The organism is Dyella sp. 05T440 (assembly GCF_056395965.1).
The window spans coordinates 1-56,506 of sequence record NZ_JBFTKN010000001.1 but is presented as its reverse complement, the minus strand read 5'-3'; the positions used below and the strand labels follow the sequence as shown (position 1 = coordinate 56,506).

Here is a 56,506-nt window from a genome sequence, read left to right as displayed (position 1 = left end):
CGCCGAAGACGCCATGCGCACCGAACCGGAGTACCTGGTCGAGGTGTTCAGCGCGGCCATCGCCGCCGGCGCCACCACGGTGAACGTGCCCGATACCGTCGGCTACACCACGCCCATCGAAATGGCCGAGCGCATCACCTACCTGCGCCAGCACGTGCGCGGGGCGGACCAGGTGATCTTCTCCACTCACTGCCACGACGACCTGGGCATGGCGGTCGCCAACAGTCTCGCCGGTGTTGCCGCCGGTGCGCGCCAGGTCGAATGCACCATCAACGGCATCGGCGAGCGCGCCGGTAACGCCTCGATGGAAGAAGTGGTGATGGCGTTGCGTGTGCGCGCTGCCTACTTCGGCGTGGATACCGGCATCGACGCGCGCAAGCTCTATCCCACCTCGCGCCTGCTGACCCAGCTGACCGGCCAAGCCGTCGCGCGCAACAAGGCCGTGGTCGGCGACAACGCGTTCGCGCACGAGTCCGGCATCCATCAGCACGGCATGCTCAAGCATCGCGGCACGTACGAAATCATGCGTCCGCAAGACGTGGGCATGGGCGAGACGCGACTGGTGCTGGGCAAGCACTCGGGCCGCCATGCGCTGCGCCAGCGTCTGCAGAGCCTGGGCCACGAGGTGGAAGAGGCCGCAATGGACAGCATCTTCGCGCGCTTCAAGGCGCTGGCCGACAAGAAGCGCGAAGTGCACGACCAGGACCTGGAAGCGATCGCGCTGGGCATGGATCCGGAAGCCACCGGCCCCTGGCGCATCGTGCAGCTCAACACCAACTCTCATCTGGGCGGCAGCGCGTCGGCCTCGGTGAAGCTCACCCATGACAGCGGCCATGAAGTGGGTGAAGCGGCGATCGGCGACGGCCCGGTCGATGCCGTGCTGCGTGCCATCGAGCGCGCTACCGGCACCTCGCTCGACGTCACCCAGTTCCAGGTGCGCGCCGTGAGCGAGGGCGGCGACGCGCAAGGCCAGGCCCAACTCACTGCGCGCCACGCCGAGCGCGACTGGCGTGGCTCCGGCGTAAGCACCGACATCATCGAAGCGACCGCACATGCCGCGCTCGCCATCGTCAACCGCATCGAACGACAACAACCCGTGTCGCCACGGGCTGCGGTCGCGAGCCTGTGAAACCGAGGAGCACCAAATGACGACGCCCTTCCTCTGGCACAACGGCCAGATCAAACCCTGGACCGAGGCTACGGTCCACGTCAGCACCCACGCGCTGCACTACGGCTCCTCGGTATTCGAAGGCGAGCGCGTATATGCGACGCCGCAGGGCCCGGCCTATTTCCGCCTCGCCGATCACACGCGCCGCCTGTTCGAATCGGCGCGCATCTACGAGATCGAGATCGGCTACAGCGAAGACGAGATCAACGCGGCCTGCCATGAAGTGATCCGCGCCAATCGCATGAAGTCGGCCTATGTGCGCCCCATCGTGTTCCGCGGCGCAGGCGGCCTGGGCGTGCTGCCGAAGACCGATTCGCCGGTGGACGTGGCGATCATGGCGCTGGAATGGGGCGCGTATCTCGGCGAAGCACTGGAGCACGGTGCCGACGTGTGCGTGTCCTCCTGGCAGCGCCCCGCACCGAACACCTTTCCCAGCTGGGCCAAGGCCGGCGGCAATTACCTCAGCAGCCAGCTGATCGCGCTCGAGGCGCGTCGCGGCGGCTACGCCGAAGGCATCGCGCTGGGTCATAACGGCCTGCTGAGCGAAGGCGCGGGCGAAAACCTGTTCCTGGTGAAGAACAACAAACTGCTCACGCCACCGACCAGCGCGGGCATCCTCGCCGGCATCACCCGCGAGTCGGTGATCACGCTGGCCGGCGAACTGGGCATCGTGGTGGAAGAACGCGACCTGCCGCGCGAAGCGCTATACACCGCCGACGAGATCTTCATGACCGGCACCGCGGCGGAAATCACGCCAGTGCGTTCGGTCGATCGCAAGCCGGTGGGTGCAGGACGTCCGGGCGACGTCACACGCGCACTGCAGAAGGCGTTCTTTGGCTTGTTTGATGGCACCACAGCTGACCAGTGGGGCTGGCTCACGCCCGTCCAGATCGAAGCAGCGCAGGAGGCTGCGTAATGGCAAAGACATTGTTTGAAAAAGTGTGGGACGCCCATGTCGTCGCCGCTGAAAGCGCCGACACCCCCGCAATCCTCTACGTCGATCTGCACCTGGTGCATGAAGTCACCTCGCCGCAGGCCTTCAGCGAACTGCGCGAGCGCGGTCTGAAGCTGCGTCGCCCCGATCGCATGCTGGCAACGCTCGATCACTCCACGCCCACCCTGCCCGCCGGCGCCGACGGCGAGCGTCCCTACGCGAACGCCGAAGCCAAGGCGCAGGTGTCGCAGCTGGAAACCAATTGCCGCGAATTCGGCGTTGAACTACACGGCTGGAACAGCAGCGATCGCGGCATCGTGCATGTGTTCGGCCCGGAACTGGGTGCGACCCAACCCGGCATGACCATCGTCTGCGGCGACAGCCACACCTCCACCCACGGTGCGTTCGGTGCGCTGGCATTCGGCATCGGCACCACGGAAGTCGGTCACGTGATGGCCACGCAGTGCCTGCTTCAGCGCAAGGCGAAAACGCTGGCCATCCATGTGGACGGTCATCTGTCCGCGGGCGTAGGTGCGAAGGACCTGATCCTGCACATCATCGGCGAGATCGGCGTGGACGGTGGCACTGGCTACGTCATCGAATATCGCGGCGACGCCATCGAGCAGCTGTCGATGGAAGAGCGCATGACGGTGTGCAATATGTCGATCGAAGCGGGCGCACGTGCAGGCATGATCGCGCCCGACGAAACGACATTCGCCTGGCTGAAGGGCCGTCCCCGTTCGCCGCAGGGCGCCGCCTGGGACGAAGCCGTCGCACGCTGGAAGTCGCTGCGCACGGACGATGGCGCCGAGTACGACCGCGAAGTGCGCATCGACGCGAGCAAGGTGCGTCCCACCGTCACCTATGGCACGCATCCGGGCATGGCCATCGCGATGGACAAGCCGGTTCCCGCGGCACGCAATGCTCAGGAAAAGCGCGCGCTGGATTACATGAAGGCCGAGGCCGGCAAGCCGATGCAGGGCACGCCGGTCGACGTGGTCTTCGTCGGTAGCTGTACGAACTCGCGCCTTTCGGATCTGCGCGAGGCCGCTCACGTACTGCGCGGTCGTCGCGTCGCCGATGGTGTGCGCATGCTGGTGGTGCCGGGTTCCGAAGCGGTGCGCCGCGACGCGGAGAACGAAGGCTTGCATCACGTATTCACCGCTGCAGGTGCCGAGTGGCGTGAGCCCGGTTGCTCGATGTGCATCGCCATGAATGGCGACTTCGCGCAGCCGGGACAGTTGGTGGTGAGCACCTCAAACCGCAACTTTGAAGGTCGCCAGGGCAAGGGCGCGCGCACGGTTCTGGCGAGTCCGGCCACGGCGGCAGCATCGGCCGTCGCGGGGCGCATTGCCGATCCGCGTGAGTATGCGACGGAGGTGGCCGCATGAAGGGGCGAGCTTTTCTTCCTCTCCCCTCCGGGGAGAGGACTGAGGTGAGGGGTCACTCTTGCCTCGGTCAAACATCAGAGCGCGCTTCGATGTGCGTTCCCGCGAGCACCCGCCCCTCATCCGCCCCTTCGGGGCACCTTCTCCCCGGAGGGGAGAAGGGACTTTGTCCTTCGGAGGTTTTTTAATGCGCCCGATCACCCGCCTCCACTCCCGCACCGCCGTGCTGCCGGACGAGAACATCGACACCGACCGCATCATCCCCGCGCGCTTCCTCACCACCACCGAGCGCGCCGGCCTGGGCAAGCTGTGCTTCAACGACTGGCGCTATCAGGCCGACGGCAGCGACAACCCGGCCTTCCCGCTCAATCAGCCACAGGCGAAAGGCTGCTCGATCCTCATCGCCGGCCGCAATTTCGGTTGCGGCTCCTCGCGCGAACACGCGCCGTGGGCGCTGCTCGACTACGGCATCCAGGCGGTGCTGTGCAGCGAGATCGCCGACATCTTCCGCAACAACGCGCTGAAGAACGGCCTGCTTGCCATCGTGCTGGACGAAGCCGAACACCGCTGGCTGCTGGAACACCCGGGCATCGAGCTGTCCATCGACGTGAAGGAACAAGTGATCGCCCTGCCCGACGGCGGCCATATCCATTTTCAGCTCGAAGCATTTGCCCGCCACTGCCTGCTCAACGGCGTGGACCAGCTTGGGTACCTGCAGCAACACAGCGACGCCATCACCGCCTACGAACAACGCACGGAGAAAGCTGCATGAGAGCGCACATCGTCACCCTGCCCGGCGACGGCGTCGGCCCCGAGGTCACTGCAGCGGCCGTGGCCGTGCTCGATGCCGTGGCAGCGCACTACGACCATCACTTCCATTTTGAAGAACACCAGATTGGCGGTTGCGCCATCGATGCCACCGGCGAGCCATTGCCCAAGGCCTCCCTGGAAGCCTGCAAGGCCGCCGACGCGGTGTTGCTCGGTGCGGTCGGTGGCCCGAAGTGGTCCGACCCGAGTGCACCGGTGCGTCCCGAGCAGGGTCTGCTGGCGCTGCGTGCCGCGCTGGGCGTCTACGCCAACCTGCGACCGCTGCAGGTGCATCCCGCGCTGGCCGAGCTGTCGCCGCTGAAGAACGAAAAGCTGAAAAACGTCGACGTGCTGTTCGTACGCGAACTCACCGGCGGCGCGTACTTCGGTGCCAAGACACGCACCATCGACACCGCCATCGACGAATGCAAGTACACCGTGGCTGAAGTCGAGCGCGTGACGCGTCGCGCATTCCAGCTGGCACGGGAACGCCGCAAGCACGTCACCTCGGTGGACAAGGCCAACGTGCTGGAAACCTCGCGCTTGTGGCGCAGCACCGTGCAGCGCATCGCCGGTGAATTTCCCGATGTGAAGCTGGAACACCAGCTGGTCGATTCGATGGCCATGCTGTTGCTGACCCAGCCTGGCAAGTACGACGTGGTGGTCACCGAGAACCTGTTCGGCGACATCCTCACCGATGAAGCCGCCGCGCTGGCCGGCTCGCTGGGCCTGCTGCCTTCGGCGTCGCTGGGCGAAGGCAAGGGTGGACTGTATGAGCCCATCCACGGCTCCGCGCCGGATATCGCCGGCCAGGGCGTGGCCAATCCGATTGGCGCCATTCTTTCCACCGCGATGCTGCTGCGCCATTCGCTGGGGCTGGAAGAAGAAGCGACTACGGTGGAAGCGGCCGTGGCCGAAGTGCTGGAGCACGGTCCGCATACCCGCGACATCGGCGGCGACGCCGGCACGCAGCAGGTATTGGAAGCGGTGTTGGCCGCCATCGACGAACACGCCTGCAACGCGGCAGCTTTTCTTCGCTGGGGCCGCGCCTGTGGCTGAGTCATTCGAGCATCTCTCAAGGAACACGCATGCGCAGTGATCTGATCAAGACCGGCCCCGACCGTGCCCCCGCGCGCGCCATGCTCCGCGCCACCGGCCTGGACGACGAAGCGATTGCCAGGCCGCTGGTGGCCGTCGTGCACACCTGGTCCAACGTGAGCCCGTGCAACCTCAATCTGCGCGAACTGGCCGAACATGTCGCCGACGGCATTCGCGCTGCGGGCGGCACGCCGGTGGAATTCAACACCATCGCCGTGACCGACGGCATCGCCATGGGCACGCCCGGCATGCGCGCCTCGCTGATCAGCCGAGAGGTGATCACCGACTCCATCGAGCTGGCCGTCGATGGCCACTGCCTTGACGCGATGGTGGTGCTGTGCGGTTGCGACAAGACCATTCCTGCCGCTGCGATGGCGATGGCGCGACTCAATATCCCGGCCGTCGCGATGTACGGCGGCACGATTGCGCACGGCACCCACGACAACCATCCGATCACCATCCAGCAGGTGTTCGAAGCAGTCGGTGCGCACGGCGCGGGCAAGATCAGCGATGCCGAACTGACTTCAGTGGAGCGCGATGCCTGCCCCGGCGCCGGTGCATGCGGCGGGCAGTTCACTGCCAACACGATGGCGATGGTGCTCTCCACGCTGGGCTTGTCGCCGCTGGGCTTCAATGACATCCCCGCCACACATCCAGCGAAGGCAGTGGCCGCACGCCGCTGCGGCGAGCTGGTGATGGAGTGCCTAAAAGAAAACCGCACGCCACGCGAACTGCTCACCGAAACCGCGTTCCGCAATGCCGCGCGCATGGTCGCAGCCACGGCCGGTTCCACCAACGCTGTGCTGCACCTGCTCGCCATCGCACGTGAAGCGGGTACGCCGTGGACGCTGGAGGATTTCGAGCCTGCATCGAAACACACCCCGGTGATCGCAGATCTGTTGCCTGGCGGCCGCTACACCGCGGTCGAGATGTTCGGGGCCGGCGGCAGCGCACGCGTGGCGGAAGAACTGATTGCCGCGGGCATGCTGATCGACGCACCCACCGTCACCGGTCGCAGCCTGTTCGATGAAGTCGCTGCGGCACCGCGAGCTGAAACGCAGGACGTGGTGCATCCGGTGTCAAAGCCGCTGAAGCCGCGCGGCGGCTATTCCATCCTCTACGGCAATCTCGCGCCGGACGGTTGCATCCTCAAACTCGCCGGCAAGGGCGCCAACCACTTCGAGGGACGCGCCCGCGTGTTCGAAAGCGAAGAGCAGGCGTTTGCCGCCGTTCAGGGCGGCAGCATCGAGAAGGGCGACGTCATCGTGATCCGCAATGAAGGCCCGGCGGGTGGCCCAGGCATGCGCGAGATGCTGGGCGTGACGGCGGCGCTGATCGGCCGCGGCCTGGGCGACGACGTGGCCTTGATCACCGATGGTCGCTTCTCCGGCGCCACCCACGGCTACATGGTCGGCCATATCGCACCGGAAGCGGCGCGCGGCGGCCCGATTGCGCTGCTGCACGAAGGCGATCGCATCCGCATCGACGCCGAAACGCGCCAGATCAGCACCACCGCCGATCTCGCCTCCCGTCGCGCCAGCTGGCAACCGCCTGCGCCCAAGGTCACGCGCGGCGCCATGGCCAAGTACGTCGCCCTGGTGGGCTCCGCGTCTGAAGGAGCCACCACGCAACCCATCGCATCACGCAGTCCATCCGCCTCTGTTTCCCGACACGTCAACGAAGACACGAACGCAGGAGTCACCGCATGAGCAACAACAACGACACGCTGGCCAAGGCCCGCATCGCCGTCCTGGGCTTTGGCAGCCAGGGCCGCGCCCACGCACTCAACCTGCGCGACTCCGGTCTCGACGTGGTGGTTGGCCTGCGCAAGGGTGGCCCCTCGTGGGAGAAAGCCCGCGCCGAAGGTTTCACCGTGGCTGAGCCGGGCGATGCCGTGAAGGACGCCGACCTGGTCGCCGTGCTCACGCCGGACATGGTGCAGCCGCAGCTATATCGCGAGCACATCGAGCCGAACATCAAGCCGGGCGCAGCGTTACTGTTTGCGCACGGTTTCAACGTGCACTTCAAGCAGATCGATCCGCGCGCCGACATCGACGTGATCCTGGTGGCGCCCAAGGGCCCGGGCGCGCTGGTGCGTCGCGAGTATGAAATCGGTCGCGGCGTGCCCAGCATCTGGGCCGTGCACCAGGACGTCAGCGGCCAGGCGGAAGCCCGCGCCAAGGCGTATGCCGATGGCATCGGCGGTGGTCGCGCGCTGCTGATCAAGACGGACTTCAAGGAAGAGACCGAGACCGATCTGTTCGGCGAACAGGCGGTGCTTTGCGGCGGTGCCAGCTCCCTGGTACAGGCTGGTTTTGAAACGCTGGTCGAAGCCGGTTACCAGCCGGAAATCGCCTATTACGAAGTGCTGCACGAACTGAAGCTGATCGTGGATCTGTTCTACGAGGGCGGCATTTCACGCATGCTGGAGTTCGTCTCCGAAACCGCGCAGTACGGCGACTACGTGAGCGGCCCGCGCGTGATCGATGCCGGCACCAAGGCGCGCATGAAGGACGTGCTCACCGATATCCAGGACGGCACCTTCGCGCGCAACTGGATCGCCGAATACCAGGCCGGCCTGCCGAACTACAAGAAGTTCAAGCAGGCGGACCTGGAGCATCCGGTGGAACAGGTCGGCGCCAAGCTGCGTGCTCGCATGCCGTGGCTGCAGGCGAATGCGCCCAAGCCCTCGGCTGAGCCGCTCAAGAAAGTAGGTTGATATTTGGCCGCTGCGGCTGATGCCGCAGCGGCATGCTGGTTGTTGTTCGACTTGAGAGGGGCGCTTATCCCGCAAGCATGCAAGACCCTTCCTGGCCCTCCCCCGATGATTTGGGGGAGGGCACTTTTCCAACCAACTCGATCCGCCGAAGCATCGGCGAATCTGGGGAACCCGACCATCGTGAACGTGCCACTGCAACGTGCTCTTGAAAGTCGCGACATGCCCGCTTCGACGCATGCGCTCGCCGGCCAGACCATGAGCGGTGCAGAAGTCGTCGTGCAGGTATTGGCGGACGAAGGCGTCGACGTGCTGTTCGGTTATTCGGGTGGCGCGATCCTGCCGGTGTACGACGCGGTCTTCCGATTCAATGCCACGCATCTGTCGCCGATGGGCGGCGAGCCGATGCCCTTGATCGTGCCTGCCAACGAGCAAGGCGCCGGCTTCATGGCGGCCGGCTATGCGCGCGCCTCGGGCAAGGTGGGCGTGGCCATCGTCACCTCCGGCCCGGGCGCCACCAATATGGTCACGCCGGTGCGCGATGCGATGTCCGATTCCGTGCCGATGGTGGTGATCTGCGGCCAGGTGCCCACCGGCGCGCTCGGCAGCGATGCCTTCCAGGAGGCACCGGTCAGCAACATCATGAGTCCGTGCGCCAAGCACGTGTTCCTGCTCACCGATCCCTCGCGGCTTGAAGTCACCTTGCGTACGGCCTTTGAGATCGCGCGCAGTGGACGTCCGGGCCCTGTCGTTGTCGATATCCCCAAGGATGTGCAGAACAGTCCGCTCACCTTCGCCGGTGAAGGCACGCTGCCTATTCCCGGCTATCGCGCCCGCCAGCACGCCATCCAGAGCGCACGCGTGGATGACGCGCAGTGCGAGATTTTCTTCAACGCGCTGGCAAGGGCGAAGCGTCCGCTGATCTATGCGGGTGGCGGCATCATCTCGGCGGAGTCCTCCGCCACGCTGCGCGCTTTCGTGAAGCAGTTTGGCCTGCCGGTGACCACCACCTTGATGGGCATCGGTGCGATCGACACCACTGAACCGCTCGCCTTGCATATGTTGGGCATGCACGGTACGGCCTACGCCAATTACGCCGTCGAGGACTGCGATTTCCTGCTCGCGCTTGGCGCTCGTTTCGACGATCGCGTGGCCAGCGTGCCGGAGCGCTTTGCCCCGCACGCACGCTTCATCGCACAGATCGACATCGACCCCGCCGAGATCGGCAAGGTGAAGTCGGTGGACTGGCATCATCATGGCGACCTCGACGCGACGCTATCGCGCCTGCAGCAATACGGCATCCGTCACGGCCTGCATTTCGCAAACGATGGGCGCTATGCGGACTGGCACTCCCATATTGCTGCGCTCAAGCACACGCATGCGCTGAACTACGACCGCGAGAGCGCGTTGATCCAGCCGCAGGCGGTGATCCAGGCCATCAACGAACACACCCAAGGCCGCGCCGTGATCAGCACCGGCGTGGGCCAGCACCAGATGTGGGCCGCGCAGTACTTTGATTTTCGCGAGCCGCGCCATTGGCTCACGTCCGGTTCCATGGGCACCATGGGATTCGGCCTGCCCGCCGCCATTGGTGCGCAGTTCGCGCGGCGCGACGCGGTGGTGATCGATATCGACGGCGACGCCAGCATCCGCATGAATCTGGGCGAGCTGGAAACCGTCACCACCTATGGCCTGCCGGTCAAGGTCGTCGTGCTCAACAACATCGGCGACGGCATGGTGCGCCAGTGGCAGAAGCTGTTTTTCCGTGGCCGCTTTGCATCGTCGGACAAGAGCCTGCACAAGAAGGACTTCATCAAGGCGGCGCAGGCTGATGGGTTCGAGTGGGCGAAGCGCCTGGAGGACAAGGCGGAACTGGCGGAGACCATCGCCGACTTCCTTGCCTTCGATGGCCCTGCATTTCTGGAAGTGATGATTGACCCGGATGCCGGCGTGTATCCGATGGTGGGTCCGGGGGCGACGTACGCGCAGATGATCACCGGCGATTTCATTCCGTCGCGGGTGGCACCGGCGTCGGACGGCGATGCCACCTCGGACATGTTCTGAGCATCGGCAACACGGAGCCCGCATGAGACATACGCTATCCATCCTGTTGCAAAACGAATCCGGCGCCCTGATGCGCGTGGCCGGGCTGTTCGCCGCGCGTCATTGCAATATCGACACGCTTACCGTCGCCGCCACCGAAGATCCGGCCGTCTCACAACTCACCCTGGTGCTGCATGGCGCCGACGCCACCGTCGAACAGATCATCAAGCAGACGCGCAAGCTGGTGGACGTGATCGAGGTAAGCCACCCGCTCGCCACGCCATGAATGCACTTGCTGCCACGCTGGACGCGGATCCGCTGAGCGAGCACGAACTACTGCGCCAGACAGTGGGCGCGCGCGTCTACGATGTGGCGCGCGAGACATCGCTTGAGCCGGCGACGCTCCTATCCACGCGATTGGGGCAGCGTGTCTTGCTCAAGCGCGAAGACCAGCAGCCGGTTTTCTCGTTCAAGCTGCGCGGCGCCTATAACCGCATGTGTCAGCTGGACGCGGCGCAACGAGCCCGTGGCGTGATCGCCGCCTCGGCGGGCAACCATGCCCAAGGCGTGGCGTTGGCGGCGGCGCGGCTTGGCATACACGCAGTGATCGTGATGCCAGTGACGGCACCCCAGGTCAAGGTCGACGCCGTGCGTCGCTTTGGCGGCGACCAGGTCGATATCGTGCTGACCGGCGACTCCTATAGCGATGCGCAAGCCGCGGCGGCACGACTGCAGCACGAACACGGCTACACCTTCGTCCATCCGTTCGACGATCCCGCGGTGATCGCCGGGCAGGCCACCGTGGGCATGGAAATCCTGCGCCAGCATCCCGGGCCACTGCACGCCATCTTCGTGCCCGTCGGCGGTGGCGGTTTGCTCGCTGGTATCGCCGCTTATGTGAAGGCGCTGCGTCCGGATGTGAAAGTGATCGGCGTTCAGACCTGCGACTCCGATGCGATGGTCCAATCACTGGAGGCAGGCGCACCGGTATCGCTGTCGGAAGTCGGCCTGTTTGCGGATGGCACGGCCGTGAAGCGTGTGGGCGATCTCACCTTTGCGCTGTGCCAGCGCCATGTGGACGCCATGCTGCGGGTGGATACGGACGCGATCTGCGCGGCCATCCGCGATGTCTTCCAGGACACCCGCAGCGTGCCCGAGCCTGCCGGCGCACTCGCGCTGGCCGGGCTCAAGCAATACGTCGCCACGCATGGCGCTTCGGAACACCCGATGGTGGCCGTCGTCTCAGGCGCCAACCTCAATTTCGACCGGCTGCGCTTTGTGGCCGAGCGCGCGGAAGTGGGCGAGCAGCGGGAAGCGGTGTTCGCGGTGACCATACCCGAGGAACGCGGCAGCTTCCGCCGTTTCTGCGAGGCACTGGATCAGCGCAGCATCACGGAATTCAACTACCGCATCGGCAATGCCAGCCAGGCGCATATCTTCGTCGGCATACAGACTGCGCATCGCGATGAGCGCGAGACGTTGATCGAGGCTTTCCGTGCCCACGATTTCGGCGTGCTCGATCTCACCGACGATGAACTGGCCAAGCTGCACCTGCGCCACATGATAGGTGGCAGCTCACCGCTGGCGCGCGACGAGCAGCTGTTCCGTTTCGAGTTTCCCGAACGCCCGGGCGCGCTGACGCGCTTTCTGGGGCATATGCATCCGGACTGGAATATCAGCCTGTTCCATTACCGCAATCAGGGGGCGGATTACGGGCGCATCCTGGTCGGAATTCAGGTGCCGCCGGATGAACGGATCCTGTTTCAGGCGTTTCTGGACACACTCGGCTATCCGTATCGCGACGAGAGCGAGAATCCGGCGTATCGGTTGTTGTTGAGGGAATGAGGCACGTCAGTCGCGCACAGGGTGCGCTCCCACAGGGACCCCACAGGGGGCTGGATCCTCCTGTGGGAGCGCACCCTGTGCGCGACGCTCTCCGTCACGACTCGACCACCTCCAACTCAAACACATGGTTGTCGTAATCACTGAAATACAGCGCCGTGTCCTCGCGGGCCATCTGATAATCCAGCGCCAGCTCGTCCATGCGCCGCGCGCAATCGAGCTGCTCCTGCTTGGTCACGGCGAACGCGATGTGGTCGCCGTTGCGTGACGCGGGACCGCTGCCGCGGATCAGGGCAAATTCCAGCCCCGCCAGCGCCACGATGACTTCCGGATGGCTATCGGCCGGATCTTCCTCGCGCAAAATGCGCGCATCCTCGAACACGCCGGTCAACAGCTCGGCCGTGCGCGTGGGATGGGCAACGATCAGGGCGACGTGGCTCAGGGCTTTGGGCACGGGCTCATCTCCAGTCGGGAAAGTGGAAAGTTTAGGCCGCTTTATGACCGTGTTGCGACAAGGTGCGCCCCGCAAACCGGCGCTGCGTCACGCTACCCACGGCGGTGGGCCACGCTACACTTCATGGATGGCTCCTACTTCCCGCAAGCGCCAGCGGCGCAACCTGCCGACTACGAGTACACCGCGTCCGCGCCCTGGCGCGGGCTCTAGACCGGCGCGCTCGACGCAGCCCGCGGATAGCTCCTCCCGCGCCACGCGCGTGCTCGACTGGCTGCTGCAGCGTTTGCCGGCGCCCTATCGCAGCAAGGCGCGCGACTATCTGGTGCTGACCCGCATGGATCGCCCGATCGGCGCGCTGCTGTTGCTGTGGCCGACCTGGTGGGCGCTGTGGCTGGCGGCCTCGGATTTCCCGCCGCTGAAGCTGCTGGTGATCTTCACGCTGGGTGTGTTCTCGATGCGTGCGGCCGGCTGCGCCATCAACGATTTCGCCGACCGCAAGCTTGATCCCCAGGTGGAACGTACGGCAGGGCGACCTATCGCGGCCGGACGTGTGACGCCGCGCGAGGCCCTGATCATCTTCGCCAGCCTGTTGGTGTTCTCCTTCGTGCTGGTGCTGTTCACCAACAAGCTCACCATCTGGCTGTCCTTCGCGGGCGCCGGTCTGGCGGCGATCTACCCGTTCACCAAGCGCTACACACACCTGCCGCAAGTCGTGCTGGGTGCGGCGTTCGGCTGGGCGATCCCGATGGCGTTCGCGGCCGTGATGAATACCGTGCCGCCGGTGGGCTGGCTGCTGTTCATCGCCAACATCATCTGGTCGGTGGTGTACGACACCCAATACGCCATGGTGGACCGCGACGAGGACATCAAGGCCGGCGCCAAATCCACCGCCATCCTGTTTGGCGACGCGGATCTGCCGATCCTGGGCATTCTGATGGCCACCTTCCTGCTGGCGATGCTGCTGGTGGGCCAGCGCGCGATGCTGGGCTGGCCCTACTGGATGGGCCTGCTGGTGGCCGCTGGCCTGTTCGGCTGGCAGATGTGGCGCATCCGCAGCCACGACCGCGCCGCCTGCCTGTGGGCCTTCCGCAACAACAACTGGCTGGGCATGGCGGTCTGGATCGGCATCGTGCTGGCGCTGGCGTTCCGCTAAGCAACACCCCTCTCGTCATCACCTGTGGGAGGGCACCCTGTGCCCGACGCGGCATCGCCAATCGCCGCGCCGCCGGGTTGTCGCGCACAGGGTGCGCTCCCACAGGTTTCTTCGCCTACCCTGTCGATTCCACCGGGGCTCCTTCGTCGTGTGCATAAGAGCCACACTCACAGGAGCAAGCACATGCGATTCGTAGCCATGGTCAGGGCCACCCGGGCCTCCGAAGCCGGCGAGATGCCGAGCGAAAAACTGCTGACCGAGATGACCCGCTTCAACGAGGAGCTGGTCAAGGCCGGGGTGATGCTGGCCGGCGAAGGTCTGCACCCCAGCAGGAGCGGTGCACGCGTGCGCTACGAGGGCGACCAGCGTACTGTCATCGACGGCCCGTTTACGGAAACCAAGGAGCTGATCGCCGGTTTCTGGGTACTGCAGCTGAGCTCGCTGGAAGAGGCCATCGAGTGGATGAAGCGCGCACCCAACCCGTTCGATGACGGCGCCTCGGAAATCGAGATCCGCCGCGTCTTCGAAGCGGAGGATTTCGGCGATGCCTTCACGCCCGAAGCGCGCGAATTGGAAGCACAGCAGCGCGCCCGCATGGGCGATCCACGCTGAACCCGCCAGGAGATGTCACCATGCTGATCCAGCCCTATCTGTTCTTCGACGGCCGCTGCGAGGAAGCCCTCGCCTTCTACGGCAAGGCCGTCGGCGCGCAGGTGCAAACGCTGATGCGATTCAAGGACAGCCCCGAACAACCGGGCGACCAGGCCGCCGGTCCACGCCCTGCGCATGGCGAGAAAATCATGCATGCCTCGATGCGGATCGGCGAATCGCTGGTCAATGCATCCGATGGCGAATGTGGTGGCACGCCGGATTTTCGCGGCTTCTCGCTGGTGATCAATGCCAAGGACGATAGCGAGGCCAAGCGCTCGTTCGAGGCCTTGCTGGAGGGCGGCGGCGAGGCGTCCATGCCGCTGTCCAAGACCTTCTTTGCCTCCAGCTTCGGCATGTTGCGCGATCGCTTCGGCGTGCACTGGATGGTGATGTCGCCACCCTGATTCCGGCGGCGGCATGGTGCGCGCGAACTTGCGCCGCCACCGGCGTGGTGTTGTGATCGGCGGCCATGACGGCCACTGATATCCATCGCACCATCGAAGCGGTCTGGCGCATGGAATCGCCACGCCTGATCGCCGGCCTCGCCCGCATCGTCCGCGACGTGGGCGTGGCCGAGGAACTGGCGCAGGACGCGCTGGTCACGGCGCTGGAGCAGTGGCCGCAGACGGGGGTGCCGCGCAATCCGGGCGCCTGGCTGATGACTACCGCCAAGCATCGCGCGATCGACCAGATGCGGCGCCACGCGCTGCATCGTCGCAAGGAAGGGGAACTGACGCGCGAGATCGAAGACCAGCTCGAACAATCCGTGGGAGACCCGGATGCCATGCTCGACAATCCGGTCGGTGATGATCTGCTCAGCCTGATATTCACGGCATGCCATCCGGTGCTGTCCACCGAGGCGCGCGTGGCGTTGACCCTGCGCCTGCTCGGCGGCCTGACCACCAGCGAAATCGCGCGCGCCTTCCTGGTGCCCGAGCCCACGGTGGCACAGCGCATCGTGCGCGCCAAACGCTCGCTCAGCGAAGCCCAGGTGCCGTTCGAAGTGCCGCGCGGCGACGAGCTCGCGGCGCGCCTCGCCTCCGTGCTGGAAGTGGTCTACCTGATCTTCAACGAAGGCTACGCGGCCACCTCGGGCAGCGACTGGATGCGTCCGGCGCTCTGCGAGGAAGCCATGCGCCTGGGCCGCGTGCTCGCTGGCCTGGCCCCGGCCGAAGCCGAGGTGCATGGCCTGGTGGCGCTGATGGAAATCCAGGCGTCGCGCACCGCCGCGCGGCAAGGGCCGCACGGCGAGCCCATCCTGCTGGGCGAGCAGAACCGCGGGCGCTGGGATCAGCTGCTGATTCAACGCGGCCTGGCCGCGCTGCAACGCGCCGAAGCACTGGGCGGCAGCGAACGTCCGTACACACTCCAGGCGGCGATTGCTGCCTGTCATGCGCGGGCGCGCACCGTGGACGCCACCGACTGGTCGCGCATTGCCGCGCTCTACGACACGCTCGCGCGCCGCCTGCCCTCGCCGGTGGTGGCACTCAATCGCGCGGTGGCTCACGCGCAGGCATTCGGCCCCGAGGTGGGCCTGAACCTGGTGGACGCACTGCGCGACGAACCCCTGCTACGCCACTATCACCTGCTGCCCAGCGTGCGCGGCGACCTGCTCGGCAAGCTGGGTCGTCATGCCGAGGCGCGCGAAGAATTCGAGCGCGCCGCCTCGCTCACACGCAACCTGCGCGAGCGGGAGTTGCTGTTGCAGCGTGCGGCCGCCAGCAGCGCGGCCTGAAGGCGATCACTGGATGGCGTGTGGCGGAAAGCACAAGATCAAGCCAAGTATCGCCGCGTAACCAAGGGCCGCCATCAACAGGCTGAGCAGCACGACAAACACCAACCGCAACACGCCCTTGGCGGCCCAGCCAAGTTTGTCCATGCCTACACCTTGCACAGCCGGTCAGCCCGATAGGCGTCCAGGCTGGGCACCGCGCCATACATCCAGTCGACGAACGCATTGCGCTCGTGCCACATCACTTCCATGTCCCACAGGCAGAACGAATAGCGCGACATGTCCTCGACCCAGCCGGTGGCATCTTCCGCCGCCACCGCGATGAACATCTCGTTGTCGTTGCCCCACCACCCCAGCACCAGATAACGCGCTTGCGCCGCTTCGTGGCAGATCGCAAAGGCCGGCGTGGTCGACCATGCGATGGGTCGCGCCCGCTTCATCGCCGCCATGCGCGGCAAGTAGCGCGAGATATCCACGGCGCCGCTGCCGGCGGCAATGGTGTAGACCTTGATGCCGTCGGCGTCCGTGTCGGCAGGCAGGTTCACGATGGGGCGGGGGCGATACATGGCCTTGGCTTCCTCTGAAGCGGGATCAAAAGAACGGGGCTCGCCGGCGCATCATCGCACTCCATTGCGCCACGCCGTATCTGCCGATTTAATGGCGCGGCGGGCAGCCCCTGGGAGCCCGTGGCCGCCCCAGGGCCGCCCTCGCATCGAAGCGCTGTCCTCCCTCTGTCCGTTCATGGTGAAGGAGCAAGGCATGGAACGTTCGTATCGGGCATCAACCTCGGTGCTGACTGGCAGCGGCGCGTGGGGCAACAGCGCTGCGCAGACACACCTGTCCCAGCAGTGGCTGGCCCTCTGCATGATGTCGCTGGGCGCGCTGGGCTTCATCTACGGCGACGTCGCCCTGGTGTGGCAGCACCTGCCGATCGAGCACATGCCGGGGGCGCGGCCGATCGCCTATCTGTTTGCGCTGATCGAACTGGTGGCCGGCATCGGACTGCTGCTGCGCAGCTGGGCAAAGCCCGCATCGGTCTTGCTGGTGGTCTTCATGCTGGTGTGGACGGTATTGCTCAAATTGCCCGCCGTGATCGTGGTGCCCTCGATGGAGGCCACCTGGCTGGGCCTGGGCGAGATTGCGGTGATCTTCGCGGCTGCGTGGGTGTTGTTTGCCGGCCATCTGGGCGAACGCAGCGACGGGTTGCGCCATCTCACCGGGCGACGCGGCGTGCGCGCGGCGCGCGTGGTGTTTGCGCTATCGCTGCCGATGATCGGCCTGTCTCACTTTGTTTACAGCGAGCAGACCGTAGCGCTGATTCCGACCTGGTTGCCGTACCCCCTGGGCTGGGCGTATTTCACCGGCGCCTGCAGCATCGCCACCTGCCTGGCGGTGCTGTTTGGCGTATTGCCGCAGCTGGCGGCAAGGCTCGAGGCGGCGATGCTATGGATCATCACCCTACTGGTGTGGGTGCCCACGGTGGTCGCCACGCCTCATGACCGCACCGGCTGGACCGCGCTGGCGATTTCCGCCGCCATCGCGTGCGGGGCCTGGGTGGTCGCCGACTCTTACCGAGCCGTGCCCTATCGTTCCGCCTGATAGCTGTGGACGGCATCGAGCACGCGCGCTGAATACACCAGCGCCGCGCCGGCATTCATGGCCACCGCCACGCCCAGCGCTTCGGCAATTTCATCCGGGGTGGCGCCCTGCTTCAGCGCCTCGGCGGTGTGCACCGTGATGCAGCCGTCGCAGCGGGTGGTGACCGCCACCGCCAGCGAGATCAGTTCGCGCGTCCTGGCGTCCAGGTGACCGGTCTTGCTGCCGGCGGCGGACAGGGTCTGGTAGCCGGCCACGGTGTCGGGGCTCAGCTTGGCGATCTCGCCGATGCGGCCGAGCAGCTGTTTGCGGTATTCAGGCCAATTCAACATGGCGCTCTCCAGGGGACACAACACCTTCATGCTGCGCCCGATCGACGGGGCGCGTGAATAAGCCAGCATGGATACCTCGATGGTTCGGTACCGGACGGCCCGCGTCTTGCAGGTCGTCTGAAAAACATCGACAAGCACGCTTGCGGGGCTTGGTATTGCCGACCCGTTCTGTTCGAATCGCAGTCACACGCGCACCGGGTGACTGAGGAAATCGCACATGCATCAAACTGGGTTTGAAGGCGCCTTGTTCGCATCCATTGGCCTGTCTCCCCTTGCGACCCTGGTCACCAACCCGCGTCTGCCGGATAACCCGATCGTCTGCGTCAATGCCGCCTTCTGCGAGCTCACCGGCTACCAGGAGGATGAAATCCTGGGCCGAAACTGCCGTTTCCTGCAGGGCGCCGGCAGCGAGCCCGATCAGCGGGCCTTGCTGCGCGACGCCATCGCCAACGGGCGACCCTCGTTGACCGTGCTCACCAATTACCGCAAGGACGGCACCGCGTTCCGCAATGCCGTGATGGTGGCGCCTCTGATCGGCGCCGACGGCGCCGTCGAGTACTTCATCGGCTCGCAGATGGACGTCTCCGGCACCCCCGATCGCGCGCACAACCAGCGTATCGCCCATGCCTCAGCCCTGGTGGGCGCACTCACGCCACGGCAAAAGCAGGTGCTGGAACACATGTCGCGCGGCATGCGCAACAAGCAGATCGGCGATTTGCTGGGCATCGAAGAGAAGACCGTGAAGATGCACCGCGCCAGCCTGCTCAAGCGACTCGGGGCGACCACCAGCGCCGATGCCATCCGCATCGCGATCGAGGCAGGCAGTCCGCACTGACAACGTTGTCGTTCGCCGACCCTGGCCTAAAGGTCGTATTGCTCTGGTAACGATGCGGGCGTTAGAAAAGAACGAGGGGAATCACGATTGCGCGCGTTCGTGCTGCGAGTGGCTTGCCACGCGGGATGACAGCGCGCGACAACCCCGCCGATCGCTGCGCCAGCACCGCCGGTGCGTGCAAGTCGCAGGCTGATCGGCCGTGCTTTTGAACGCAGCAAGCGGGGACGTGCAGCGTCATGTGGCGGGAACTCGAAAGTTCCAGGGATCGCAATGCGCCCGAAGAAGGCAACGTGGAAAGCCGCGCGCGGTTTCTGGTCGATGCATCGTTTCCGCCGCGTGGCGTTGAACTGCTGCGTTCGGCAGGCGCCCAGGTTTGGACGTCCGCCGACTGCGGGCTGCTGGGTCAGACCGACGCCGCCCATGCTGCCTATGCGCTGGCGCATGAACGGGTGCTGCTCACCTGCAATCCCGACTTTCTCGATCTGCAGCGATTTCCGCTGCAACGCGGCTCGGCCATCTTCGTGTTTCATTTCGGCAGCGGATCGGTGAACGACCTGCGCCGGGCGCTGCGCTGCCTCGCGCCCGTACTGGGCAGCAGCTGTTTCAGCGCAGGCTGCACGGTCGAGGCGAGCAGCACGGGATGGGCGCGCTACCACTGCCATGGCAACGGGACTCGCCAGCGCCGCAAGTACCGCCTCTGGCACGGCAAGCTGCAGGAGTGGATGGGCGAATCCTGCGAGACCGCTTAGGTCTTTGCCGCTGGCGCGCGCGCCAGCGCCCAGACATCGACGCGTCGGACTCCCGCCCGCTTCAGCACGCGCGCACATTCGCTCAGCGTGGCGCCAGTGGTCATCACGTCGTCAAACAGCGCCACGTGCCCGGGCCACGCCGTATGCGGTCGTACGTTGAAGGCGCCGCGCACGTTGCGGCGACGGGCCAGTGCGCCAAGTTCAGTTTGCGCCGGTGTGGCCCGCGAGCGGATCAAGGCGTCGACGTGGAGCGAGGGACCAAGCCGGCTTGCCAGCGGCTTACCCAGCTCGATCGCCTGGTTGTAGCCGCGTTCGCGCAGTCGGCCGGCATGCAGCGGCACCGGCAGCAGCCACGCCGGCATGTTCGACGGTGGCCATTCCCGCAACCATAGCGACGAGAGCACGCGACCCGCGGCCAGGTCGGCGCCGAACTTGAAACGCGATTCCAGACGGTCCAGTGGCCATGCGTAACGAAATGGCACCCAGGCCGAATCCCACGGCGGCGGACGGCGCTGGCATTGGCCGCATAGTTCGGCCGCCTGGGGCAGGGGCAGCGCGCAGCGAGCGCAACACGCCTGGTTGCGCGGTAACTCGGCGGCACACTGGCGGCACAGATCCAGCCCGTCGGCGCCCGCGGCGCCGCACAGCAGGCAGCGATAGGGGAGTACAAAACGTTGCAGCGCCCCAAGCAGGGGTCGCCCGAGCGGTAGCGCGTCCATGCGCATGGGCCATCCTTAGTTTCGTGGCTTGTAAATGGCTGCGTCGAGGCCCGCCCAAAGATGGATGACCCAGCCCATTTTGACGATCCAGAGCACGGCGGCGAGCACGATCATGACGAGGGCAATCCAGGGGCGCCGTTGCAGTAGCTGCCCCAGCCCGGGTATGAGCAAGCTGCAGATGGCCGCCGGCACCGATCCAATGCCGACCTGTCGTGCATTCATGCCAACAACTCCCGCGGAGTGAATGCTTCGATGGTAGCGGCAGCCATACGTCCGCGCATCGTCAACCCGCGCCTTTCATCGAAAGTTGACAAGAAAACGCGCGCTGCCACACTTGTCCTCATCCCCAACCCCAGAGCTGTCGCCATGGCCCAACCCATCCGTCACGACTGGACGCGCGCCGAAGTGGCTGCGCTGTTCGCGCTGCCGTTCAACGAACTGCTGTTTCGCGCGCACAGTGTGCATCGCGAACACCACGATCCGAACGCCGTGCAGGTGTCCACCCTGCTCTCCATCAAGACCGGTGGCTGCCCGGAAGATTGCGCCTATTGCCCGCAGGCGGCGCGCTATGACACCGGTGTGCAGGCGCAGAAACTGATGAGCGTGGAAGCGGTGCTCGAACAGGCCAAGGCCGCCAAGAGCGCCGGCGCCAGCCGCTTCTGCATGGGCGCCGCCTGGCGCAGCCCCAAGGACCGCGACGTGCAGAAGGTCGCCGAGATCGTGCGCGCCGTGAAAGGCCTGGGCCTGGAAACCTGCGCCACGCTGGGCATGCTCAATGGCGAACAGGCCAAGACCCTCAAAGGCGCGGGCCTGGACTTCTACAACCACAACCTGGACACCGCGCCGGAGTTCTACGGCGAGATCATCCACACCCGCCAGTACCAGGATCGCCTGGACACGCTTGAACACGTGCGCGAAGCCGGCCTGAAAACCTGCTGCGGCGGCATCGTGGGCATGGGCGAAACGCGCGACCAGCGCGCCGGCCTGCTGCAGACCCTGGCCAACCTGCCCGAACATCCCGAATCGGTGCCGATCAACCAGCTGGTACAGGTGGAAGGCACGCCGCTCAGCGGCACTGAAGCCATCGACCCGTTCGATTTCGTGCGCACCATTGCCGTCGCCCGCATCCTGATGCCCGCCTCGATGGTCCGCCTCTCCGCCGGCCGCCAGCAGATGGACGACGCCGTGCAGGCGCTGTGCTTCTTCGCCGGCGCTAACTCGATTTTCTACGGCGAAAAGCTGCTCACCACCGGCAACCCGGACGTGGAACACGACCGCCAGCTGTTCCAGCGTCTGAACCTGCATGCATTGGAAGTGGTGGAGACGTCGGGCACCGTGCACGCGGATATCGTGGAGCATTGCGCGGCCTGATCAGCCCCTGTGGGAGCGCACCCTGTGCGCGACAGGCCCGGAGCGCACGCTGCATGACGCGACCACCGATGACAGAGATACACCACTGCGCCGCGGTCGCGCACAGGGTGCGCTCCCACAGGGAGACGCATCGCGATGCGTGACGACCTGCTCACCCGCCTCGCCGCCCAGACGCAACAGCGTGAACAGGCCGGCCTGCGCCGCCGCCTGCAAACGGTGACTCACGCCGACGGCATGTGGCTGGAGCGCAACGGCCGTCGCCTGCTCTCGTTCTGCAGCAACGACTATCTCGGCCTGGCGCAGCATCCCTCATTGATCGATGCACTCAAGCGCGCTGCCGACAGCGATGGTGTCGGCAGCGGTTCCGCGCATCTGATCTGCGGCCATCGCAACGCACATGCTGCGCTGGAAGAAGCGCTCGCCGAATGGACCGGGCGCGAACGCGCGTTGCTGTTCTCCACCGGTTATATGGCCAATCTCGGCGTGATGCAGGCACTGCTGGCGCGCGACGACGTCTGCGTGCAGGACAAGCTCAACCATGCCTGCCTGCTCGATGGCGCCCAGCTCGCAGGCTGCGAGTTGAAGCGTTATCCGCATGCCGACGTGGCAGGCGCCGAACGCCAGCTGCGCGCTCGACCCGAAACGGCGGCGCTGCTCGCCACCGATGGCGTATTCAGCATGGATGGCGATATCGCGCCGCTCGCCGAGCTGGCCGCACTCTGTCATCGCGAAGACGCAAGCTTGATGGTCGACGACGCGCATGGCCTGGGCGTGTTGGGTGAGCACGGCGAAGGCAGCGTATCGGCTGCCGGCCTCTCACAGAACGACGTCCCCGTGCTGATGGCCACGCTGGGCAAGGCCCTGGGTTGCAGCGGCGCGTTCGTCGCGGGCTCCGCTGCCCTGATCGACGGATTGGTGCAGTCCGCGCGTACCTACATCTACACCACGGCCATGCCGCCTGCGCTCGCTGCCGCCACGCTGGCCGCCATACGGCTGGCGCAAACAGAAGGCTGGCGGCGCGAGAAACTCCACGCGCTGATCGCCCGCTTCCGTGCCGGCGCAGCGCAGCTCGGCCTGCCTCTGATGCCCTCGCCCACGCCCATCCAGCCGCTGCTGCTGGGGGATGCACAAGCCGCACTGGCGGCCTCCGAAGCGCTTGAGCGAGCGGGTTTCCTGGTCACCGCCATCCGCCCGCCGACCGTGCCGCAAGGCAAGGCCCGCCTGCGCATCACCTTGTCGGCCGCCCACCAGGAAACCGACGTGGACCGCCTGCTGGAGGCGCTTTCCCGGCTCCGGCTGGCCGGCCCCGTATAATGGCGGTCTTGCCGTACCCCTTCCCCGTCATGTCCATCATCAACCTTTCCGCTTATCGCTTCGTCGGCCTGGACGATCTCCCTGCGCTGCGCGAGCGCATCCTTGAACGCTGCCAGACGCTGGCGCTCAAGGGCACGATCCTGCTTGCGCCCGAGGGCATCAACCTGTTCCTGGCCGGTCCACGCGAGCCCGTCGAAGCGTTCATGGACTGGCTGCGCACTGATCCGCGCTTCGCCGGGCTTGAGCCGAAGGAATCGATCTCCGGGGACGTGCCGTTCGGCCGCATGCGCGTGCGCCTGAAGAAGGAAATCATCACCATGCGCATGCCGACCATCCGCCCCGAAGGCGGTCGCGCACCATCGGTGGCGCCGGCAACGCTGGAGCGCTGGCTGGCACAAGGCCATGACGACGACGGTCGCGAGGTCGTGCTGATCGACACGCGCAACGACTACGAAACCGATGTCGGCCTGTTCGAAAACGCGGTGGACTATCGCATCGGCAGCTTCACCGCCTTTCCCGATGCCATCGCGGCCGACCGCGCGCGCTACGAGAACAAGACCGTGGTCTCCTACTGCACCGGCGGCATCCGTTGCGAGAAGGCGGTGCTGCACATGCAGGACATCGGCATGGACAACGTGTTCCAACTCGAAGGCGGCATCCTGAAGTACTTCGAAGAAACCGACGGCACCCACTGGCGCGGCGAATGCTTCGTGTTCGATGAGCGCGGCGCGGTGGACAAGAGCCTGGCGCCTGCGCCCCAGCTCGCCAACGACGAGAGGCTTGGGTGAGTCTACATATCGAAACCCACGGCCACGGCGAAATCCCCGTCGTGATCCTGCATGGCTGGGCCATGCATGGCGGCATGATGGAGCCGCTGTGCGAAGCGCTCGCCGATCGCTGCACCCTGCATGTGGTCGATCTACCCGGTCACGGTTGCTCGCGCGACAGCACGCTGCCGCTGGAGCCCTCGCTCGTCGCCGAAGCGATTGCACGCATGACGCCTCCGGCGATCTGGGTGGGCTGGTCGCTGGGCGGACTGATCGCAATGACCGCCGCGCTGGAACATCCGCAGCATGCGCGTGCGCTGGGCGTCATCGACGGCACCCCTAAATTCTCGCGCGACGACAGCTGGCCCCACGGCAGCGATCCCAAGCTGGTGCGCCAGCTGGCCGACGATCTGGAAACCGACTATCACGGCACGCTGGAGCGCTTTATTGCGCTCGAAGCCATGGGCAGCCGCGATCCGATCGCCGAAGTACGCCACCTGCGCAGCCTGATCTTCCAACGCGGCGAACCGAACCTGCGCGTGCTGCAGGAAGGCATCCGCATCCTGGAAACCACCGACCGCCGCGCCGATCTCGCCACGCTGAGCGTGCCCAGTGCATGGATCGTCGGCCGTCGCGATCGCATCGTGCCGCCACCGGCGATGGCATGGTCGGCCGGGCAGGCACACGGCAGCTATGTGGAAATCGCGCACGCGGGCCACGCGCCGTTCTTTGGTTACGCAAGCGGCGTCGCCAACGCCCTGGCGCCGCTGCTGGACAGTTTTCGATGACCGACTCGCATTTCGACCGCCGGCAGGTGCGCCGCAATTTCAGCCGCGCGGCCACCACCTATGAACAGCACGATGCCTTGCAACGCGAAGTGCAGACCCTGCTGCTCGATCGCCTGGGCTTCTATCTGGAAGCGCCGGAACGCGTCATCGACGTGGGCGCAGGCCCCGGCCGCGGCACGGCCCTGCTGCGCAAGCGTTATCCCAAGGCGCAGCTGATCGCGATGGATCTGGCGTTGCCCATGCTGCGCGCCGCCAAGAAGAACATCAGCTGGCTGAAACCGTTCCAGCGCGTGTGTGCCGAAGCCACCGCGCTGCCGCTGCCCGACCACAGCGTGGATGTGCTGCATTCCAATTTGTGTTTCCAGTGGATCGATGATCTGCCGGCGCTGTTCGGCGAATGCGTGCGCGTGCTCAAGCCGGGCGGCCTGCTGGTGTTCTCCACCTTCGGTCCGGATACGTTGAAAGAACTGCGCGCCGCCTGGGCCGACGCCGACCAGCAGCCGCACGTGAGCCGCTTCCTGGACATGCACGATCTTGGCGACGCCATGATCAGCGCCGGCCTGCGCGACCCCGTGCTCGACGTGGACCGTTACACGCTCACTTACAGCGAACCGCGCCAGCTACTGAAGGAACTGCAGGGACTCGGCGCCACCAACGCCGACCGCGAACGCGAACGTCACCTGCTGGGCAAGCGGCACTACCAGCGCATGCTGGCTGCCTACGAAACCATGCGCGTCGATGGCCGCATTCCCGCCACCTGGGAAGTGGTCACGGCGCACGCCTGGGGCCCGCCGCCGGGCCAATCGCGCCGCCTGGCCGGCGGCGGCGAAATGGCCAGCTTCTCCATCGACAGCTTGCGCGGATCACGGCGTCGCTGAAGCACACCGTTATCTGGGGTGCACACATTTGTGGGAGCGCACCCTGTGCGCGACGGCCCCAAGGATATCGAGACTTCCCAGCGCGACGCGCGCCCCAGTCACGCACAGGGTGCGCTCCCACATGATCGATGCGGTGTCTTAGACCTGCTTGTAGCGAAAGCAGCTCACCACGTGGTCATTGACCATGCCGGTCGCCTGCATGAAGGCGTAGCAGATGGTGGTGCCGACGAAGCGGAAGCCGCGCTTCTTCAGATCCTTGCTCATGCGATCGGATAGCGGGGTGCTGGCGGGCACGTCGCCCTGCCCGGTCCACTTGTTGCGGATGGGCTTGCCGTCGACAAACGACCACAGATACGCGTCCAGGCTGCCGAATTCGCCGATCACCTCCAGCGCCGCAATCGCGTTGTCACGCGTGGAATAAACCTTGAGTCGGTTGCGCACGATGCCCGGATCGAGCAAGGCCTTCTCCAGTTCGCGCTCTTTCATCGCAGCGACCCGCTTGATGTCGAAGTCGTGGAAGACACGGCGGTAGTTGTCGCGCTTGAGCAGGATCGTTCGCCACGACAGGCCCGCCTGGGCACCCTCCAGGCAGAGGAATTCGAACAGTGCCTGGTCATCATGCAGCGGCGTGCCCCACTCGGTGTCGTGGTAGTCGTGCATGTCGTCGCTATTGCCCCAGGGGCAGCGTTTTTTGATGGATGTCGCCATGATTCAATCCGCGGCTTGGTCGCCGCGCCCCGTGCGAAAACCGATGATGGCGCCGGCACACGCGGCCAGGACCGCGAGCCATGGCCAGAGAAATTGCCGCAACGACGGCAACCAGAATAAGCCCAGCAGCAAGCTGATCGCCGCGACGGCAAAGATCCAGCCATGCTCCGGGCGGCGCAACAGCAAGCTGACGCTGGCGATCAACAACAGCAGCGCGCCGAGCGCGATCGGTGCCGCCTTCGGCCACGCGACGCCCGAGCGCAATCCTTGCAGCACGTCGGGGAACGCAAACAGCATGCCCACGAAAGCGAGCAGCCCGATGCAGGCCACAAGGACGTTTCTCGCACGGGTTCCTGTCACGCCCATCCCCTGTAAGCTGCCGGGAAAGCCACGACGCTATCCCACCCCTGCGCGCCGGACAAGGGCAGCCTGCCGCGCGCGATGCCACGTGCAGAACGCCATGACATCAACCACAGCTTCACGCCACGCCTTGCTCGCCCTGCTCGCCACCATCCTGATCTGGGCCTACAGCTGGATCGTGATGAAGCAGGTGTTGCAGCATGCGGGCCCGTTCAACTTCTCCGCGCTGCGTTACTCGCTCGGTGCGCTGGTGCTGTTCGGCGCCTTGGCGGTGACCCGGCAATCGCTGCGGCCGCCACCGTTGCTGCCGACCATCGTCATCGGCCTGTGCCAGACCACCGCCTTCCAGGGCCTGGGTCAGTTGGCATTGGAAAGCGGCGGCGCCGGTCGCGTGGCGCTGCTGGCCTACACGATGCCGTTCTGGTCGGTCTTGCTGGCGTGGGTGATCCTCGACGACCGTCTGACCCGCCGCCACTGGTGGGGTCTGGGGCTGGCCGCGATGGGACTCACTTGCATCATCGAACCCTGGCACGGCCTGGGCAGTCGGCAAAGCACGCTGCTCGCCATCTGCGCAGGTCTGGCATGGGCAATGGGCACGGTGCTCAGCAAACGCGTCTTCATTCACCACAAGCCCACACCGCTCAACCTCACCGCATGGCAGATGCTGTTCGGCGCGCTGGCGCTGATCGTGGTGGCGCTATGCGTCCCCCAGCGTCCCTTCGACTGGACCTGGGATCTGATCGCGGGCCTGGCCTATAGCGTCATCCTGGCGTCGAGCCTGGCCTGGGGACTGTGGCTGATCGTGCTGCAACGCCTGCCAACGGCACTCGCCAGCGTCGCCAGCCTGGGCGTGCCCATCGTCAGTGTGCTGCTCGCCTGGGCGATCCTGCACGAGCAACCCAGCGGCATGGAAATCCTCGGCATCATCTTCATCCTGCTCGGCTTGCTCGCCGTGAGCGGCGTGCGCCTACGCCGCTCCCAACCTGCGCGCGGTTAAAATGCCCGGTTTGCGTCGACCAGGAGACCACCCATGAACGTCAAAGACAGCAACGGCGCCGTGCTCGCCGACGGCGACTCGGTCCAAGTGATCAAGGACCTCAAGGTCAAAGGCTCCTCGCAGACCCTCAAGCGCGGCACCGTCTTCAAGTCCATCCGCGTGGACGAAGACAATCCGGAAGAAGTCGAATGCCGCGATGGGCGCTCGACGCTGGTGTTGAAGACATGTTTTATCAAGAAGGTTTGAGAGGCGGCACCTCGCTATAACGCGTTTGTAGGGGATCACGCTGGCGGATCAACACTACGGTCAGCTTTTTGTGGGAGCGCACCCTGTGCGCGACAAACCTACGGAGCGGTACACCGCATCGTGGCTGTCGCGCACAGGGTGCGCTCCCACAGACAAGCCGGCATGGCGGAGGCGCATGCTAAAGCCGATGCGCAGCGAGGCCCCGCTTTAAGTCCTCAGCGATTCGGGCGCGTTGCGCAGCGCTTGGAAGTATCCCCTGTGTACCCTCGGAGGTTGTCCCGCAACCACGCGCCTCAAGCGATCGGGCTTATCCCAACACGATGCTGCGGGCGTTTTAGGCCATTCTCTTTGGGTTACTTTTCTCTTGGGCCAGCAAGAGAAAAGTGACTCGGTCGGCGGCAGCCGATCGAAACGCCCGCCGCGTAGGCGGCCAGATCGCGGGATCGCAACAACTGAGCGAGACTGAAACCTGGGTCTCGGCCCGCGCCGGGATGACGCCAAAGAAGAGACGCTCCCGCGAGCACCCGCCCCTTACCACCGTAAAGGTGGCAATGCCCCAACCCTCTCCCCAAAGGAGAGAGGGAGAAAAGCGTCACCAAGGCAACGCCTCAATATCCACATTCCCCCCACTAAGCACCAACCCCACCCTCTTCCCCCGAAACACCTCCGGCCGCTTCAACACCGCCGCCAACACCGTTGCACTGGAGGTCTCCACCACCAGCTTCAACTCGTTCCACAACAACTTCATCGCCGCGATCACCTCGGCATCACTCACCGTGGTCGCCTCCGCCCGATGCATCTGCAGCGCCTCGAAATTCGCTGCGCCAATCAGCGTGCGCAGCCCATCGCAGATCGTATCGGGCACGAACGGCCCCACCCGCGCGCCGGCCGCCAGCGAGCGCGCCGCGTCGTCGGCGCCCATCGGCTCCGCGCCATGGATCTGCAACTGCGGTGCGATGCCGTGCGCTGCGATGGACGTACCCGCGATCAAGCCACCGCCGCCGATCGGCGTGACGACCACATCCAGGCCGCCGCTCTGTTCGAGCAGCTCCAGTACGGCCGTGCCTTGTCCCGCCATCACACGTGTGTCTTCGAAGGGATGGACCAACTCGGCCCCCGTCGCTCGCCGCACTTCATCGGCCTTGGCTTCGCGCGCCGCCTGCGTGGCTTCACAGCGATGGAGGATCGCGCCGGCCCGCTCGATCGCTTCAAGCTTCGTACGCACCGCGCCGTCGGGTACCACGACATGCGCCGGAATGCCGCGCGTCGCAGCCGCCAGGGCCAGCGCATTGCCGTGATTGCCGGATGAATGCGTCACCACGCCGCGCGCGGCCTGCTCATCGTCCATCGACCATACCGCATTGCAGGCGCCGCGAAATTTGAAGGCGCCGCCGCGTTGCAGGTTTTCGCACTTGAAGTAGAGATCCGCGCCGGTCAGCGCATTCAGCGCGACGTTGCGCAGCACCGGGGTCACCACCGCATACGGGGCGATGCGTGCGGCGGCTTCCTGCACCTGCGCAAACGTGGGCAGGGCGGCTCGATGAAAGGAAACGCTCATGGATTGTCGATCTCCACACCACAGGTGAAACGGCGCTCGGCGCCGGGTTCCAGACGAATCGCGTCGGCGCAATCGGGGCGATTGAATGCGTCGGACCAGCTTTCCATCGGTTCCAGCGCCACCGAGCGACGCACGTCGCGCGTCACCGTGTCGGCGGTGAAGGCCAGCATCACCCCGGACGGCTGCCATACGGCAATCCCGATGCCGCCCTGCGGGTCGCGCAGGCGCGTGCGTGCACGGCCATCGGTGTCGCGGCGCAGATCGGCAAACGCGTGGTTGAGTTCGCGACGACCAATGGCCTGCATCGTGCGGAAATCCAATTCCGGCGCATGCTCCAGCGGCGCACGGGCGCCGGCCCCGGCGATCGGGATGAAGGCCTCGTCGGTACGCACAAAGCTGTCCGCCGGTATCTGCAACTCCCAGCCCTCGATGGGCGAGTCAGACAATCGGAAATACGGATGCCAACCGAAGAAACACGGCGCCGCGTGCTTGCCCACATTGCGCATCGCGGCTTCAACCGTCAGACCGCTCGCATCCAGCGTGTAACTCACCGCCAGGTCGATGGCAAAGGGATAGCCGGCATGCACACCCGGACGGATCGCCTGGGTGGCGAAGGTGACGCGCGCGCCTTGCTCATCGGCGGCGAGCTGGGTGATGTCGAAGTCGACACCTCGCACAAAACCGTGCCGTGCCGCACGCGCATCGCCTTCGACGCCTGGCTGCAAGTCGTAGGGCTCGCCGTCGAACACGTAGCGCGCGTCGTCGATGCGGTTGGCGAATGGCACCATGATGGCGAAACGGGAGCTGGGCCGGGTGTCGAGTTCACCGGCGTCGCGATAGCCATCGGCGATGTTCCGGGTGCCATGCGGCGAGGGCACTTCGAAGCTCAGCAGGGTCGCGCCGCGTCGCGCGATGCGCACGCTATGGCCCCGCGCCGGGTCGGTCAGCACCGCGATCTCGTGCACGCCCAGTTTTCCGCGTTCCGCAAGAAACTCCGCCATTGTCTTGTCCTGCCGGGAAAGGCCCGCATGTTAGCCTGACTCATCCCCCGCTTCCGCAGTTTCGGCCCCTCATGAGCATTCGCAACGACATCGCCTCCCCCGTGATCCGGCTCAGCGATTACCGCGCCCCGGCCTGGCTCGTGAACAAGATCGAGCTGGACTTTGACCTGGGCATCGATAACGCCGAGGTCACCTCGCGCCTGCACCTGCAGCGCGATCCTGCCCAGCAGGAGCCGCTGCGGCTGGACGGCGAAGGCCTGGAATTGCTGTCGATCTCGCTGGACGGCCAGCCCCTGCCCGAGCACGCCTGGCGTGTCGCCGAGAACGTGCTCGAAGTGGATGGCGCGCGCGACGGCAGCGTGCTGGAAACGCGCGTGCGCGTGCAGCCGGCGGCCAATACCGCGCTGGAAGGCTTGTATCTGTCCGGATCGCGCGAGGCTGGCTTCCTGTTGACCCAGTGCGAGGCCGAAGGCTTCCGCCACATCACCTACTTCCCTGATCGCCCGGACGTGCTGAGCAGCTACACCGTCACCCTGCGCGCCGATCGCGAGCGCTTTCCGGTGCTGCTGGCCGGCGGCAATCCCGATGGCCACGGCGAGCTGGAAGGCGGTCGCCATTGGGCGCGCTTTGTCGACCCGCACCCCAAGCCCAGCTATCTGTTTGCGCTGGTGGCCGGACGCCTGCAGAAGATCACGCGCGACTACGTCACCCACAGCGGCCGCCACGTGCAGCTGGTGATCTGGGCCGAGCCTGATGCGATCGGCCAGTGCGGTTACGCCATGGATGCGCTGGAGCGCTCCATGCGCTGGGACGAAGAAACCTATGGTCGCGAATACGACCTCGATGTGTTCCATGTCGTCGCCACGCATGACTTCAACATGGGTGCGATGGAGAACAAGGGTCTCAACATCTTCAATGCGAAGTACCTGCTGGCCGACCCCGACAGCAGCACCGACGACGAATACCGCGCAGTGGAAGCGGTGGTTGCGCACGAGTACTTCCACAACTGGAGCGGCAACCGCGTCACTTGCCGCGACTGGTTCCAGCTGTCGCTGAAGGAAGGCCTCACGGTATTTCGCGAACAGCAGTTTTCGGCGGACATGAATTCAGCGCCGCTCAAGCGCATCGAAGATGTCGCGCTGCTGCGCCGCGCACAGTTCCCCGAGGACGCCGGCCCGCTCGCGCATCCCGTACGCCCCGCGCAGTACAGCGAGATCAACAATTTCTACACGGCAACTGTCTACGAGAAGGGCTCCGAGCTCGTACGCATGGTGGCCGGCCGGCTGGGGCGCGAGGGATTCCGCCGCGGCATGGATCTGTACTTCTCCCGCAACGACGGTCGCGCCGCCACGCTTGAGGATTTCCTCGGCGCGCTTGGCGAAGCCAACGGCATCGATCTGATGCCGTATCTGGCGTGGTACGCGCAGGCCGGTACGCCGCGTGTGACGGCGCGCGGTCACTACGATGCCGCGCATCGCAGCTACACGCTGACCCTGTCGCAACACACGCCGCCCACGCCCAGCCAGCCGACCAAGCAGCCCTTGCCGATACCGGTGAAGCTGGCGCTGTTCGATCGCCATGGGCACATGATGCCCTTGCACCTGCCGGGCGGCGATGCCGATGCATCGGGCGCCACCGAGCGCGTGATCGTGCTGGATCGCGCCGAGCAATCGTTTGTGTTCCAGCAGGTCGCATCCGCGCCCGTGCCTTCCCTGCTGCGCGGTTTCTCCGCGCCGGTGATTCTGGAGTGCGACTACTCCCCCGCGGAGCTGGCGCTGTTGCTGCGTCACGACGTGGATGGCTTCAACCGCTGGGAAGCGGGGCAGCAACTGGCGGCGCGCGCGTTTGACAATCTGCGCGACGGCGATGCCACGCACGCGCTGGATGCGTGGTGCGATGCGCTGGCCGCCCTTTTCGGGGAAAGCGCCATCGACGATGCCCTGCTGGCCGACCTGCTGACGCCGCCCAGCGAGATCGAACTGGCCGAGCGCGAACGCGTGGTCGATCCTTCCCATGTGCACGCGCTGCGCCTGAAGCTGCAGGAACATCTGGCCCTGCGCATTGGCCGCGAAGTGCTGCAGCAGCGCTATGACGCGCTGGTCGCGCACACCCATGTGCAGCTCGACGCCATCAGCCAGGCGCAGCGGCGCCTCAAGCGGCGCGTGCTGGAGCTGATCGCCACGATCGATCCGTGGAGTGCGCAAGCGCTCGCCACACTTCAATACGACAACGCCCCGAGCATGACGGATCGATTGGCCGCACTTTCGGTGCTGGTGCGCGGCAATGCCACCCAGACGCATGCCGCGCTGCTGCATTTCCGCGAACGCTACGCCGACAATCCGCTGGCGATGGACAAATGGTTCTCGGTGCAGACGCAGCTGCCGGGCGATGCGGTGATCGAGCGCGTGCAGGCGCTGGAACTTGATGCCGCCTTCACCATGAAGAACCCCAATCGCGTCACCTCGCTGTTTGGTGCGTGGGCACGCGGCAATCCTGACGGTTTCCACCGTCCGGACGGCAGTGGTTATCAGCTGCTCGCCGAGCGCCTGCAGCGGCTGGATGCGCTCAATCCCCAGGTGGCCGCGCGACTGGCCACGGCGTTCAACGGCTGGCAGCGACTGGAACCCACGCGCCATGCGGCGGCGCGTGCTGCCATCGAATCATTGGCGGCGCAGCCTCATCTCTCGCGCAATCTCAGCGAGATCGTGCGCAGCATGCAGCACGGCTAAATCGACTTCGCAAAAGAAAACACCCGAGTGCGTCCCGTCCTTGGACGGGGCACCCGGGCGTAATGAGGTGAATCGAGAGGATGAAACCTGATGAAGCGGTGTTGCTGACGTGCAGGCGCCCGATGTTCCGGTCGTCCCAAACTGGCGGCCGTCGCGAACGCGACGATCAGATCGCCAGTTGTGCCAATTCGTCGCGCAAGCGGGTCATGCGTGAGAGCAGACGCGGGCGCAGGGCCTGGCGTTCGTTCTCGCTGCGTTCTTCCAGATAGTCCATGGCCATTTCGACGCGGCCAAGTTCGATCAATAGATCGTGGTGCGGATAAACCGGTTGCAGTTCGACGCTCAATTCCATGACGTTAATCCCCCAAACCATAGCCTTGTCCGGCATGGGAGCAGAAGCAATGCGCGTGCCAGCCGCGTGACCGCCATCACATTCATTTTGGGGCTGGATCACGGAATGACGCTGTACGTCATGAGGTGCCAAGACTCGGCACAAACGGGCGTTTTAGTCACTCCACGTTCACGCGTAAGGGGTAAATATCGCCCCCAAGACGCGCAGCAACTTGCTGCTGCCAGTGACGAATTTTCGGTTTCTGGCGCCCGGCAACACGGTCATCCTGGATTCCCCCTGTTCCTGAGACCGCCGGGCGCCAGATCTTATCCAGAGCGCTTGCAGGCTCATTGCGACCCTACAAGGCTTAGAAAAGGCGACGGCGCCCCGAGGGGCGCCGTCTTGCTTCCTCTCCCCGGCACGCGATCGAACCCCTGTCGTTCGATCTCGGCGCGCATGAAGCGCAGCTTCTGCCCGTGGAAAGTGCACGGAAGTAAAAGCAGGAAGCGTGCCAACGGCCAAAGTGCCGTCACGGAGTTACCATAAGCGTCCAACTTGGTCCAAACCTGCGCTTCCGGGGCAGTTTTCTATGTTTCACCCAGTTTCCTACGACGTCATTGTGGTCGGTGGCGGCCATGCCGGTACCGAGGCTGCGCTTGCCGCGGCACGGACGGGCGCGCGCACGCTGCTGCTGAGCCACAACATCGAAACGATCGGCCAGATGAGCTGCAACCCGGCCATCGGCGGTATCGGCAAGGGTCACCTGGTCAAGGAAATCGACGCACTCGGCGGCGCCATGGCGCAGGCGGCGGATCGCGCCGGCATCCAGTGGCGCACGCTCAACGCCTCCAAGGGGCCGGCCGTGCGTGCCACGCGCTGCCAGGCCGATCGCTCCCTGTACAAGGCGGCGATCCGCCGGATGGTGGAAACCCAGCCGAACCTGGAGCTGTTCCAGCAGGCGGTGGATGACCTGATCCTCGAGGGCGGCCGCGTCACCGGCGTGGTGACCCAGATGGGCCTGTCCTTCCACGCCCGCGCCGTGGTGTTGACCGCGGGCACCTTCCTCGCCGGCAAGATCCATATCGGCCCCGCGCAATACGCCGGCGGCCGCGCCGGCGATCCGCCCGCCAGCACGCTGGCTCTGAAGCTGCGCGAACTGCCGGTGGCCGCCGACCGCCTCAAGACCGGCACGCCGCCGCGCATCGACCTGCGCAGCATCGACTTCACCGGCCTGGAAGAGCAGCCCGGCGACAACCCCGCGCCCGTGTTCTCGTACCTGGGCTCGCGCGAGGATCATCCGCGCCAGGTCAGCTGCTGGATCACGCATACCAGCGAACACACGCACGAGCTGATCCGCGGCTCGCTCGATCGCTCACCGCTGTACAGCGGCCAGATCGAAGGCGTGGGCCCGCGCTACTGCCCCTCGATCGAGGACAAGGTGGTGCGCTTCGCCGAGAAGAGCTCGCACCAGATCTTCATCGAGCCCGAGGGCCTGGACACTTTCGAGGTCTATCCGAACGGCATCTCCACCTCGCTGCCGTACGACGTGCAGCTGGCGCTGGTGCATTCGATCAAGGGCTTCGAGAAAGCGCACATCACGCGCCCGGGCTACGCCATCGAGTATGACTATTTCGATCCGCGCGGCCTGCATCCGTCGCTGGAGACCAAGACCATCCCGGGCCTGTATTTCGCGGGCCAGATCAATGGCACCACGGGATACGAGGAGGCGGCCGCGCAGGGCTTGATTGCCGGCCTCAATGCCGCGCTGGCGGTGAAGGGCGAAGCGCCATGGCATCCGCGTCGCGACGAGGCCTATATCGGCGTGCTGATCGATGATCTCACCAGCAATGGCACCATCGAGCCGTATCGCATGTTCACTTCGCGCGCGGAGTATCGCCTGCATTTGCGCGAGGACAATGCGGATCTTCGTCTCACCGAAACCGGCCATCGCCTCGGCGTGGTGCCGCAGGCTCGCTACGATGCACTGCGCGCCAAGCGCGACGCGGTGGAACGCGAAACGCAGCGACTCGGCGCCATCTGGGCCGCGCCCGCGAATGCGCTCGGCGCCACTGTCGCGCAGCAGCTTGGCATCACGCTGAGCCGCGAGACCAACGTGCTGGACTTGCTGCGTCGTCCCGAGCTCGATTACGCCACGCTCACGACCGTCGACGGCATCGGTCCGGCGGTTGACGACGCCAGCGTGGCCGAGCAAGTGGAGGTGCAGACCAAATACGCCGGTTATCTCGAGCGCCAGCGCGAAGAGATCGAGCGCCAGCGTCGCCACGAGCAGACGGCGATACCCGGCAGCTTCGACTACGACAAGGTGCGCGGCCTCTCTGCCGAGGTGCTGCTGAAGCTCAAGCGCGTACAGCCGCAAACCATTGGCCAGGCCGCGCGCATCAGCGGCGTCACGCCTGCCGCCATTTCGCTGCTGCTGGTGCACCTCAAGCGCCGCGACGCCGCCTGATTCGGGATCTTTGCTGCACCAGGACGGCCTGCCCGCATGGCATCATGCGGGCCTGACGATGCATCTCGGAGCGCACCATGGAAGTTTGGATCGGACGGGACGGCGAGCGACACGGCCCTTACAAGGAAGTGGATATCCGCCAGTGGCTGCGCAGCGGACAGATCAGCCCTGACGATCTGGGCTGGTATGAAGGCATGACGGACTGGGCGCCGCTGTCGTCGCTGTTCCCCGAAGAGTCGCAGGTCGAGCCGCCGGCATTTTCGCCTGCGCCCCCGGCACCGCCCTATGCCGCGGCCCCCGCGACATCGTATGGCGGCAGCAGCGCCGTGGCCGCGCTGGACGACTACGCCGGCTTCTGGAAGCGACTGGCGGCCTACATCCTGGACGCGCTGGTGCTTTGGATCCCCAACACGATACTCAGCAATATGCTTGGCGCCAGCAAGGCCGCCGAGGCCTATGTGCAGGCCAAGCTCGCTGCCGGCGACGATCCGCACCTGGTGCTGCAGGCGCTCGATACCTATATGAACGCGCTGTGGCCCGCACTGATCGCGCAGACCATCCTGGCGTGGCTGTATTTCGGCCTGTGCGAGAGCTCGGCATGGCAGGGCACCTTGGGCAAGCTGGCCCTGGGCATCCGCGTCACCGACATGGACGGCAATCGCATCAGCTTCATGCGTGCCACCGGCCGCTATTTCGGCAAGATTGTCAGTGCGCTGATCTTTTGCTTCGGCTTCCTGATGATTGCCTGGACCCAGCGCAAGCAAGGCCTGCACGACATGCTCGCAAAGACGCTCGTGCTCAATGGCCGCGCCAGAGACGTCGCCACGACGACGCGTCGCACGGACCCCGGCAACAGCGACAGCTCGTTCAACGCCTGAGCCATCGAACCTTGGTGATAGAGGCTTTGGTCGTAGGGGCTTTCTCGCCGTGAGACGTCCCGCCGTGGCAACACGGCGGAACTGACATCGCGGGCACATCACATTCACGCACGCGTTGCATCTGCTCGGCCAATGGGCCATGCCTTCGGTGGCGAGCTGGCCCATTGGCAAATGGACGTCCGATCGCTTTGCCGCGCAATTCATGCACCTGCGCGCACGTTATGACCTATGGCGGATGCGCGTATTTGCGTAAGTAGCGCATGCTTGTCATACAGGGGGCCGTGCACCAGGCAAGCTCATGGCCCAGTCACATGCTGATTGCGGCTGGATTTACCAGTGCGACGACCTCGTCGTCGATCCGCGCGCACACCGTCTCGAACGGGCAGGCAGCCCGATTTCCGTCGAGCCCAAGGCTTATGCGGTGCTGGTGGTCCTGCTGCAACAAGCCGGCGAAGTGGTCGGCAAAGACACCTTGCTCGATGCCGCATGGGGACATCGGCACGTCACTCCTGGCGTACTCACCCGCGTGATCTCGCACTTGCGGCACGCGCTGGGCGATTGCGCGTCGCAGCCGCGCTATATCGCCACCGTGCACAGCCTGGGCTATCGCTTCATCGGCGAGGTGCATCGCGTCCCGTCCAGCGCGACGCCGGCCGACGAGCCGCTGCCGGATGTCGCAAGCAATGATGATTCGACCGCCACCGCAAAAACGCCGGCACTCGCACCTGCACCCGTACGGGCCCCACCACGCTCCGGCCGCTGGCTGGCGGCGGCGATCACGCTGGCGGTCATCGTGGCGGTGCTGGCGGCGTTCAGCCTGTGGCATCCACCCGCGGATGCAGGGCGTGCGCCGCACGTGACGCCACAACCGGCGCTCGCGGTGATGCCGGTGGCACGCGAACAGGAGGACGTCCGGCCGATGCGCATGCGCCGCTTGCCGCATTACCGCCGTGTGGCCACGCAATGTCCCGGCGATCACGAGGCCGCGCCTGCCGAGCTTGGCGCAGCGGGCTTTCTGATCCTGCGGCCGAACCAGGCGCCCGCGGCCAATCTGTAAGCACGCATCGACTTGCTATGATCGACGGTCCGGCGGATCGCGTGGCGATCCGTTGTTTTGTCGAACGCTCAGGAATCGTCTTAGCCCCATGCTCAGCATCGAACAACGTATTGCCCAGGACATCGCCGCCAAGCCGGATCAGGTTCATGCCGCGGTGGATTTGCTCGACGGCGGCGCCACCGTGCCGTTTATCGCGCGCTATCGCAAAGAAGCCACCGGCGGTCTCGACGACACGCAGCTGCGCCTGCTGGAAGAGCGCCTGCGCTATCTGCGCGAACTCGAAGAGAGGCGCAGCGCGATCCTGGCCAGCGTCGAAGAACAGGGCAAGCTCAGCGATGCGCTGAAGAACGACATCCTCTCGGCCGACACCAAGGCGCGCCTGGAAGACTTGTACCTGCCGTACAAGCCCAAGCGCCGCACCAAGGCGCAGATCGCCCGCGAAGCCGGCCTGGAGCCGCTGGCCCTGGGCCTGCGCGAAGATCCCACGCAGTCGCCGGAAGCGGCCGCCGAGTCCTATGTCGACGCCGACAAGGGCGTGGCCGATGTGCGCGCTGCGCTGGATGGCGCGCGCGCCATCCTCATGGAGTCCATTGCCGAAGACGCCAGCCTGGTCGGCGAGTTGCGCCAGTGGCTATGGGATAAAGGCCAGATTCGCGCCAAAGTGGTTGCAGGCAAGGAAAACGAAGGCGCGAAATTCCGCGACTACTTCGACCACATCGAACCGATCGGCAAGATCCCCTCGCATCGCCTGCTCGCGCTGATGCGCGCGCGCAACGAAGGCGTGATCGAATTGGAGCTCTCACCGGCGCTGGACCTGGAACAGGGTCACGTCGAAGGCGAAGGCCGCGTGGCCGCGCATGCGGGCATTCTCGATCGCGGTCGTGCCGCTGATGCCTGGCTGCGCGAAACCGTGCGCATGACCTGGCGCGTGAAGCTGCATCTGCATCTCACGCTCGACCTGTTCGGCCGCGTGCGCGAAGGCGCGGAAGACGAAGCGATCCGCGTGTTCGGCGACAACCTCAAGGACCTCATGCTCGCCGCCCCCGCCGGCGCCAAGAGCGTGATGGGCCTGGACCCGGGCATCCGCACCGGCGTGAAAGTGGCCGTGGTGGATGCCACTGGCAAGCTGCTCGGCACCGATACGATTTATCCGCACGAACCACGCCGCCAGTGGAACGAATCGCTGGCTGCCCTGGCACGCCTTTGCCAGAAGCACGGCGTGGATCTGATCGCGATCGGCAACGGCACGGCCTCGCGCGAAACCGACAAGCTGGCTGGCGAACTGATCAAGGGTCTGGCCAAGACGCATCCGGAGCACAAACTTTCCAAGGTCGTGGTGAGCGAAGCGGGCGCGTCGGTGTACTCCGCCTCAGAAGTCGCCTCCAAGGAGTTTCCGGATGTGGACGTGAGCTTGCGCGGTGCGGTATCCATCGCGCGTCGCCTGCAGGACCCGCTGGCCGAACTGGTGAAGATCGAACCCAAGGCCATCGGCGTGGGCCAGTACCAGCACGATGTGAACCAGGTGAAGCTGGCGCGCGCACTCGATGCACGCGTGGAAGACTGCGTGAACGCGGTAGGCGTGGATGTGAACACCGCGTCGGCAGCGCTGCTGTCGCGCGTCGCGGGCCTGAGCATCAGCGTGGCCGAGAACGTCGTGAAGCATCGCGATGCCAACGGTCCGTTCGCCAACCGCAAGGCGCTGCTGAAGGTGCCGCGTCTGGGCGACAAGGCATACGAGCAGTGCGCAGGCTTCCTGCGCGTGCCCAACGGCGACAATCCGCTCGATACCAGCGCCGTGCATCCGGAAGCTTATCCGGTGGTCGAACGCATCATTGCCCAATGCGGCCGCGAAGTGCGCTCCATCATGGGCGACACCAGCTTCCTGCGCGGCCTCAAGGCCGAGCAGTTCACCGACGAGACGTTCGGCCTGCCGACCGTGCGCGACATCCTCAAGGAACTGGAGAAGCCCGGCCGCGACCCGCGCCCGGAATTCGTGGCGCCCAGCTTTGCCGAGGGCGTGGAAGACGTGAAGGACCTGCGTCCCGGCATGGTGCTGGAAGGCCGCGTAACCAACGTGGCGGCCTTCGGCGCGTTCGTCGACATCGGCGTGCACCAGGACGGCCTGGTGCACGTCTCGGCCCTGTCGCACACCTTCGTCAAAGACCCGCGTGATGCCGTGAAAGCCGGCGACATCGTCAAGGTGAAGGTGATGGAGGTCGACCTGCTACGCCAGCGCATCGGCCTGTCCATGCGCCTGGACGACGAACCGGGCCAGCAGGTCCGTGGCGCTCGCCCGGCCGGCGGCAACGACGCCTCCCGAGGCGCCCCGCGCGACAACCGCGGCCCGCGTCCAGGCGGCGGTGGCGGCGGTGCACCCAAGCCGGCGCCCGCGCCGTCCAACAGCGCCTTCGCCGACGCCTTCTCCAAGGCCCAAAAGCGCTAAGAGTCCCCTTTGTAGGAGCGCACCCTGTGCGCGAACCGCGCAGCGATAGCCAACTATCGCCCCGGTCGCGCACAGGGTGCGCTCCTACAACGTTGAGGGCTGGACTAGCCCCCAACCTTCTCGGTGCGGCGCAGCATGCGCTTACGTATGGGCATGCATTACCGTAACGCAGTCATAACAAAGCCGCCCGGTTCAAGGAGTGTTACCGACATGCCCCGTACTCGCACGATTGCAGGCGCCATTGCCGCCGCGTTGCTGATCAGTTCTCCGGCGTTCGCCGCCAAATCCCAGTTCGATAGCGTGGTGGTGTTCGGCGACAGCCTGAGCGACGCCGGCAATATCTCGCTGGCCACCAATCCGGCCATCCAGCCGCCGCTGGAATTCACCACCAACCCGGGTGCGGTGACGGTGCAGAACGTGGCCGGCCATTACGGCTACAGCCTCACCGCCTCGCTGGCGGGCGGCAGCGATTACGCCTGGGGCGGCGCTGGCGTACTGACCAATTCGCCGGGCACGCCGTCGGCGGTGCCGACCATCACCACCCAGATCAATGCCTACCTCGCTGCCGGCAAGTTTGACAGCAAGGCGTTGTACTCGGTCTGGGGCGGCGCCAACGACATCTTCTATGCGGCCACCGCCGCAGGTGCCGGCGCCACCGCGCAGCAGCTGATCCAGCAGAACGTGCAGCTGCAGATTGCCCAGCTGCAGGCCGCCGGCGTGCCGGCGGCACAGATCGCCGCGCTGACCCCGCAGATCACCCAGGCAGTGACCGCCGCCGTAACCCAGCAGGTGCTCGCCGCCGCGGGCGTGTCGGGCTTCCAGACGGCCGCTCAGGCGCAGGCCTCCGTGGCTGCCGCCGCGCAACAGGAAGTGAAGCTGATCGGCCAGATGCAGCAGGCCGGGGCCAAGAACATCCTGGTGTTCAATCTGCCCAACATCGGCCTGACGCCGTCTGCGCTCGAGCAGGGCGCCAGCGCCGCCTCGTCGCTGACCGGCCTCAGCCTGATCTTCAACGGCACGCTCAGCGCCGGCCTCGCCCAGATGGGCAAGGGCATCGTCCCGGTCGACGCCTACAGCCTGCTCAACGAAGTCATCGCCAACCCGGGCGCCTACGGCTTCACCAATGTCACCAACGAAGCCTGCGGCGTGGGCTCCAGCTCGGTCGCCTGCGGCCCGGCCGGTTCGGGCCTGCCCTACACCTATGCGGCCGGCGCCAACCAGACCTATCTGTTCGCCGACGGCGTGCACCCCACCACCGCGGCTGACGTGATGCTGGGCCAGTACGTGATCTCCATCCTCAGCGCGCCGGGCTACGCCTCGCTGCTGGCGGAAGCGCCGCTGGCCTCGATCCAGGCCCAGAACCGCGCGATCCGCAACCAGATGCTGGCCGACGGCCAGGGCAGCGACACCCGCGTGTTCGCCAATGTGGACTACGGCGATCAGCGCTTCGATGCCAGCAGCGGTTCGCCGCGCACCTCCAGCGACAACGTCAACCTGACCACCGGCGTCGACGTGCGCTTCAACGACAACTGGTCCGGCGGCATCGCCTTGAACATCGGCCAGCACAACGCCGACTACGCCGGCGGCGGCGGCTACAAGCTGCAGGACGTGTCGGGCCTGGGTTACATGATGTGGCACCAGGAAGGCGCCTACGTCGGCGGCTACGTGGACTTCGGCCAGGACAACTTCTCGGACATCGAGCGCAAGATCCAGCTCGGCAACATGCTCCGCAGCGAAACGGCCAAGGCCGACGGCAACCATGTCGGCGGCGGCATCAACGGCGGCTACTGGTTCGACGTGGGCACGCTGCGCACCGGTCCGTTCGCCAACTTCGAGTGGCAGACCGTCAAGGTCGACAGCTACAACGAGAGCGGCAGCGACAGCACCGCCATGTGGTTCGGCAGCCAGCAGCGCGACTCGCAGATCTCCACCCTGGGCTGGCGCCTGGAAGGTCACTGGCAGGCCGGCAACACCATGCTGTCGCCGTACGCCGAGGTGGCCTACAACTACGACAGCAAGGCTGATCCGCGCCTGGTCACCGCCGGCCTCAACGGCATGCCCGGCTCGTTTGAACTGGTCGGCTTCACGCCGGACAAGACCTGGGGCACCGGCGACATCGGCCTGAGCGCCCAGTTCAGCCAGGCGCTGAGCGGCTGGGTCGGCTACAGCGGCCGCTTCGGCGACAACAGCCAGAAGTACAACAGCGTCAACCTGGGCATGAAGTACGCCTTCTAAGGGTTGCGTTGGTTCTGCCAAGAAGCCGCCTGCGAAAGTGGGCGGCTTTTTTGTTGGGGATCGGGCGCGCAGCGGCGGTGCCAAGAGCGGACCTATGCGCGTCCGAAAGGCTTCCTACCAAAGCTTTGCGGTGGTGCCGCGCGCTGTCGAACTCGCCCCGCCATCCACATCCAAACCGATTTGGCCATCCATACGGCCAAAAAAAACCGCCCTTGCGGGCGGCTCTTTTCGGCGAAACCAGCGAGGGACTTACTTGCCCTTGCCGCCCGTCGCCAGATTCAGGATCGACTGGCTCTGCTTCTGCAGGCTGGCCGCTTCGTCGTCGGACAGCGGCGAGCTCTTGCTGCCCTGGTCGTTGGTCTTGAGCACCAGCGTGCCGTCCTGGCCCCATGCCGCGCGCTCGGTCGAGCTGGGCTTGGAATCCTTGCTGGACTTCTTCTGCTGCACGACCACCCACGGCTTGCCGTCCTTGTAGGCGTAGTCGGTGCTGGTGAAGCCCTTGTCGCCGTAGTCGACTTCTTCGCGGATGAACTTCACTTCGCCCGCTTCACGGAACACCTGCCAGCCGCGCGAGACCTTGTCTTCGAGCTTGGTGCCGTTGCTGATCTTCATGCCGCCGATCTGCTTCTGCACGGAGGTGAAGGCAGCCAGTTCCTTTTCACCCTGGGTCTGCTCGCCCACGAGCTGGATGTTCACCTGGGTCGGCATGCCCTTGGTCAGCACCTGGGTCTGCAGCGGCGGGTTGTAGTGACGCTCGCCATCGACCAGCGTCGCCTTCAGCACGTACAGGCCGGCCGGGTTCACGTCAGCCGGGTTGAACGGCAGCTGGAACGAGATCGGCAGCGTATTGGCCGACTCGATCGTCTTGGTGGCCAGCGGGGTGGCGTCCGGCGTGGACACGTCGATCAGGGTCAGCTCGAGCTTCGCGGCAGGCGACACGGTGGTGGCCGCATCACGCAGGGCCACCTGGCCGGTGATCTGGTTGGCCTGAGCCGGCGTCTGAGCGGCGTCGCCGCCCTGCGCGCCGCCCTCGGACGACTGGGAAGAATTGCCACAACCGGCAAGAGCCAGAGCAGCGACCGACATCAGCGACCAAACAAGACGGCGCATGTGAAAACCTCTATCGATAGTCAGGGCTTAGCGCGAGAACCAACAGGCGCCCAACACGCCTCGACTCTACACGGGGGAGCCCTTGAGGATAGCCCAAACGTAAGGGCTTGTAAAAGTTGGCTCCATGCGCTTGCGTATGTCCCACCAAAGGCTTCAACCAGCCCTGCAAAGCACTTTACGCCCGCTTACCGGTTTCGAGCTGGTGCACGCATCCGTGCGGCAAAAAAAAGCGCTCCAAGAGCGCTTCAATGTCAACGCCTGAGCACATTAGAAATCAGCAGGCCGGGATACCACCCACGATGCAAATCGGCCCCCTGATCGGCTGAGATTCGGGCGGCGGCGCGCCCGTACCCTGCGGATCAAACACGCATCTGTCATACGGCCAATTCACGTCGTTGAAATGCGACATGCAGAACGAGTCAGTGAGAAAGTTATCGTCGGACCCGGTCCATAGACCGGTGGCTCCGCTAAACCAATACACGATGCACCTGCTATTGGCGACGACTGCGGATTCCCTGCAAATTGCCGCGCCAGGGCCACCCCAAGGGAAGTATCTGACGTTGCCGACCGATGCCGCCCAGGTCAACACGCCCAGCGTCGTCCGCACGTCATTCGACGCGCCACCCGCGTAAGGCTCTTCCAAATTGCAGCTATTGCAGATAATCGTGGGCGGCTCGTTCGCACGCGCCGCTGCGTAAGCTGTATTAACGCGCAGTAATCCAATACAGGCCACTGCCAGCAACAACATCCATTTCGCAATCAAATCCGCTTTCCTGATTTTCACAATAACCTCCATGGCATTGAAAAATGATTGGCGCTGACAGTCCTGCGTTTTTTGTTATGTGGTCCTGAATAAATGCATCCCAAGACACCGTGCCGCCCCTTTTCAGGATGCGGCACGGTTTCAATCAAGATCAGAAGCGCTGGCTGTACTTCAGGTAATAGAAGCGGCCGATGTCAAAGCCACCGTAGTACACGAAGGCGCTGTTCGGCTTCGAGTACATGATGGGGCCCTGCTTGTCGAACACGTTGTTCGCACCGACCGAGATGGTGCCCTTCCACGGCATGGTCCAGCGGAACTGGACGTCGTTGAAGGTGGTGGAGCCGGTGTGACGCTGGGCCTGCGCGCCGTTGAACGGATCGACGTGGTCGATGTCGTTGCACTCGACCGGATTGACGTACGAGCAGCGCTCGGTCATGCCGGAGTAGTAACGCATCGTCCAGGTCATGCCGAACAGGCCACGCGTGAAGTCCAGCGACAGGTTGGAACGCGTGCGGAAGTTGCCGCCGTAGCCGGTTTCCGGCTGCACGGTGGTGTCCGGATTGTCGTCGGCCTTGATGTTCAGGTAGTCGACATAGGTGGTGTTCCAGTGCGTGGCGAACTGGCCGATCGCGTCGATGGTGAAGCGGTAGTTCACGCCGAAGTCGTAACCCGCCGTCTTCTGCCAGCCCTTGTTGGTCAGGCCGTAGAACATGTTGGTGATGACGCCGTTGGCCGGATCACGCGTGAAGCCCGAGCAACGCGAGCTGATGCCTGCCACGTAGCAGTCGTCCAGGATGTTCTGCACTTCGTCCTGGCTGATCACGTTCTTGATGTCGATCTTGTACCAGTCCAGCGACACGTCGAGGCCTTCGACGTAGTGCGGGCTGTAGATCACGCCGAACGTGCGGGTGGTCGCCGTTTCAGGAGTCAGCTTCGAGTTGGAGCCGGTGGTGAACTGGTAGTTGGTCTGGCACGGATACGTGCTGCACGGATTGAGTGCCTGGCCCAGCTGCACATAGTTCGCTGCCACGGCCGGTTGGCCGCCGAAGCCACCGGTACAACGCGCGGCCACGGCCGGGTTGCCCTTGGCCGAACCGCTCTTGGTATCGCACGGGTCGGTGTACGACTCGAAGCTGCTGCCGATACCGCCGTACAGGTCGGAAATGGTCGGCGCGCGGAAGCCCTGCGCCCAGCTGCCGCGGACGAGCAGGTCGTCGATCGGCTTCCACTTGACGCTGGCCTTGCTGTTGGTGGTGGTGCCGAAGTTGTCGTAGTCGGAGTAGCGGCTGGCCACGTCGATCGACAATTCGCGCGCCATCACCACGTCACGCAGCAGCGGCACGTCGAATTCCAGGTAAGCCTCGTTGACCGAGTACTTGCCTTCGGTCGTGGTGGCCGCCAGACCCGAGCTCAGGCCCGCCTGGTTGAACGCGTCCGGCACGAAGCGGCCGTCTTCCTGGCGGTGCTCAAGGCCGGCGGCGACACCGATGTCACCAGCCGGCAGGCCCACAAAGGTACCGGCGATGTTGGCGGTGTAATCCGTCGTGGTGGTCTTGCCGGTGTCGTGGAATTCCGGGAACAGGAAGGCCTGCAGTTCCGGATCCGCCAGCGAGCCGGCGCCAGCCTGGCCATACGGCAGCAGCGGGTTCCACGCCACGCAGCCGGCGGTCGGCTTGGCGGCGGTACCGCAATGCACTTTGCCATCCGTGCCCATGAAGGACGGACCGACGGCGGCCTCCGCATTGATCAGGTTGAAGTCGCCGTGACCGGTCTTGAGCATGTTGTTGCGATTGGTCATCGCGGCAACGTCCCAGTTCCAGTTGCGGCCGCCCAGCTCGAAGTAGCCCTCGAAGCCAGCCGTCCAGCGATAGGTTTCCAGTTCGCTGTTGGTCGTACGGGGCACTTCCCAGCCGCGACGGGCGAAGTTGAGCGTGGTGCCAAGCGGGTTGAAGTAGCTGGTGGCCGCCATCGGCCTGGTGAAGGCGGCCGACTGGTACGGATAACCGGCGATCTGCTGCAGGGTCTCGCGCTTGTTGTAGAGGAAGTCGGTCTTGAACGTGACGTTGTCGAGCAGGTTGTACTTGCCCGCCACGAACAGCGAGGTGCGCTCCTGACCGGTGGCCAGCGACATCTCCTGGTTGGAGTTGGCGTAGCGCGAGGTGGTCAGCGGCTGGTAGTTGGCGATATTGCGCGGGTCGGTACCCGGCGTGAGCGTACAGGTGGCCTTGGCGCCGCCCGGGCCGCAGGGGCCGCTGAACGAACCGTTCTGGGTGATGCCGCTCCAGCCGTTGACACCGTCCTTGGCGTTCGGGAACTGGTGGAAGGGACCCGCCGGATAGGCGCTGAACTCGCGGTCCTTTGCCCAGACCGGATCGTCCTTCTGGTACTGCGCGCTGGCCATGATCGAGCCGCGCTCGTTGGCGGTACCGAGCGTGAAGTCGTAGCTCTGGCCCTTGCCGTCATTCTGGTCGTACTGGCCGACGTAGGCATTGGCCTCGGCGCCGGTGAAGTTGCTGCGCGTGATCACGTTGACCACGCCGGCAATCGCGTCCGAACCGTAGATGGACGAACCGCCATCCTTCAGCACTTCGATGCGGTCGATCACCGACACCGGGATCTGACCCAGATCCTGCAGGCCCGAGGTGTTGGCGCCCAGGCGCTTTCCGTTGATCAGGATCAGCGTGCGATTGGCACCGAGGTTGCGCAGGTCGACGTAATAGCCACCCACGTCTTCGCCCGACGACAGCGCGTTGGCGCGGCTGATCGGCGGCGAACCGACTTCGGTCAGGTTCTGCAGAATGTCGGCAACCGAGGTGAAACCCTGGTTCTGGATCTGCTTGCGGTCGATCGTGACCACCGGCTGGGCGGTTTCCACGTCGACGCGCGGAATGCGCGTACCGGTGACGGTGACGGTTTCGAGCTTCTTGACCTCGCTCTCGCTGGCTGCGGGGCCGCTGGTGTTCTGCGCCAGGGCCGGAGCCATGGCTGCGAAGGTACCTACGGCAAGAGCCAGGCGGACGGCCACCGTAAGTTTATTGTCAACTTTCTTGCGGAACTGCATATTTACTCCCCAGTAAAGACGCCGGCCCCAACCGACGCCAAAATGCCGACTTGCTCGCAAGTGGCAGGCTTCAAAGGCGTTGCACCCTCAAAACTTGCTGTCTGCCAGCTGAACAACCCGGCGCATTCTTGATTACCAATTCGCAACCGTTGCGTTCTTGGTCTCGGTAGAAGTTGCTCCCCAGGGGCTGCGACTACCAAGAACTTACGACCATATGAGAAATTTCTTACGAGTGTCAACGATTTCGTAACGCTTGCTTCACGCTGACGTTTCTAAATTTCGGGCCACGCTCCCCTTACAAGTCGCCATCCGCCAGGAAAATGCGATGAACATGCAAAAAATTTCGACAAACGAGTCTTCGTCCACCTTTGCCGATCGCATCAAAGTGCTGATCCAGCGCGTGGGCAGCGTCACCGAGATCGCTCGGATGTGCGGTTTTTCTGAAGGTGTCGTGCGTAGCTGGCGCGATGGCAATACCGATCCGTCGCGCGCACGCTGCGTGACCCTGGCCAAGACCCTGGGTATTTCCCTGGTGTGGCTGGTGGCCGGCGAAGGGACCATCCAGACCACGGACGCGATGGCCTCCGGCGAAGACCAGACGAATACGGAAACGATGGCCAACCGCCATCGCTCCAAACTGCGCACCGCAGCGGACACGCTGCATGCCAGCGGCCTGGCCATGGATCCGAACCGCCTCAACACGGCGCTGCGCATCCTGCAGTCGGAGCTGGACCTGGCCGAGAGCCGCCTGACCCTGGCCGACAACGCCGACATGCTGGCCGACCTCTATGAAATCCTCGGCCCGGGCGGCACCGACGTGGACGCCACCGCGATGGTCTCGTTCAACCAGCGCCTGCACGAGCGCGTGAAGCGCGGCCGTCAGGTCGCTGCGTAAGTGCATCGATTGCAGACGGCATAAAAAAACGGCAGCCCGGAGGCTGCCGTTTTTCTTTGCTGCGATGGCCGGTTGCTAGAGGCGGGCAATGTCCGCGATGGCGCCGAATTGCGCCTTCAGCTGACCCAGCAAGGCCAGGCGATTGGCGCGCACCGCCGGGTTTTCCGCGTTCACCAGCACGCTGTCGAAGAACGCATCCACCGGTGCCTGCAACTGCGCTAGGCGCGTGAGCACCGCGGCGTAGTCGCCGGCTTCCAGCGGCGCATGCGTGTCGGCGCGGGCGGCGTCGAGCGCGGCATGCAGCGAGCGTTCGGCCTCCGCCTCGAAATGGGCGGGGTCGACCGTGGTGCCCACCGGTGCAGCGCCTGCTTCCTCGGCCTGCTTGCGCAGGATGTTGGCCACGCGCTTGTTCGCCGCGGCCAGGCTCAAGGCCTCCGGACGGCGACCGAATTCGCCGACCGCGCGCAGACGTCGGTCGAAATCCACCAGGCTGGACGGCGAGACGGCCGCCACGGCCTCGAATTGCTCGCTCGTAAAGCCCTGCTCGGCGTAATAACCGCGCAGGCGATCGAGCACGAATTCGACCAGTTCGTCAGCCAGCGCGGCACGGCGCTTGCCGGCGTCGAGCGTAGGCGCCTTGCCATCCTTGCCCGGCTTGAGGCCAGCGGCGAGCGCTGCTTCCGGCAACAATTCGAGCGCTTCGACAAAACTGCCGCGCAGATCCAGCTCCAGACCACCTTCGACCAGCGTACGCGCAAGACCGAGCGCTGCACGACGCAGGGCGAACGGATCCTTGTTGCCGCTGGGCTTCATGCCCACGGCGAAAATGCCTGCCAGCGTATCGAAGCGATCGGCCACGGCGAGCACCTGGCCCACCTTGCCGGCCGCGATGGCGTCCCCGGCGAAGCGCGGCTGGTAATAGCTGTCCAGCGCCTCGGCCACGTCGGCCGCTTCACCGTGGTGCGCCGCGTAGTAACGACCCATCACGCCCTGCAACTCGGGGAATTCGCCGACCATGCGGGTGAGCAAGTCGCACTTGCTGAGTGAGGCGGCACGCGTCGCGGCGCCGGCATCCACGTCCACGCGGGCGGCGATGATGCGGGCCAGCTCGGCCACGCGCACGCTCTTGTCCCACAGGCTGCCCAGCGCCTGCTGGTAGGTGACCTGCTTGAGCTGATCCTGATAGCCGGCCAGCGGCGTCTTGAGGTCTTCATCCCAGAAGAACTTGGCGTCGGCGAAGCGCGGACGGATCACGCGCTCGTAGCCCTTGCGGATTTCCGACGGCTGCTTGCTCTCGATGTTGGCGACACCGATGAAATGCTCGGTGAGCTTGCCGCTGGCGTCGAACACCGGCACAAACTTCTGGTTGGTCTCCATGGTGGTGACCAGCGCTTCGGGCGGCACCGCAAGAAATTCGCGATCAAAGGTGCACGCAATCGCCACCGGCCATTCGGTGAGATTGGCGATTTCGCTGAGCAGAGCCTCGTCGAGCTGCGGCACGCCACCGGTTTCCTTGGCTGCACGGGCGACTTCATCGCGCACTTTCTGGCGACGCTCGGCCGGATCGGCCAGCACCTTGGCCGCGCGCATCGAGTCCAGCCAGATATCGGCGTCGGACACGTGCACCGGCTGCCCATGCATGAAACGGTGACCACGCGACTTGCGGCCGCTGGTCAGGCCCAGCACGCTGCCGTCGACGATGTCCGCGCCGTGCAACATCACCAGCCAGTGCACCGGACGCACGAACGTGTAGTCGTGATCGCCCCAGCGCATCGGCTTGGGAATCGGCAAACCCTTGAGCGCCTCGTCGACGATTTCAGGCAACAAAGCCGCCACCGGCTGGCCCGGCTTGACCGCGCGGAACACGAACCACGAACCCTTGTCGGTCTCGAGCTTTTCCAGCTGTTCGACGGTCACTCCGCAAGACTGCGCAAAGCCGAGCAAGGCCTTGCTCGGCTGGCCATCGGCATCGAGCGCCGCGTTGACGGCCGGGCCGCGACGTTCAACATTTTGTTCGGGCTGGTTGACCGCCACGGCCGGGATATAGACGGCCAAACGGCGCGGCGAAGCATACAGCCTCGCTTCGTCCAGGCCGGCGTCCACGCCGCGCTTGGCCAGTCCGTCGCAGATGCCGCGCAGGAACGCAGCGGACAAGTCATCCAGCGCCTTGGGCGGCAGTTCTTCGGTGCCCAGTTCGATCAACAGCGGCTTGGTGGCGGCGCTCATGCAGCCTGCTCCTTCACGTTCTTCTTCAGGCCGGGAAACCCGAGCTTTTCGCGTTGTGCGACATAGGTTTCAGCCACCGCTCGGGCCAGCGTGCGCACGCGCAGGATGTAGCGCTGGCGTTCGGTGACGCTGATGGCGCGGCGCGCGTCGAGCAGGTTAAAGGTGTGGCTGGCCTTCATCACCTGCTCGTAGGCAGGCAACGGCAGGTTGGCGGCGATCAGCTTGTTGGCTTCGCCTTCGCACACGTCGAACCAGCGCAGCAATTCGGGCACGTTGGCGTGCTCGAAGTTGTAGGTGCTCTGCTCCACTTCGTTCTGGTGGAACACGTCGCCATAGGTGACGGTGCCGCGCGGGCCGTCGGTCCAGATCAGGTCGTAGACGTTGTCCACGTTCTGCAGGTACATGGCCAGGCGCTCGAGACCGTAGGTGATCTCACCGGTCACGGGACGGCACTCCAGGCCGCCGGCCTGCTGGAAGTAGGTGAACTGGGTCACCTCCATGCCATTGAGCCAGACTTCCCAGCCCAGACCCCAGGCGCCGAGCGTCGGCGATTCCCAGTTGTCTTCGACGAAGCGCAGGTCGTGCACCAGCGGATCCAGGCCCAGCTCCTTCAGCGAACCGATGTACAGGTCCAGGATGTTGTCCGGGTTTGGCTTCATCACCACCTGGTACTGGTAGTAATGCTGCAGGCGGTTCGGGTTTTCGCCGTAGCGGCCGTCAGTAGGACGGCGGGACGGCTGCACGTACGCCGCCGCCCAGGGCTCGGGACCGAGCGAACGCAAAAAAGTGGCCGGGTGGAACGTGCCGGCGCCGACCTCGGTGTCGAGGGGCTGCAGCAGGACACAACCCTGCGCCGCCCAATAGCGGTTAAGGGTCTGGATCACATCTTGGAAGGTGCGCGCGGACATGGCTTTCCGTGGGCTTCAATAAAGCGGGTTAGTATAGCCGGGACCGCTTTCTCCGCTGGAATCCAGCGCAGAAAGCCTATCGGAGAGATCGCCGCATGGCCGCTTCGCCGCAAACAGTGTCCCTGCTCGGCCGCCGCAGTCGGCTGGCGCTGGATGAAATGCTCGCCACGCTGGTGGTCGACGGCTATCTGCTCGCCGAAGACGCCAAGCAGGTGCGCATGGGCTCGCGCAGCGGCCGCGCCACCGTGGAATTGCATCCGCTGGTGCTGGTGGCCAACGCCAAGCTGCCCAACCAGCGCGATCCGGGCCGACCGCTGAGCCTGGAGGCGCTGACCGAATGGCTCGCCGGCCACGCCCAGCTGCCGTACCTGAAAATCGATCCGATGAAGATCAACGTGGCCGCGGTGACCCAGGTGGTCAGCCGCGCCTACGCCGAACGCCATCGCATCCTGCCGGTGGCGGTAGCGCCGGGCGAAGCGACCTTCGCCACCTGCGAGCCATTCGACAATGCATGGGCGGCCGACCTCTCGCAGATGCTGCGGCGAGACGTGAAGCGCGTGGTGTCCAACCCGATCGACATCAACCGCTACCTGCTGGAGTTCTACGGCGTACAACGCTCGATCCAGCTGGCGCAGGACGCCAAGACCACCGGCTACGACTCCTCCGCCATCCTCAACTTCGAACAGCTGCTGGAGCTGGGCAAGGGCGGCGAAGTCGGCGCGGATGATCGCCACGTCGTGCACATCGTGGATTGGCTGCTGCAATACGCGTTCGAACAGCGCGCCTCGGATATCCATTTGGAGCCGCGCCGCGAAGCCGGCCTGATGCGTTTTCGCATCGACGGCGTGATGCACAAGGTATTCGAGCTGCCGCCGCCGGTGATGACCGCGGTCACCGCGCGAATCAAGATCCTCTCGCGCATGGATGTGGCCGAAAAGCGCCGCCCGCAGGACGGTCGCATCAAGACACGCTCTGCTTCAGGACGTGAAGTGGAACTGCGTATCTCCACCATGCCGACAGCGTTCGGCGAAAAGGTGGTGATGCGTATCTTCGATCCGGACATCGTGGCCAAGGATTTCTCGCAGCTGGGCTTTTCGCCCGAAGAGGGCGAGGCCTGGCGAACGATGGTGGAACGCCCGCACGGCATCGTGCTGGTGACCGGTCCTACCGGTTCGGGCAAGACCACCACGCTTTACTCGACGCTCAAACATCTGGCGACGCCGGAGTTGAACGTCTGCACGGTCGAAGACCCGATCGAAATGGTGAGCCCCGAGTTCAACCAGATGCAGGTGCAGGCGGCCATCGACCTGGACTTTGCCACTGGCGTGCGCACGCTGCTGCGACAGGACCCGGACATCATCATGGTTGGCGAAATCCGCGACCTGGAAACGGCGCAGATGGCCGTGCAGGCCTCGCTCACCGGTCACCTCGTGCTGTCGACCCTGCATACCAACGATGCGCCCAGCGCGATCACGCGTCTGCTTGATCTGGGCGTACCGCATTACCTGATCCAATCCACCCTGACCGGCGTGGTGGCGCAGCGTCTGGTGCGCACGCTGTGTGCCCACTGCAAGCAGGCCACCGAGCAGGAGCCGCACGAGTGGACGGCGCTCACGCACGGCTGGGACGTGCCGCTGCCCGAGAAGGTCTACAAACCGGTCGGTTGCCTGGAGTGCCGCAATACAGGCTTCATGGGACGCACCGGCATCTACGAGATGCTGCCGCTGTCCTCGCGCCTGCGCGGATTGATTTCATCGCAGCTGGATCTGGGTCATTTCGGCCACGCCGCGCTCGCCGAAGGCATGCGTCCCTTGCGCATTTCCGCGGCGGCCCAGGTGGCGCGCGGCGTCACCACCGTCAAGGAAGTGCTGACCGTGATTCCGCCCATCGAACATGGCGTCGTCTGACGACGCTGCTCGCTCACCCAACGTATTCGTCGTATCGCATGAAGCCTGTCCTGATCATCCGCACCGGTCGCGCCCCTGCTCCCATTCGCGCGCGTCACGGTGACTTTCCCCACTGGTTCCGCCTTGGTGCACAGCTGTTGCCGGAGCGCATCCGCGTGGTCGACGTGGAAGCTGGCGAACAACTTCCACCACCCAGCGAAGTGGCCGGTGCACTGATCACCGGTTCCGCCGCGATGGTCACTGAGCGTGCCGCATGGAGCGAACGCACGGCGGGCTGGATCAGGGATGCCATGGATCTGGAGCTGCCGATGTTCGGCGTGTGCTACGGCCATCAGCTGATGTCGCATGCCCTGGGTGGGCGCGTCGACTACCTGCCCGGCGGTCGCGAGATCGGCACCGTGACGCTGAACATGCTCGATGCCGCCAAAAACGATCCGCTGGCAAGCAGCTTCCCGTCTGCATTTCGCGCCCATGCCACGCATGAACAAAGCGTACTCGAGCTGCCTAAGAACACGACCGTACTGGCCAGTTCCTCGCGCGACCCGAATCATCTCGTCCGCTACGGCAAGAACGCGATGAGCGCGCAGTTCCATCCTGAATTCAATGCGGATGTGATGCGCGCCTACATTGACCGCAAGCACCACGACATGAAGCGCGAAGGCTTCGATCCGCACCACACGTTTAAGCAGGTTGCCCCGACTCCGCTGGCGCGCCGCCTGTTCCGGCAGTTCTCGCGTCACCATGGGCTGGCCGCCGGCTGACATGACTGTCACGCTCACGGTCTAGAATCGGGCCATCGGCGCGAAGCTTCCACAGAGCGCCGTCACATGGACGAACACCATGGGTCGACAACCGCATGTACACCGCGCATCGGTCATTGCGATGCGGCTGGTCGACATTGCCGACACCATCGATCTGACCGCCGCCGAATCACTTTGGGCGCAACGGGCGCGTACTGCCGCCGCCCGCAGTCGGTTGGTGACCGCGCCGACGAAGGCGCTGACGTTCGGCGTACCACCCGTCGAGTTGACCCTGGGTCCCATCGAGGTTGATGTCGGTGGCCGCGCCTTGCAAGCCACCGCGCTCGCGAGGCTCTACGAGTTCGGAGTCGCCGCCTTATCCATCAGCGTGCCTGCCGACGATCTCTCATGGGTGGACTTCAGCGCGCGAGTGAATGCAGTCGATGCCGCGTTTGGTCTGGCCTCCGATTCAGACGCGTGGACGCGTCTGCTGGCGCAGATCACGGACATCGTGGGGCCCGCGCTGTTGCGGCCGAGTGTGGCCGTCCTGCACGAGGACTATCTACTGGGCCTGGTACATGCGCTCGAAGGAGTCGTGAGTACAGCAACGCTTCACGACGAGCTGGACCTTGTGCCCTTGCTTGCCGGTGAATCACGACCGCTCTCCGAGTCTGCTCGCCAGGAACTGCTGCGGCAGCGCTTTTCGTATTACACCGACGATCTGGCCGTCGTCACCTGGGACCGCGCCTTCATCTACGAACCGCGCGGTGAGTCGGACGTGGTCGATATTCTCGAAGTGGCGAACGCCCAGCTATTGGAGTTGCGCTACTACGACGAATTGCTCGATGCCGAACTGCCACGCATGTACGACCTGGTGGAAGCGACGCACAACGTCGCCAACCCTTTTGCAGCGCGACGCTACGCCGATCTGGCGCGGCATCTATACACGCTCGTGGCGGAAGTCACCGAGATCACCGAGAAAGTCGACAACGCACTGCAAGTCACCGAGGACGTTTATCTCGCGCGCGTTTATGCGGCGGCACTCGAGTTGTTTCGCGTACCGCATGTCAGCAAAGCCGTCGATCGCAAGCTGGCCATCATCCGCGACAGCTACGCGGCGTTATATGAAGAGGCATCGAGCAAGCGGGGCGAGCTGATGGAGCTGGCCATCATCGTGTTGATTGCCGTGGAGATCCTGATCGCGGTAATCCGCCACGTCTAGCCAGCGATTCAGCGCCCGCGCGGCGGCATCGGAAACGGCGTGATCTTCTGGCCGTCGCTGGCATCACGGATCACCAGCGCGCCCTTGCTCTCCACTTCCTCGACCCGCACCACCGATTGCATCGGCAGGTGCAATACGCGCGTGTCCTTGAACTCGTCGCGCAGCTTCTCTTCGGTGGGATCCACCAGCAGGCCTTCGCCCACGGGCTCGAACACCAGTTCGCCGACTTCGGTGAAACCCCACAGGCTGCTTGATGCCACGTGGCGGGCATAGAGCTCGTAGCACTTGCCCAGATGCAGGAAGGTGACTTTGTAGAGTTTCTTGTTGCGCATGAGCCTATGTTATCCGCGTAGACGCCGCGCGATGCCTTCTCGCGAAAACAAGGCAAACACCACGCCAAACAGGAAGCCGGCGATATGCGTCCACCACACTACCGCACCATAACTGGGCCCGGCGTAGCTGAAGAGCAACTGCAACAGCACCCAGATGCCGATCAGGAGAAAGGCCGGGACGCGCACGAATTCCAGGTAGAGACCCAGGGGCAACACCAGTCCTAGTCTCGCGCGGGGAAACAGCGCTATGTAGGTTCCCAGCACCGCCGACACGGCGCCGCTGCAGCCGATGATCGGCGAACGCACGCCAGTCAACGAAAGCGCACCGACTAGGTTCGCCACCATGCCACCGAGCACAAACAGCAGCAGGAAGCGCAGCGAGCCCAGTGCGCGTTCCGCCGGCAAACCAAAGATCACCAGGAACAATAGATTGCCCAGCAGATGCAGCCAGGCGAGATGGATGAAGAGCGCGGTGAACAGGCGTAGCAGCGATGGATCGTGCAATTGCGGCAGCAGCGGCGCCTTCGGATCGAAGATGTTCGCCGGCACGGTACCCCATTCGAGCCACATCGACATGCGCTGCGGCCCAGGCATCAAGGCCAGGCCGACGAAACTGATCACGCACACGACCACCACGAGCACGGTGGCCCATTGGACATGCCGACGACGGCGGGTTTCGACATGGACAAACACTGGAAACGCTCCGCGGCTTGCAGCTCAGGTGAGCTTTGCATCATAGGCGATAAGTTTTTGCTGCACAGCGCGCATCGGACGACTTCGGCGCTTTCAGACGATGCCCGTGGCAGTTGGCCGTGTATCGATGCAGCAAAATTTTCAAAGCGCACAAAGACAAACGCCTTCCCGGATGGGAAGGCGTTTGAGGGATAAAGCCCCTGGCGGTGACCTACTCTTGCATGAGAATTCACACTACCATCGGCGCAGCTGCGTTTCACTTCCGAGTTCGGGATGGGATCGGGTGGGGCCACAGCGCTATAGC

At 65.0% G+C, this 56,506-nt stretch carries 52 protein-coding genes and 1 rRNA gene (1 of these 53 cut by a window edge); 34 read left to right on the top strand and 19 right to left on the bottom strand.

Features of this window, described 5'->3' with window-relative positions; all coding sequences use genetic code 11:
* The 10 genes from AC1DE1_RS00265 to ilvA form a co-directional block, all read left to right on the top strand.
* Positions 1-1,129, top strand: partial view of a 2-isopropylmalate synthase gene (locus tag AC1DE1_RS00265; protein ID WP_441602744.1) — the 3' portion only. The gene continues 479 nt to the left of window position 1, outside the view; the window shows 1,129 of its 1,608 coding nt (coding positions 480-1,608); its start codon lies off the left edge, out of view; it ends in the stop codon at positions 1,127-1,129.
* Between the two features lie 16 nt (positions 1,130-1,145).
* On the top strand, positions 1,146-2,084 hold the full coding sequence (locus AC1DE1_RS00260) for a branched-chain amino acid transaminase (protein ID WP_441602743.1): 939 nt from the start codon (positions 1,146-1,148) through the stop codon (positions 2,082-2,084).
* Positions 2,084-3,493 carry a 3-isopropylmalate dehydratase large subunit gene (gene leuC / locus AC1DE1_RS00255; RefSeq protein ID WP_441602742.1) on the top strand — a complete coding sequence of 470 codons (1,410 nt, stop codon included), beginning with the start codon at positions 2,084-2,086 and terminating at the stop codon, positions 3,491-3,493. Before AC1DE1_RS00260 ends, leuC begins: the two co-directional genes overlap by 1 nt.
* Before the next feature lie 184 nt (positions 3,494-3,677).
* Positions 3,678-4,262 carry a 3-isopropylmalate dehydratase small subunit gene (gene leuD / locus AC1DE1_RS00250; RefSeq protein WP_441602741.1) on the top strand — a complete coding sequence of 195 codons (585 nt, stop codon included), beginning with the start codon at positions 3,678-3,680 and terminating at the stop codon, positions 4,260-4,262.
* A complete protein-coding gene (leuB, locus tag AC1DE1_RS00245; protein WP_441602740.1) occupies positions 4,259-5,356 on the top strand; it encodes a 3-isopropylmalate dehydrogenase in 1,098 nt (365 codons plus the stop codon). The genes leuD and leuB overlap by 4 nt, the downstream gene beginning before the upstream one ends.
* 29 nt (positions 5,357-5,385) lie before the next feature.
* On the top strand, positions 5,386-7,104 hold the full coding sequence (gene ilvD / locus AC1DE1_RS00240) for a dihydroxy-acid dehydratase (protein WP_441602739.1): 1,719 nt from the start codon (positions 5,386-5,388) through the stop codon (positions 7,102-7,104).
* Positions 7,101-8,114, top strand: a complete 1,014-nt coding sequence (ilvC, locus tag AC1DE1_RS00235; RefSeq protein ID WP_441602738.1) for a ketol-acid reductoisomerase — start codon at positions 7,101-7,103, stop codon at positions 8,112-8,114. Before ilvD ends, ilvC begins: the two co-directional genes overlap by 4 nt.
* Before the next feature lie 219 nt (positions 8,115-8,333).
* Positions 8,334-10,175, top strand: a complete 1,842-nt coding sequence (ilvB, locus tag AC1DE1_RS00230; RefSeq protein WP_441602737.1) for a biosynthetic-type acetolactate synthase large subunit — start codon at positions 8,334-8,336, stop codon at positions 10,173-10,175.
* 22 nt (positions 10,176-10,197) lie between these two features.
* Positions 10,198-10,440 (top strand): acetolactate synthase small subunit, encoded by a 243-nt coding sequence (ilvN, locus tag AC1DE1_RS00225; RefSeq protein WP_121883570.1) that lies wholly within the window; start codon positions 10,198-10,200, stop codon positions 10,438-10,440.
* Positions 10,437-11,999: a threonine ammonia-lyase, biosynthetic gene (gene ilvA, locus AC1DE1_RS00220; protein WP_441602736.1), complete on the top strand. Its 1,563-nt coding sequence runs from the start codon at positions 10,437-10,439 to the stop codon at positions 11,997-11,999. Before ilvN ends, ilvA begins: the two co-directional genes overlap by 4 nt.
* Before the next feature lie 94 nt (positions 12,000-12,093).
* On the opposite strand, the gene AC1DE1_RS00215 is transcribed toward ilvA, so the two are convergent.
* On the bottom strand, positions 12,094-12,450 hold the full coding sequence (locus AC1DE1_RS00215) for a VOC family protein (protein WP_441602735.1): 357 nt from the start codon (positions 12,448-12,450) through the stop codon (positions 12,094-12,096).
* Between the two features lie 127 nt (positions 12,451-12,577).
* Between AC1DE1_RS00215 and ubiA the strand changes: the two genes are divergently transcribed.
* From ubiA to AC1DE1_RS00195, 4 genes are all read left to right on the top strand, one after another.
* Positions 12,578-13,603 carry a 4-hydroxybenzoate octaprenyltransferase gene (gene ubiA / locus AC1DE1_RS00210; protein ID WP_477178826.1) on the top strand — a complete coding sequence of 342 codons (1,026 nt, stop codon included), beginning with the start codon at positions 12,578-12,580 and terminating at the stop codon, positions 13,601-13,603.
* 183 nt (positions 13,604-13,786) lie between these two features.
* Positions 13,787-14,215 carry a YciI family protein gene (locus AC1DE1_RS00205; RefSeq protein WP_441602733.1) on the top strand — a complete coding sequence of 143 codons (429 nt, stop codon included), beginning with the start codon at positions 13,787-13,789 and terminating at the stop codon, positions 14,213-14,215.
* Between the two features lie 20 nt (positions 14,216-14,235).
* On the top strand, positions 14,236-14,658 hold the full coding sequence (locus AC1DE1_RS00200) for a VOC family protein (protein ID WP_441602732.1): 423 nt from the start codon (positions 14,236-14,238) through the stop codon (positions 14,656-14,658).
* Positions 14,659-14,723: 65 nt separating this feature from the next.
* Positions 14,724-15,989 carry an RNA polymerase sigma factor gene (locus tag AC1DE1_RS00195; RefSeq protein WP_477178825.1) on the top strand — a complete coding sequence of 422 codons (1,266 nt, stop codon included), beginning with the start codon at positions 14,724-14,726 and terminating at the stop codon, positions 15,987-15,989.
* Positions 15,990-15,995: 6 nt separating this feature from the next.
* Here the strand turns inward: AC1DE1_RS00195 and AC1DE1_RS00190 are convergent, their stop codons facing one another.
* Both AC1DE1_RS00190 and AC1DE1_RS00185 read right to left on the bottom strand, forming a co-directional pair.
* Positions 15,996-16,133: a hypothetical protein gene (locus AC1DE1_RS00190; protein ID WP_441602730.1), complete on the bottom strand. Its 138-nt coding sequence runs from the start codon at positions 16,131-16,133 to the stop codon at positions 15,996-15,998.
* 2 nt (positions 16,134-16,135) lie between these two features.
* Entirely contained in the window at positions 16,136-16,552 is a 417-nt protein-coding gene (locus AC1DE1_RS00185) for a hypothetical protein (RefSeq protein ID WP_441602729.1), read from the bottom strand.
* A gap of 193 nt (positions 16,553-16,745) precedes the next feature.
* On the opposite strand from AC1DE1_RS00185, the gene AC1DE1_RS00180 reads away from it, so the two are divergent.
* Positions 16,746-17,585 (top strand): DoxX family membrane protein, encoded by an 840-nt coding sequence (locus AC1DE1_RS00180; RefSeq protein ID WP_441602728.1) that lies wholly within the window; start codon positions 16,746-16,748, stop codon positions 17,583-17,585.
* Here AC1DE1_RS00180 and AC1DE1_RS00175 read toward each other — a convergent pair.
* Positions 17,570-17,914: a carboxymuconolactone decarboxylase family protein gene (locus tag AC1DE1_RS00175; protein WP_441602727.1), complete on the bottom strand. Its 345-nt coding sequence runs from the start codon at positions 17,912-17,914 to the stop codon at positions 17,570-17,572. The genes AC1DE1_RS00180 and AC1DE1_RS00175 overlap by 16 nt on opposite strands.
* 217 nt (positions 17,915-18,131) lie before the next feature.
* Between AC1DE1_RS00175 and AC1DE1_RS00170 the strand changes: the two genes are divergently transcribed.
* The gene (locus tag AC1DE1_RS00170) at positions 18,132-18,749 is read left to right on the top strand and encodes a PAS domain-containing protein (protein ID WP_441602726.1); all 618 of its coding nucleotides are present in this window, start codon (positions 18,132-18,134) and stop codon (positions 18,747-18,749) included.
* Positions 18,750-18,985: 236 nt separating this feature from the next.
* Positions 18,986-19,498, top strand: a complete 513-nt coding sequence (locus tag AC1DE1_RS00165) for a DUF5615 family PIN-like protein (protein WP_441602725.1) — start codon at positions 18,986-18,988, stop codon at positions 19,496-19,498.
* Here AC1DE1_RS00165 and AC1DE1_RS00160 read toward each other — a convergent pair.
* Both AC1DE1_RS00160 and AC1DE1_RS00155 read right to left on the bottom strand, forming a co-directional pair.
* On the bottom strand, positions 19,495-20,217 hold the full coding sequence (locus AC1DE1_RS00160; protein ID WP_441602916.1) for a ComF family protein: 723 nt from the start codon (positions 20,215-20,217) through the stop codon (positions 19,495-19,497). The two genes, AC1DE1_RS00165 and AC1DE1_RS00160, sit on opposite strands and share 4 nt — an antisense overlap.
* Positions 20,218-20,232: 15 nt before the next feature.
* Positions 20,233-20,439 carry a hypothetical protein gene (locus AC1DE1_RS00155; RefSeq protein ID WP_441602724.1) on the bottom strand — a complete coding sequence of 69 codons (207 nt, stop codon included), beginning with the start codon at positions 20,437-20,439 and terminating at the stop codon, positions 20,233-20,235.
* Between the two features lie 144 nt (positions 20,440-20,583).
* Here AC1DE1_RS00155 and bioB point away from each other — a divergent pair, with 144 nt between their 5' ends.
* The 5 genes from bioB (at position 20,584) to bioC (ending at position 25,335) form a co-directional block, all read left to right on the top strand.
* Complete coding sequence (bioB, locus tag AC1DE1_RS00150; protein ID WP_441602723.1) at positions 20,584-21,588, top strand: biotin synthase BioB; 1,005 nt, start codon at positions 20,584-20,586, stop codon at positions 21,586-21,588.
* Positions 21,589-21,723: 135 nt separating this feature from the next.
* The gene (bioF, locus tag AC1DE1_RS00145; RefSeq protein WP_441602722.1) at positions 21,724-22,902 is read left to right on the top strand and encodes an 8-amino-7-oxononanoate synthase; all 1,179 of its coding nucleotides are present in this window, start codon (positions 21,724-21,726) and stop codon (positions 22,900-22,902) included.
* Positions 22,903-22,931: 29 nt separating this feature from the next.
* A complete protein-coding gene (locus tag AC1DE1_RS00140; protein ID WP_441602721.1) occupies positions 22,932-23,690 on the top strand; it encodes a sulfurtransferase in 759 nt (252 codons plus the stop codon).
* Positions 23,687-24,457, top strand: a complete 771-nt coding sequence (gene bioH, locus AC1DE1_RS00135) for a pimeloyl-ACP methyl ester esterase BioH (protein ID WP_441602720.1) — start codon at positions 23,687-23,689, stop codon at positions 24,455-24,457. The genes AC1DE1_RS00140 and bioH overlap by 4 nt, the downstream gene beginning before the upstream one ends.
* Positions 24,454-25,335, top strand: coding sequence for a malonyl-ACP O-methyltransferase BioC (gene bioC / locus AC1DE1_RS00130; protein ID WP_441602719.1), 882 nt, complete (start codon positions 24,454-24,456; stop codon positions 25,333-25,335). Before bioH ends, bioC begins: the two co-directional genes overlap by 4 nt.
* Before the next feature lie 138 nt (positions 25,336-25,473).
* Here bioC and AC1DE1_RS00125 read toward each other — a convergent pair whose 3' ends face one another.
* Positions 25,474-26,043 carry a DNA-3-methyladenine glycosylase I gene (locus AC1DE1_RS00125; RefSeq protein ID WP_441602718.1) on the bottom strand — a complete coding sequence of 190 codons (570 nt, stop codon included), beginning with the start codon at positions 26,041-26,043 and terminating at the stop codon, positions 25,474-25,476.
* 3 nt (positions 26,044-26,046) lie between these two features.
* Positions 26,047-26,403 carry a hypothetical protein gene (locus AC1DE1_RS00120; protein WP_441602717.1) on the bottom strand — a complete coding sequence of 119 codons (357 nt, stop codon included), beginning with the start codon at positions 26,401-26,403 and terminating at the stop codon, positions 26,047-26,049.
* Positions 26,404-26,503: 100 nt separating this feature from the next.
* Here AC1DE1_RS00120 and AC1DE1_RS00115 point away from each other — a divergent pair, with 100 nt between their 5' ends.
* Together AC1DE1_RS00115 and AC1DE1_RS00110 are read left to right on the top strand one after the other, a co-directional pair.
* Positions 26,504-27,400 carry a DMT family transporter gene (locus AC1DE1_RS00115; protein WP_441602716.1) on the top strand — a complete coding sequence of 299 codons (897 nt, stop codon included), beginning with the start codon at positions 26,504-26,506 and terminating at the stop codon, positions 27,398-27,400.
* Between the two features lie 33 nt (positions 27,401-27,433).
* Positions 27,434-27,646: an alkylphosphonate utilization protein gene (locus tag AC1DE1_RS00110; RefSeq protein WP_354014380.1), complete on the top strand. Its 213-nt coding sequence runs from the start codon at positions 27,434-27,436 to the stop codon at positions 27,644-27,646.
* 592 nt (positions 27,647-28,238) lie between these two features.
* On the opposite strand, the gene AC1DE1_RS00105 is transcribed toward AC1DE1_RS00110, so the two are convergent.
* Together AC1DE1_RS00105 and AC1DE1_RS00100 are read right to left on the bottom strand one after the other, a co-directional pair.
* Positions 28,239-29,204 carry a pyridoxal-phosphate dependent enzyme gene (locus tag AC1DE1_RS00105; RefSeq protein ID WP_477178824.1) on the bottom strand — a complete coding sequence of 322 codons (966 nt, stop codon included), beginning with the start codon at positions 29,202-29,204 and terminating at the stop codon, positions 28,239-28,241.
* Positions 29,201-30,205 (bottom strand): aldose 1-epimerase, encoded by a 1,005-nt coding sequence (locus tag AC1DE1_RS00100; protein ID WP_441602714.1) that lies wholly within the window; start codon positions 30,203-30,205, stop codon positions 29,201-29,203. The genes AC1DE1_RS00105 and AC1DE1_RS00100 overlap by 4 nt, the downstream gene beginning before the upstream one ends.
* Positions 30,206-30,276: 71 nt before the next feature.
* On the opposite strand from AC1DE1_RS00100, the gene pepN reads away from it, so the two are divergent.
* Positions 30,277-32,934: an aminopeptidase N gene (gene pepN / locus AC1DE1_RS00095; protein WP_441602713.1), complete on the top strand. Its 2,658-nt coding sequence runs from the start codon at positions 30,277-30,279 to the stop codon at positions 32,932-32,934.
* Positions 32,935-33,100: 166 nt separating this feature from the next.
* Here the strand turns inward: pepN and AC1DE1_RS00090 are convergent, their stop codons facing one another.
* Positions 33,101-33,286: a hypothetical protein gene (locus tag AC1DE1_RS00090; RefSeq protein ID WP_441602712.1), complete on the bottom strand. Its 186-nt coding sequence runs from the start codon at positions 33,284-33,286 to the stop codon at positions 33,101-33,103.
* A gap of 568 nt (positions 33,287-33,854) precedes the next feature.
* Here AC1DE1_RS00090 and mnmG point away from each other — a divergent pair.
* The 5 genes from mnmG to AC1DE1_RS00065 all read left to right on the top strand — a co-directional run bounded on the left by mnmG (position 33,855) and on the right by AC1DE1_RS00065 (position 42,345).
* Positions 33,855-35,732: a tRNA uridine-5-carboxymethylaminomethyl(34) synthesis enzyme MnmG gene (gene mnmG / locus AC1DE1_RS00085; RefSeq protein ID WP_441602711.1), complete on the top strand. Its 1,878-nt coding sequence runs from the start codon at positions 33,855-33,857 to the stop codon at positions 35,730-35,732.
* A gap of 77 nt (positions 35,733-35,809) precedes the next feature.
* Positions 35,810-36,610, top strand: coding sequence for an RDD family protein (locus tag AC1DE1_RS00080; protein ID WP_441602710.1), 801 nt, complete (start codon positions 35,810-35,812; stop codon positions 36,608-36,610).
* Between the two features lie 298 nt (positions 36,611-36,908).
* Positions 36,909-37,667, top strand: coding sequence for a winged helix-turn-helix domain-containing protein (locus AC1DE1_RS00075; RefSeq protein ID WP_441602709.1), 759 nt, complete (start codon positions 36,909-36,911; stop codon positions 37,665-37,667).
* Between the two features lie 88 nt (positions 37,668-37,755).
* Positions 37,756-40,110 carry a Tex family protein gene (locus AC1DE1_RS00070; RefSeq protein WP_477178823.1) on the top strand — a complete coding sequence of 785 codons (2,355 nt, stop codon included), beginning with the start codon at positions 37,756-37,758 and terminating at the stop codon, positions 40,108-40,110.
* Between the two features lie 210 nt (positions 40,111-40,320).
* Positions 40,321-42,345: an autotransporter outer membrane beta-barrel domain-containing protein gene (locus AC1DE1_RS00065; protein WP_441602707.1), complete on the top strand. Its 2,025-nt coding sequence runs from the start codon at positions 40,321-40,323 to the stop codon at positions 42,343-42,345.
* A 249-nt stretch (positions 42,346-42,594) separates the two neighbouring features.
* Here the strand turns inward: AC1DE1_RS00065 and AC1DE1_RS00060 are convergent, their stop codons facing one another.
* The 3 genes from AC1DE1_RS00060 to AC1DE1_RS00050 form a co-directional block, all read right to left on the bottom strand.
* On the bottom strand, positions 42,595-43,455 hold the full coding sequence (locus tag AC1DE1_RS00060; protein WP_441602706.1) for a DUF1481 domain-containing protein: 861 nt from the start codon (positions 43,453-43,455) through the stop codon (positions 42,595-42,597).
* 274 nt (positions 43,456-43,729) lie between these two features.
* Positions 43,730-44,239: a hypothetical protein gene (locus AC1DE1_RS00055; protein WP_441611459.1), complete on the bottom strand. Its 510-nt coding sequence runs from the start codon at positions 44,237-44,239 to the stop codon at positions 43,730-43,732.
* A gap of 130 nt (positions 44,240-44,369) precedes the next feature.
* Positions 44,370-47,279: a TonB-dependent receptor plug domain-containing protein gene (locus AC1DE1_RS00050; protein WP_441602704.1), complete on the bottom strand. Its 2,910-nt coding sequence runs from the start codon at positions 47,277-47,279 to the stop codon at positions 44,370-44,372.
* A gap of 325 nt (positions 47,280-47,604) precedes the next feature.
* Here AC1DE1_RS00050 and AC1DE1_RS00045 point away from each other — a divergent pair, with 325 nt between their 5' ends.
* A complete protein-coding gene (locus AC1DE1_RS00045; protein ID WP_441602703.1) occupies positions 47,605-48,174 on the top strand; it encodes a helix-turn-helix domain-containing protein in 570 nt (189 codons plus the stop codon).
* A 75-nt stretch (positions 48,175-48,249) separates the two neighbouring features.
* Here AC1DE1_RS00045 and glyS read toward each other — a convergent pair whose 3' ends face one another.
* The gene (glyS, locus tag AC1DE1_RS00040; protein WP_441602702.1) at positions 48,250-50,400 is read right to left on the bottom strand and encodes a glycine--tRNA ligase subunit beta; all 2,151 of its coding nucleotides are present in this window, start codon (positions 50,398-50,400) and stop codon (positions 48,250-48,252) included.
* Entirely contained in the window at positions 50,397-51,308 is a 912-nt protein-coding gene (glyQ, locus tag AC1DE1_RS00035) for a glycine--tRNA ligase subunit alpha (RefSeq protein ID WP_121883603.1), read from the bottom strand. Before glyQ ends, glyS begins: the two co-directional genes overlap by 4 nt.
* 95 nt (positions 51,309-51,403) lie before the next feature.
* Here glyQ and tfpB point away from each other — a divergent pair, with 95 nt between their 5' ends.
* The 3 genes from tfpB (at position 51,404) to AC1DE1_RS00020 (ending at position 55,177) form a co-directional block, all read left to right on the top strand.
* Positions 51,404-53,215 (top strand): type IV pilus assembly ATPase TfpB, encoded by a 1,812-nt coding sequence (gene tfpB / locus AC1DE1_RS00030; RefSeq protein ID WP_441602701.1) that lies wholly within the window; start codon positions 51,404-51,406, stop codon positions 53,213-53,215.
* Positions 53,216-53,253: 38 nt separating this feature from the next.
* On the top strand, positions 53,254-53,976 hold the full coding sequence (locus AC1DE1_RS00025) for a glutamine amidotransferase (RefSeq protein ID WP_441602700.1): 723 nt from the start codon (positions 53,254-53,256) through the stop codon (positions 53,974-53,976).
* 121 nt (positions 53,977-54,097) lie between these two features.
* Entirely contained in the window at positions 54,098-55,177 is a 1,080-nt protein-coding gene (locus tag AC1DE1_RS00020; protein ID WP_477177725.1) for a hypothetical protein, read from the top strand.
* Positions 55,178-55,185: 8 nt separating this feature from the next.
* On the opposite strand, the gene AC1DE1_RS00015 is transcribed toward AC1DE1_RS00020, so the two are convergent.
* The 3 genes from AC1DE1_RS00015 to rrf all read right to left on the bottom strand — a co-directional run.
* Entirely contained in the window at positions 55,186-55,509 is a 324-nt protein-coding gene (locus tag AC1DE1_RS00015; protein WP_046970761.1) for a DUF1820 family protein, read from the bottom strand.
* A 9-nt stretch (positions 55,510-55,518) separates the two neighbouring features.
* Positions 55,519-56,202 carry a rhomboid family intramembrane serine protease gene (locus AC1DE1_RS00010; RefSeq protein ID WP_441602698.1) on the bottom strand — a complete coding sequence of 228 codons (684 nt, stop codon included), beginning with the start codon at positions 56,200-56,202 and terminating at the stop codon, positions 55,519-55,521.
* Between the two features lie 198 nt (positions 56,203-56,400).
* Positions 56,401-56,506 (bottom strand): 5S ribosomal RNA (rrf, locus tag AC1DE1_RS00005); the annotation flags it as partial.

Bases quoted from the DNA above. Each gene is read 5' to 3' on its own strand.
- AC1DE1_RS00065 (WP_441602707.1), top strand. From the start codon at position 40,321: ATGCCCCGTACTCGCACGATTGCAGGCGCCATTGCCGCCGCGTTGCTG.
- AC1DE1_RS00140 (WP_441602721.1), top strand. From the start codon at position 22,932: ATGTCCATCATCAACCTTTCCGCTTATCGCTTCGTCGGCCTGGACGAT.
- AC1DE1_RS00060 (WP_441602706.1), bottom strand. From the start codon at position 43,455: ATGCGCCGTCTTGTTTGGTCGCTGATGTCGGTCGCTGCTCTGGCTCTT.
- bioC (WP_441602719.1), top strand. From the start codon at position 24,454: ATGACCGACTCGCATTTCGACCGCCGGCAGGTGCGCCGCAATTTCAGC.
- AC1DE1_RS00260 (WP_441602743.1), top strand. From the start codon at position 1,146: ATGACGACGCCCTTCCTCTGGCACAACGGCCAGATCAAACCCTGGACC.
- AC1DE1_RS00205 (WP_441602733.1), top strand. From the start codon at position 13,787: ATGCGATTCGTAGCCATGGTCAGGGCCACCCGGGCCTCCGAAGCCGGC.
- bioB (WP_441602723.1), top strand. From the start codon at position 20,584: ATGGCCCAACCCATCCGTCACGACTGGACGCGCGCCGAAGTGGCTGCG.
- glyS (WP_441602702.1), bottom strand. From the start codon at position 50,400: ATGAGCGCCGCCACCAAGCCGCTGTTGATCGAACTGGGCACCGAAGAA.
- tfpB (WP_441602701.1), top strand. From the start codon at position 51,404: ATGGCCGCTTCGCCGCAAACAGTGTCCCTGCTCGGCCGCCGCAGTCGG.
- AC1DE1_RS00165 (WP_441602725.1), top strand. From the start codon at position 18,986: ATGTGGCGGGAACTCGAAAGTTCCAGGGATCGCAATGCGCCCGAAGAA.
- AC1DE1_RS00195 (WP_477178825.1), top strand. From the start codon at position 14,724: ATGACGGCCACTGATATCCATCGCACCATCGAAGCGGTCTGGCGCATG.
- AC1DE1_RS00080 (WP_441602710.1), top strand. From the start codon at position 35,810: ATGGAAGTTTGGATCGGACGGGACGGCGAGCGACACGGCCCTTACAAG.
- AC1DE1_RS00050 (WP_441602704.1), bottom strand. From the start codon at position 47,279: ATGCAGTTCCGCAAGAAAGTTGACAATAAACTTACGGTGGCCGTCCGC.
- AC1DE1_RS00125 (WP_441602718.1), bottom strand. From the start codon at position 26,043: ATGGCGACATCCATCAAAAAACGCTGCCCCTGGGGCAATAGCGACGAC.
- AC1DE1_RS00115 (WP_441602716.1), top strand. From the start codon at position 26,504: ATGACATCAACCACAGCTTCACGCCACGCCTTGCTCGCCCTGCTCGCC.
- AC1DE1_RS00075 (WP_441602709.1), top strand. From the start codon at position 36,909: ATGGCCCAGTCACATGCTGATTGCGGCTGGATTTACCAGTGCGACGAC.
- AC1DE1_RS00045 (WP_441602703.1), top strand. From the start codon at position 47,605: ATGAACATGCAAAAAATTTCGACAAACGAGTCTTCGTCCACCTTTGCC.
- bioF (WP_441602722.1), top strand. From the start codon at position 21,724: ATGCGTGACGACCTGCTCACCCGCCTCGCCGCCCAGACGCAACAGCGT.
- AC1DE1_RS00105 (WP_477178824.1), bottom strand. From the start codon at position 29,204: ATGAGCGTTTCCTTTCATCGAGCCGCCCTGCCCACGTTTGCGCAGGTG.
- ilvA (WP_441602736.1), top strand. From the start codon at position 10,437: ATGAATGCACTTGCTGCCACGCTGGACGCGGATCCGCTGAGCGAGCAC.
- AC1DE1_RS00190 (WP_441602730.1), bottom strand. From the start codon at position 16,133: ATGGACAAACTTGGCTGGGCCGCCAAGGGCGTGTTGCGGTTGGTGTTT.
- AC1DE1_RS00090 (WP_441602712.1), bottom strand. From the start codon at position 33,286: ATGGAATTGAGCGTCGAACTGCAACCGGTTTATCCGCACCACGATCTA.
- ubiA (WP_477178826.1), top strand. From the start codon at position 12,578: ATGGCTCCTACTTCCCGCAAGCGCCAGCGGCGCAACCTGCCGACTACG.
- AC1DE1_RS00110 (WP_354014380.1), top strand. From the start codon at position 27,434: ATGAACGTCAAAGACAGCAACGGCGCCGTGCTCGCCGACGGCGACTCG.
- AC1DE1_RS00070 (WP_477178823.1), top strand. From the start codon at position 37,756: ATGCTCAGCATCGAACAACGTATTGCCCAGGACATCGCCGCCAAGCCG.
- leuB (WP_441602740.1), top strand. From the start codon at position 4,259: ATGAGAGCGCACATCGTCACCCTGCCCGGCGACGGCGTCGGCCCCGAG.
- leuD (WP_441602741.1), top strand. From the start codon at position 3,678: ATGCGCCCGATCACCCGCCTCCACTCCCGCACCGCCGTGCTGCCGGAC.
- pepN (WP_441602713.1), top strand. From the start codon at position 30,277: ATGAGCATTCGCAACGACATCGCCTCCCCCGTGATCCGGCTCAGCGAT.
- AC1DE1_RS00155 (WP_441602724.1), bottom strand. From the start codon at position 20,439: ATGAATGCACGACAGGTCGGCATTGGATCGGTGCCGGCGGCCATCTGC.
- AC1DE1_RS00200 (WP_441602732.1), top strand. From the start codon at position 14,236: ATGCTGATCCAGCCCTATCTGTTCTTCGACGGCCGCTGCGAGGAAGCC.
- AC1DE1_RS00175 (WP_441602727.1), bottom strand. From the start codon at position 17,914: ATGTTGAATTGGCCTGAATACCGCAAACAGCTGCTCGGCCGCATCGGC.
- ilvB (WP_441602737.1), top strand. From the start codon at position 8,334: ATGCCCGCTTCGACGCATGCGCTCGCCGGCCAGACCATGAGCGGTGCA.
- AC1DE1_RS00160 (WP_441602916.1), bottom strand. From the start codon at position 20,217: ATGGACGCGCTACCGCTCGGGCGACCCCTGCTTGGGGCGCTGCAACGT.
- ilvC (WP_441602738.1), top strand. From the start codon at position 7,101: ATGAGCAACAACAACGACACGCTGGCCAAGGCCCGCATCGCCGTCCTG.
- AC1DE1_RS00170 (WP_441602726.1), top strand. From the start codon at position 18,132: ATGCATCAAACTGGGTTTGAAGGCGCCTTGTTCGCATCCATTGGCCTG.
- ilvN (WP_121883570.1), top strand. From the start codon at position 10,198: ATGAGACATACGCTATCCATCCTGTTGCAAAACGAATCCGGCGCCCTG.
- mnmG (WP_441602711.1), top strand. From the start codon at position 33,855: ATGTTTCACCCAGTTTCCTACGACGTCATTGTGGTCGGTGGCGGCCAT.
- AC1DE1_RS00020 (WP_477177725.1), top strand. From the start codon at position 54,098: ATGCGGCTGGTCGACATTGCCGACACCATCGATCTGACCGCCGCCGAA.
- glyQ (WP_121883603.1), bottom strand. From the start codon at position 51,308: ATGTCCGCGCGCACCTTCCAAGATGTGATCCAGACCCTTAACCGCTAT.
- AC1DE1_RS00015 (WP_046970761.1), bottom strand. From the start codon at position 55,509: ATGCGCAACAAGAAACTCTACAAAGTCACCTTCCTGCATCTGGGCAAG.
- AC1DE1_RS00100 (WP_441602714.1), bottom strand. From the start codon at position 30,205: ATGGCGGAGTTTCTTGCGGAACGCGGAAAACTGGGCGTGCACGAGATC.
- leuC (WP_441602742.1), top strand. From the start codon at position 2,084: ATGGCAAAGACATTGTTTGAAAAAGTGTGGGACGCCCATGTCGTCGCC.
- AC1DE1_RS00185 (WP_441602729.1), bottom strand. From the start codon at position 16,552: ATGTATCGCCCCCGCCCCATCGTGAACCTGCCTGCCGACACGGACGCC.
- ilvD (WP_441602739.1), top strand. From the start codon at position 5,386: ATGCGCAGTGATCTGATCAAGACCGGCCCCGACCGTGCCCCCGCGCGC.
- AC1DE1_RS00025 (WP_441602700.1), top strand. From the start codon at position 53,254: ATGAAGCCTGTCCTGATCATCCGCACCGGTCGCGCCCCTGCTCCCATT.
- AC1DE1_RS00180 (WP_441602728.1), top strand. From the start codon at position 16,746: ATGGAACGTTCGTATCGGGCATCAACCTCGGTGCTGACTGGCAGCGGC.